Source organism: Photobacterium sp. 270122K (assembly GCF_059941365.1).
Genome location: NZ_JBPOEN010000007.1, coordinates 1 through 57,671 on the forward strand (window position 1 = coordinate 1; position 57,671 = coordinate 57,671).

Annotated in this window: 46 protein-coding genes (1 of these 46 running past the window's edge); 25 read left to right on the forward strand and 21 right to left on the reverse strand. The window is 51.0% G+C overall.

What is annotated here, in order from left to right; translation table 11 throughout:
* Nucleotides 1-678: 678 nt before the first annotated feature.
* The 3 genes from ACSF8W_RS13290 to ACSF8W_RS13300 all read left to right on the forward strand — a co-directional run bounded on the left by ACSF8W_RS13290 (nt 679) and on the right by ACSF8W_RS13300 (nt 2,672).
* The gene (locus ACSF8W_RS13290; protein ID WP_500847805.1) at nt 679-984 is read left to right on the forward strand and encodes a hypothetical protein; all 306 of its coding nucleotides are present in this window, start codon (nt 679-681) and stop codon (nt 982-984) included.
* Nucleotides 985-1,083: 99 nt separating this feature from the next.
* Nucleotides 1,084-2,283: a multidrug effflux MFS transporter gene (locus ACSF8W_RS13295; protein ID WP_500847806.1), complete on the forward strand. Its 1,200-nt coding sequence runs from the start codon at nt 1,084-1,086 to the stop codon at nt 2,281-2,283.
* Nucleotides 2,284-2,321: 38 nt separating this feature from the next.
* Entirely contained in the window at nt 2,322-2,672 is a 351-nt protein-coding gene (locus ACSF8W_RS13300; RefSeq protein WP_500847807.1) for a DUF2799 domain-containing protein, read from the forward strand.
* Between the two features lie 77 nt (nt 2,673-2,749).
* Here the strand turns inward: ACSF8W_RS13300 and dapD are convergent, their stop codons facing one another.
* Together dapD and ACSF8W_RS13310 are read right to left on the reverse strand one after the other, a co-directional pair.
* Nucleotides 2,750-3,781, reverse strand: coding sequence for a 2,3,4,5-tetrahydropyridine-2,6-dicarboxylate N-succinyltransferase (gene dapD / locus ACSF8W_RS13305; RefSeq protein ID WP_500847808.1), 1,032 nt, complete (start codon nt 3,779-3,781; stop codon nt 2,750-2,752).
* A 250-nt stretch (nt 3,782-4,031) separates the two neighbouring features.
* Nucleotides 4,032-4,343 carry a YebG family protein gene (locus ACSF8W_RS13310; protein WP_500847809.1) on the reverse strand — a complete coding sequence of 104 codons (312 nt, stop codon included), beginning with the start codon at nt 4,341-4,343 and terminating at the stop codon, nt 4,032-4,034.
* Nucleotides 4,344-4,425: 82 nt separating this feature from the next.
* Between ACSF8W_RS13310 and ACSF8W_RS13315 the strand changes: the two genes are divergently transcribed.
* The gene (locus ACSF8W_RS13315; RefSeq protein WP_500847810.1) at nt 4,426-5,112 is read left to right on the forward strand and encodes a DNA-3-methyladenine glycosylase I; all 687 of its coding nucleotides are present in this window, start codon (nt 4,426-4,428) and stop codon (nt 5,110-5,112) included.
* Between the two features lie 19 nt (nt 5,113-5,131).
* On the opposite strand, the gene ACSF8W_RS13320 is transcribed toward ACSF8W_RS13315, so the two are convergent.
* Nucleotides 5,132-6,019, reverse strand: coding sequence for a LysR substrate-binding domain-containing protein (locus tag ACSF8W_RS13320; RefSeq protein ID WP_500848015.1), 888 nt, complete (start codon nt 6,017-6,019; stop codon nt 5,132-5,134).
* 137 nt (nt 6,020-6,156) lie between these two features.
* On the opposite strand from ACSF8W_RS13320, the gene ACSF8W_RS13325 reads away from it, so the two are divergent.
* The 4 genes from ACSF8W_RS13325 (at nt 6,157) to recD (ending at nt 17,030) form a co-directional block, all read left to right on the forward strand.
* On the forward strand, nt 6,157-7,143 hold the full coding sequence (locus tag ACSF8W_RS13325) for a TDT family transporter (RefSeq protein WP_500847811.1): 987 nt from the start codon (nt 6,157-6,159) through the stop codon (nt 7,141-7,143).
* 272 nt (nt 7,144-7,415) lie between these two features.
* Nucleotides 7,416-10,892, forward strand: coding sequence for an exodeoxyribonuclease V subunit gamma (gene recC, locus ACSF8W_RS13330; RefSeq protein ID WP_500847812.1), 3,477 nt, complete (start codon nt 7,416-7,418; stop codon nt 10,890-10,892).
* Between the two features lie 383 nt (nt 10,893-11,275).
* Nucleotides 11,276-14,911 (forward strand): exodeoxyribonuclease V subunit beta, encoded by a 3,636-nt coding sequence (gene recB / locus ACSF8W_RS13335; RefSeq protein WP_500847813.1) that lies wholly within the window; start codon nt 11,276-11,278, stop codon nt 14,909-14,911.
* Nucleotides 14,904-17,030, forward strand: a complete 2,127-nt coding sequence (gene recD / locus ACSF8W_RS13340; RefSeq protein ID WP_500847814.1) for an exodeoxyribonuclease V subunit alpha — start codon at nt 14,904-14,906, stop codon at nt 17,028-17,030. Before recB ends, recD begins: the two co-directional genes overlap by 8 nt.
* Nucleotides 17,031-17,161: 131 nt before the next feature.
* Here the strand turns inward: recD and ACSF8W_RS13345 are convergent, their stop codons facing one another.
* The 3 genes from ACSF8W_RS13345 to argA form a co-directional block, all read right to left on the reverse strand.
* Nucleotides 17,162-17,704, reverse strand: coding sequence for a disulfide bond formation protein B (locus ACSF8W_RS13345; protein WP_500847815.1), 543 nt, complete (start codon nt 17,702-17,704; stop codon nt 17,162-17,164).
* A gap of 8 nt (nt 17,705-17,712) precedes the next feature.
* Nucleotides 17,713-17,868: a DUF5993 family protein gene (locus ACSF8W_RS13350; RefSeq protein ID WP_500847816.1), complete on the reverse strand. Its 156-nt coding sequence runs from the start codon at nt 17,866-17,868 to the stop codon at nt 17,713-17,715.
* Between the two features lie 82 nt (nt 17,869-17,950).
* Complete coding sequence (argA, locus tag ACSF8W_RS13355) at nt 17,951-19,276, reverse strand: amino-acid N-acetyltransferase (protein WP_500847817.1); 1,326 nt, start codon at nt 19,274-19,276, stop codon at nt 17,951-17,953.
* Between the two features lie 176 nt (nt 19,277-19,452).
* On the opposite strand from argA, the gene ACSF8W_RS13360 reads away from it, so the two are divergent.
* The gene (locus tag ACSF8W_RS13360; RefSeq protein ID WP_500847818.1) at nt 19,453-19,896 is read left to right on the forward strand and encodes a DUF2850 domain-containing protein; all 444 of its coding nucleotides are present in this window, start codon (nt 19,453-19,455) and stop codon (nt 19,894-19,896) included.
* A gap of 15 nt (nt 19,897-19,911) precedes the next feature.
* Here ACSF8W_RS13360 and ACSF8W_RS13365 read toward each other — a convergent pair whose 3' ends face one another.
* The gene (locus ACSF8W_RS13365; protein ID WP_500847819.1) at nt 19,912-20,130 is read right to left on the reverse strand and encodes a hypothetical protein; all 219 of its coding nucleotides are present in this window, start codon (nt 20,128-20,130) and stop codon (nt 19,912-19,914) included.
* A 250-nt stretch (nt 20,131-20,380) separates the two neighbouring features.
* Here ACSF8W_RS13365 and mltA point away from each other — a divergent pair, with 250 nt between their 5' ends.
* Nucleotides 20,381-21,463, forward strand: coding sequence for a murein transglycosylase A (mltA, locus tag ACSF8W_RS13370; RefSeq protein WP_500847820.1), 1,083 nt, complete (start codon nt 20,381-20,383; stop codon nt 21,461-21,463).
* Between the two features lie 115 nt (nt 21,464-21,578).
* The gene (gene tcdA, locus ACSF8W_RS13375; protein ID WP_428479517.1) at nt 21,579-22,391 is read left to right on the forward strand and encodes a tRNA cyclic N6-threonylcarbamoyladenosine(37) synthase TcdA; all 813 of its coding nucleotides are present in this window, start codon (nt 21,579-21,581) and stop codon (nt 22,389-22,391) included.
* 114 nt (nt 22,392-22,505) lie between these two features.
* Here the strand turns inward: tcdA and csdE are convergent, their stop codons facing one another.
* Both csdE and csdA read right to left on the reverse strand, forming a co-directional pair.
* Nucleotides 22,506-22,937, reverse strand: coding sequence for a cysteine desulfurase sulfur acceptor subunit CsdE (gene csdE / locus ACSF8W_RS13380; protein ID WP_500847821.1), 432 nt, complete (start codon nt 22,935-22,937; stop codon nt 22,506-22,508).
* Nucleotides 22,938-22,945: 8 nt separating this feature from the next.
* Nucleotides 22,946-24,166 carry a cysteine desulfurase CsdA gene (gene csdA / locus ACSF8W_RS13385; RefSeq protein WP_500847822.1) on the reverse strand — a complete coding sequence of 407 codons (1,221 nt, stop codon included), beginning with the start codon at nt 24,164-24,166 and terminating at the stop codon, nt 22,946-22,948.
* A gap of 443 nt (nt 24,167-24,609) precedes the next feature.
* On the opposite strand from csdA, the gene ACSF8W_RS13390 reads away from it, so the two are divergent.
* The 6 genes from ACSF8W_RS13390 (at nt 24,610) to ACSF8W_RS13415 (ending at nt 32,576) form a co-directional block, all read left to right on the forward strand.
* Entirely contained in the window at nt 24,610-25,584 is a 975-nt protein-coding gene (locus ACSF8W_RS13390; RefSeq protein WP_500847823.1) for a transcriptional regulator GcvA, read from the forward strand.
* 1 nt (nt 25,585) lies between these two features.
* Complete coding sequence (locus ACSF8W_RS13395) at nt 25,586-26,290, forward strand: alpha/beta family hydrolase (protein ID WP_500848016.1); 705 nt, start codon at nt 25,586-25,588, stop codon at nt 26,288-26,290.
* Nucleotides 26,283-26,678 (forward strand): DUF423 domain-containing protein, encoded by a 396-nt coding sequence (locus tag ACSF8W_RS13400; protein ID WP_500847824.1) that lies wholly within the window; start codon nt 26,283-26,285, stop codon nt 26,676-26,678. The genes ACSF8W_RS13395 and ACSF8W_RS13400 overlap by 8 nt, the downstream gene beginning before the upstream one ends.
* A gap of 9 nt (nt 26,679-26,687) precedes the next feature.
* Nucleotides 26,688-27,770 carry a 23S rRNA (cytidine(2498)-2'-O)-methyltransferase RlmM gene (gene rlmM, locus ACSF8W_RS13405; protein ID WP_500847825.1) on the forward strand — a complete coding sequence of 361 codons (1,083 nt, stop codon included), beginning with the start codon at nt 26,688-26,690 and terminating at the stop codon, nt 27,768-27,770.
* A 220-nt stretch (nt 27,771-27,990) separates the two neighbouring features.
* Nucleotides 27,991-30,279 (forward strand): hypothetical protein, encoded by a 2,289-nt coding sequence (locus tag ACSF8W_RS13410; RefSeq protein ID WP_500847826.1) that lies wholly within the window; start codon nt 27,991-27,993, stop codon nt 30,277-30,279.
* A gap of 170 nt (nt 30,280-30,449) precedes the next feature.
* The gene (locus tag ACSF8W_RS13415; RefSeq protein ID WP_500847827.1) at nt 30,450-32,576 is read left to right on the forward strand and encodes a hypothetical protein; all 2,127 of its coding nucleotides are present in this window, start codon (nt 30,450-30,452) and stop codon (nt 32,574-32,576) included.
* On the opposite strand, the gene ACSF8W_RS13420 is transcribed toward ACSF8W_RS13415, so the two are convergent.
* A complete protein-coding gene (locus ACSF8W_RS13420; RefSeq protein ID WP_500847828.1) occupies nt 32,573-32,875 on the reverse strand; it encodes a hypothetical protein in 303 nt (100 codons plus the stop codon). The two genes, ACSF8W_RS13415 and ACSF8W_RS13420, sit on opposite strands and share 4 nt — an antisense overlap.
* Before the next feature lie 323 nt (nt 32,876-33,198).
* Between ACSF8W_RS13420 and ACSF8W_RS13425 the strand changes: the two genes are divergently transcribed.
* A complete protein-coding gene (locus ACSF8W_RS13425) occupies nt 33,199-35,604 on the forward strand; it encodes a hypothetical protein (protein WP_500847829.1) in 2,406 nt (801 codons plus the stop codon).
* Between the two features lie 142 nt (nt 35,605-35,746).
* On the opposite strand, the gene xni is transcribed toward ACSF8W_RS13425, so the two are convergent.
* The 5 genes from xni to queF all read right to left on the reverse strand — a co-directional run bounded on the left by xni (nt 35,747) and on the right by queF (nt 43,183).
* Nucleotides 35,747-36,526 (reverse strand): flap endonuclease Xni, encoded by a 780-nt coding sequence (gene xni, locus ACSF8W_RS13430; RefSeq protein WP_500847830.1) that lies wholly within the window; start codon nt 36,524-36,526, stop codon nt 35,747-35,749.
* A gap of 108 nt (nt 36,527-36,634) precedes the next feature.
* On the reverse strand, nt 36,635-38,011 hold the full coding sequence (ppnN, locus tag ACSF8W_RS13435; protein ID WP_500847831.1) for a nucleotide 5'-monophosphate nucleosidase PpnN: 1,377 nt from the start codon (nt 38,009-38,011) through the stop codon (nt 36,635-36,637).
* 248 nt (nt 38,012-38,259) lie between these two features.
* A complete protein-coding gene (locus ACSF8W_RS13440; protein WP_500847832.1) occupies nt 38,260-39,819 on the reverse strand; it encodes a GGDEF domain-containing protein in 1,560 nt (519 codons plus the stop codon).
* Nucleotides 39,820-39,952: 133 nt separating this feature from the next.
* Entirely contained in the window at nt 39,953-42,232 is a 2,280-nt protein-coding gene (locus ACSF8W_RS13445) for a tetratricopeptide repeat-containing diguanylate cyclase (protein ID WP_500847833.1), read from the reverse strand.
* A 102-nt stretch (nt 42,233-42,334) separates the two neighbouring features.
* A complete protein-coding gene (gene queF / locus ACSF8W_RS13450; RefSeq protein ID WP_500847834.1) occupies nt 42,335-43,183 on the reverse strand; it encodes an NADPH-dependent 7-cyano-7-deazaguanine reductase QueF in 849 nt (282 codons plus the stop codon).
* A gap of 63 nt (nt 43,184-43,246) precedes the next feature.
* Between queF and syd the strand changes: the two genes are divergently transcribed.
* Both syd and ACSF8W_RS13460 read left to right on the forward strand, forming a co-directional pair.
* On the forward strand, nt 43,247-43,813 hold the full coding sequence (gene syd / locus ACSF8W_RS13455; RefSeq protein ID WP_500847835.1) for a SecY-interacting protein: 567 nt from the start codon (nt 43,247-43,249) through the stop codon (nt 43,811-43,813).
* Nucleotides 43,814-43,816: 3 nt separating this feature from the next.
* The gene (locus ACSF8W_RS13460) at nt 43,817-44,593 is read left to right on the forward strand and encodes a Zn-ribbon-containing protein (protein ID WP_500847836.1); all 777 of its coding nucleotides are present in this window, start codon (nt 43,817-43,819) and stop codon (nt 44,591-44,593) included.
* A gap of 110 nt (nt 44,594-44,703) precedes the next feature.
* Here the strand turns inward: ACSF8W_RS13460 and ACSF8W_RS13465 are convergent, their stop codons facing one another.
* The 4 genes from ACSF8W_RS13465 to ACSF8W_RS13480 all read right to left on the reverse strand — a co-directional run bounded on the left by ACSF8W_RS13465 (nt 44,704) and on the right by ACSF8W_RS13480 (nt 49,307).
* A complete protein-coding gene (locus tag ACSF8W_RS13465; protein WP_500847837.1) occupies nt 44,704-44,976 on the reverse strand; it encodes a hypothetical protein in 273 nt (90 codons plus the stop codon).
* Nucleotides 44,977-45,053: 77 nt separating this feature from the next.
* Nucleotides 45,054-45,284: a DUF2789 domain-containing protein gene (locus tag ACSF8W_RS13470; RefSeq protein WP_500847838.1), complete on the reverse strand. Its 231-nt coding sequence runs from the start codon at nt 45,282-45,284 to the stop codon at nt 45,054-45,056.
* 2,609 nt (nt 45,285-47,893) lie between these two features.
* Nucleotides 47,894-48,196 (reverse strand): DUF3301 domain-containing protein, encoded by a 303-nt coding sequence (locus tag ACSF8W_RS13475; protein ID WP_500847839.1) that lies wholly within the window; start codon nt 48,194-48,196, stop codon nt 47,894-47,896.
* A gap of 67 nt (nt 48,197-48,263) precedes the next feature.
* A complete protein-coding gene (locus ACSF8W_RS13480) occupies nt 48,264-49,307 on the reverse strand; it encodes a DUF3549 family protein (RefSeq protein WP_500847840.1) in 1,044 nt (347 codons plus the stop codon).
* Between the two features lie 162 nt (nt 49,308-49,469).
* On the opposite strand from ACSF8W_RS13480, the gene truC reads away from it, so the two are divergent.
* Both truC and ACSF8W_RS13490 read left to right on the forward strand, forming a co-directional pair.
* Nucleotides 49,470-50,540, forward strand: a complete 1,071-nt coding sequence (gene truC / locus ACSF8W_RS13485; protein ID WP_500847841.1) for a tRNA pseudouridine(65) synthase TruC — start codon at nt 49,470-49,472, stop codon at nt 50,538-50,540.
* Nucleotides 50,541-50,613: 73 nt separating this feature from the next.
* Nucleotides 50,614-51,075 carry a flavodoxin gene (locus ACSF8W_RS13490; RefSeq protein WP_500847842.1) on the forward strand — a complete coding sequence of 154 codons (462 nt, stop codon included), beginning with the start codon at nt 50,614-50,616 and terminating at the stop codon, nt 51,073-51,075.
* A gap of 88 nt (nt 51,076-51,163) precedes the next feature.
* Here the strand turns inward: ACSF8W_RS13490 and glnD are convergent, their stop codons facing one another.
* Nucleotides 51,164-53,782, reverse strand: coding sequence for a bifunctional uridylyltransferase/uridylyl-removing protein GlnD (gene glnD, locus ACSF8W_RS13495; RefSeq protein ID WP_500847843.1), 2,619 nt, complete (start codon nt 53,780-53,782; stop codon nt 51,164-51,166).
* A 210-nt stretch (nt 53,783-53,992) separates the two neighbouring features.
* On the opposite strand from glnD, the gene ACSF8W_RS13500 reads away from it, so the two are divergent.
* Nucleotides 53,993-55,315 (forward strand): IS4 family transposase, encoded by a 1,323-nt coding sequence (locus tag ACSF8W_RS13500; protein ID WP_500847844.1) that lies wholly within the window; start codon nt 53,993-53,995, stop codon nt 55,313-55,315.
* 82 nt (nt 55,316-55,397) lie between these two features.
* Here ACSF8W_RS13500 and map read toward each other — a convergent pair whose 3' ends face one another.
* Nucleotides 55,398-56,273: a type I methionyl aminopeptidase gene (gene map / locus ACSF8W_RS13505; protein WP_500847845.1), complete on the reverse strand. Its 876-nt coding sequence runs from the start codon at nt 56,271-56,273 to the stop codon at nt 55,398-55,400.
* Nucleotides 56,274-56,592: 319 nt separating this feature from the next.
* Between map and rpsB the strand changes: the two genes are divergently transcribed.
* Nucleotides 56,593-57,321 (forward strand): 30S ribosomal protein S2, encoded by a 729-nt coding sequence (gene rpsB / locus ACSF8W_RS13510; protein WP_500847846.1) that lies wholly within the window; start codon nt 56,593-56,595, stop codon nt 57,319-57,321.
* Nucleotides 57,322-57,434: 113 nt separating this feature from the next.
* Nucleotides 57,435-57,671, forward strand: partial view of a translation elongation factor Ts gene (gene tsf / locus ACSF8W_RS13515; protein WP_500847847.1) — the beginning only. 609 nt of this gene lie beyond the right edge of the window; the window shows 237 of its 846 coding nt (coding positions 1-237); it begins with the start codon at nt 57,435-57,437; the stop codon falls past the right edge of the window.

Sequence of the window (57,671 nt, forward strand, 5' to 3'; positions counted from 1 at the left end):
ATCTGCAGTTTGTTTGAATCCTGAGTAGAGTGGTAGTTCAGTTGGTTAGCTTCTTTACCTTGAGGGCCGCGGCCAGTCACGCCGGGGGACGCGTTGTTCTCAAGGTTGATAGAAAGTCCCGTCCGCTCCGCCACTTATACTAAGCCCAAGTCGAAAGACTTGGGCTTTTTTACGTCTATGGCTTGTCAAAAATGCCCACAGCTACGTCGGCTATTTTGAAATTAGCCCACTAGTCCCTGCAATAGCCGCCTTGCTATGCACATTTTTCCCTGCGCAATATCTTCAACACTATAGCTAGTTGAGTTGAGCGGCAGTTCAGTTGGTTAGCCTCTTTACCTTGACGGTAGCGGCCAGTCACGCCGGGGGACGCGCTGATGTTCGGTATGGCGAGTCCCAGCCGCTTCGCCACTTATATCAAGCCCCCTTTTTTATTTAAGGTAGAGTAGGAGAGACTTGGGCTTTTTTACGTCTATAGCTTGTCAAAAAATGCCCATCGCCACGTTGGCCATCTTGAAATTAGCCCACAAGTTCCTGCAATAGCCGCCTTGCTATGAACATATTTCCTTTCCTATCCCTCTGACATATCACATTACAATACGGGGATGAATTCTACCGTGCCGTACTTGTCACGCAGTCTGTGGTGTGAGAGGGTGAAGAAAATAAAAACGAGGATAACTCATGACATTTTTCTTTGAACGTACGGAAACCGCCCAAGACATTCGTATCGTCTTAAAGCCCCACTCGTTGTACATCATGCTAGGTATGATCGCCGTGTGGTTGTTGAATGATTTGGTGCTGCAATCAGCCCCTGTTTCACAACTGCTGATGCCGGTCTTTATTGTGTTTATGGTCGTGCGTTTCTTTGCGTTGGTAAAAGTGCAAAAAGAAGTCCTAGTAGCCATGAAAAAAGGGCAAGTCGCGACCTCGGGCAGTAAATTTTCCTTCACCAATCCCTTCACTTACACCCTGACCAAATCCATCTGATATTACGTCCTGCTGGGACGTAATATAGTGATACCGCGCTGCTAATTCTTGTTCCTAATAACATGCATAATATATACCCAAGCATAATAAGGATGAAGAATGGCGGCGTTTAACTGGAAACCCCTTTTATTAGCGTGTTTGATTGTCAGCATCGGGCAATTGAGTTTGGGGTTAGTGTTTCCCTCCCTGCCGTGGATCGCAGCCGATCTCCACCTCACCACAGAGCAAGTGCAACTGTTGGTTTCGGGCTATTTACTGGGTTTTGGTCCCTCACAACTGGTCTATGGCCCCCTCTCTGATGTTTTTGGTCGTCGTCCGGTATTGCTGGTCGGGTTGCTGATCGCCGCGGCGGGATTAGTCCTTGCCGTCACGAAGGCTGATACCTTTACCTGGTTATTGATCGGACGGGTTGTCCAAGGGATTGGCGCGGGCAGTGTGGCCGTGTTGGCTCGGGCATCGATCCGTGACAGTTACCAAAGCCATGATCTGGTGAAAGCGATGACGTGGGTGGCCATTGTGGCGGCCTTTACGCCGATTGTCGCTCCGGTAATCGGTGGCTTTGTTAATCACTACGCCGGTTGGTTAGCGGTCTTTATGCTGCTGCTGGGCTACATCGTCATGGTATGGTTGGTGTTGCTGCTGTTATTTAAAGAGACCTTATCTACCACGTCGCGCCCCCGCTCCGTGGGCCAGTTAATGAAAAGCTATATCACGCTGATGCAGGAAAGCCATTTCTTGTCGTTTGCCGGTATTGGTTGGATTAATTTCGCCTTGGTCGTGCTCTCCATTTCCTTGATGCCCTTCATCATGCAGGTGCAAATCGGTTTGTCTTCCGAGCAATACGCTTTGTGGGCCATGGTGCCAGCTTGTGGCTTGTTGTGTGGCGGCCTGATTTGTCAGCGGTTGCGTCCTCGGTTAGGTACGCAGCGCATGTTGATGTTGGCGCCATTGCTGCATTTTGTAGCGGGTGCTGTATTGATTGCCGCGCCGCTTGAGCCTATTTGGATGAGTAGCGGCCATTTTTTGTTAGCGATGGCGAACGGGATCGCGTTTCCGTGTGCGCAGTCGTTATTGCTGGTGCCATACAGTGACAAAGCTGGCACGGTGGCGGCATTGTCGGGGGCGTGTCAGATGGTATTTGCCTCTTTACTCAGTAACGTTTTGTTGAAGATGGGGATTAGCCAAGCTTGGCACTTAGGCGGAGTGATGGTATTAGGCGCAGGGATTGGCGTCTTATTGGCTTTCCTCGGCACACACAGTGAAAGTGGTCGACGTGCGGTGGCGACCTTGAACGGATAATCCCATACTTAAGCCATATCTTCTGTGGAGGAAACGCAATGGCTAAGTGGGTTAAGCAGGTGTTCATCGTCGGTATTATCATGGGATGGGTCGGTTTGCTTGCCGCTTGTGCCAGCCCCTACGAAACCCAATTAGCGAAAGAAAAAGCATGGGAAAAGCTAGGAAGCTACCATGGTGAACAAGGGTATCGAGAATTAAATCAAAAGGATCTGCTCAAGCAGGGGGCATGGGGCGACATTGATTATGAAGAGTACCGAGCGGGGTATTTGCAGGGGCGGTTTGAATACTGCAAAGGCAAACGTGATATCACGGTGCGGATCAATCCGGCGTATCCCGATGAGTGTGAGGATTCACCCTCCCAGTATGGATTAGTTGAACGCGGTTACTGATAGCGTAAAGAAAGAACAAAAGAAAAAGGCTGCCCAGTGAAGGCAGCCTTTTGCGTTAGGTTATTTGACGCGCAGTATTAGTTATTGCTGTGCAGTTCGCTGTTTAGCTCAACGGCCGCTTTGTTCGTCAGGCATTCAATCACGCCTGTCATTGAGTTGCGACGGAATAGCAGATCCGGCTTACCCGCCAAGTCACGTGCTTTTGCAAAGCCCGCTTCTTGACCGTTGTTATCCAGTAGACGCACTTTAGAACCCGCCGTCACATACAGGCCTGATTCAATCGTACAACGGTCACCCATTGGGAAGCCAAGGCCCGCATTCGCGCCTAGTAGGCTGTTTTCACCGATAGACACCACGACTTTACCGCCGCCAGACAGGGTACCCATGATAGAGGCACCGCCACCGATGTCAGAGCCATTACCCACAACCACACCCGCAGAAATACGGCCTTCAACCATGCTCACGCCAGTGGTACCCGCGTTGAAGTTGATGAAACCTTCGTGCATCACGGTGGTGCCTTCGCCCACGTGTGCGCCCAAACGTACACGCGAGGTATCCGCAATACGTACGCCGGTAGGGACAATGTAGTCCACCATTTTCGGGAACTTGTCGACACAATCGACGGTCAGTGTTTCACCGTTCAGGCGCGCTTCGATTTGACGATCTGCCAGCTCAGGCAGGTCGATAGCGCCTTGGTTAGTCCATGCAATGTTGTGCAGTAGACCGAAGATGCCATCCAGTACCACACCGTGTGGTTGAACAAGACGGTGCGAGATCAGTTGAAGCTTTAGGAAGCCTTCAGCGACAGATGCAGGTGCTTCGTCAGTTGCCAGAATTACCACCACCAATGGTTGTGCAGACTGTGCTGCTTTCTCTGCAAATTGTGCGCTTTTTTCTTCGTCTGCAGCACGGAAGGCGGCAGCCAAATCGGCACACTGTGCAGGTGTCACTTCCAGTGCTTGGTTACCTTCTTTGTAATCAACAACAGCAGCAATGGCGTTCACAAGCGCATCTGATGGATTCAGAATCGGTGTAGGGAAGAAAGCTTCGATGATTTTGTTGTCGCGGTTTTTGGTCGCGGTACCCAGGGCAAGTGAAAAGCTGGCCATTATTGATCGTTCTCCATAATTAAAATAAGTAAGCACTGTCCGGCCATTCCTGCCAGATCCTGATGCGGAGGGCTTACCTTTAGTCGATTGCTAGTAAACCATCATAATGACAGTTGGCGGGATATTGAAGGCTTTCACGAATGTTCCGTAAAAAATGACTCAATTCTTTCGCTATTAGGAGAGAGGCTGGACGACAGACACAAAAAAACCTCCCGTAGGAGGTTATTCTCACCGTGAAGCGATGGGCAGATTATGCCGCGTCATCTTCTTCATCTTCGATGTCGTCAGCATCCTCTGCGACAGCAGTCGGTTTCGTTACTTTTTTCTTTGGTGCTTTTTTCGCACCCAGTGCCACTAGCACTTCTTCACGATTTTGCGCAAGGAACATAGACAGTTCTTCACGCTTGGCTTCATCTTCGAACAGATCGCTCTCTTCCAGTAAAACGAACAGCTCGTCAGCCATATCCAGCATTTTGTCGTAGGCGTCGGCTTCGGACTTAGAGGTGAAAGTCATCTTTTCTTCTCCGTTGCGCTCAACCACATATTTGACGATAACAGCCATGGTCACCCTCTCCGAAATTGATTAACTGGCTGTTTATACAGTAGCATAACAGGCCATGTCCAGTGATAAGCGTGTTAATGTGATGGCAAGAGAAAGATTTGCACAAATTTATACCCGTGCCGCTGACCGTAAAGGGGGCGAAGCGGCGTTGGAAGCGATGCTGGTGTCACCGCTGTCGCGTGAAGAATTAGCGGCGATCGGCGATGACCGCTGGCTGGCGGCGTTCAGTCAGAAGGTGTTCCAGTCGGGGATCAGCTGGCAGGTGGTACGAAACAAGTGGCCGAACTTTGAACATGTCTTCTTTGGTTTTGATATCGAGAAGATGCTGTTGATCCCGGATGATATGTGGGAGCGCAAAGCCTCGGATCCGAGCATTATTCGCCATCTCGCCAAAGTGATGACCATTCCCGCTAACGCGCAGATGATCCACGATGCGGCGCGCCAGCACGGCAGTTTTGCCCAATGTGTCGCAGACTGGCCGTCGAACGACATTGTTGGATTGTGGCGCTATCTGAAAAAACGCGGTGCGCGCTTAGGCGGAAATACCGGCCCTTATACCTTGCGCGTGATGGGCAAAGACACCTTTATTTTGAGCCAAGACACCGAAAGCTATCTGCGCCAATGCGGGATCATCGATGGAGGGCGCGATACGCAAAAATCCCTCAAGGCGACGCAAGACGCGTTCAATGCGTGGCAGGAAGAATCTGGCCGTCCCTTGTGCCAGATCAGCCAGATCATCGCGTTCAGTTGTGGGGATAATCGTCTCTGATCTTCCAGCAATGGCCGGATCAGTGGTCCTGCCATTGTTGGCAAAAGGCGATAAACAGTTTCAGCAACGGGCTCTGGTACTTTTCTTTGTGGAACAGTAACCAATATTGACGGTGCATATCCAGCGGCGGCGCGAGGATCACCACGCGCTGATCTTTCACCGCATGTTCCACTGCTCGCCGCGACAGGCAGGTGATCCCTAGATTGGCCGCCGTACAGTTGATGATCGCTTCCGTGTTGTTCAGCTCAAACGCTTGCTGCCAATGTGCCAGCCTTGGTGCGAGTTTCTGCAAGAAAAACTCCCGCGTACCGGAACCCGGTTCGCGCAAGATCCACTGGCTGTTTTCTAAATCTTGTAAGCGTAAGTGGGGGAGCGTAGCCAGTGGGTGATCCGGATGGCATGCGATCACCATTTCATCGCTTAGCCATGGCTGTACCGCCAGATTCTCTTCCTGCACCTTGCCTTCGACTAACCCGATGTCCAATTCAAATTCCGCCAGCATATGGCAGATCTGTGCGGTATTGGCGATATACAGAGATTGATCGCGGTGGCCGGAGGATTCTCGAAAATCACGCAGCAGAAAAGGGGTGACTTGATTGCCGACCGTGTCACTGGATCCGATTTTTAATTTACCGGTGATAGGGCCTTCTTGGCTGAACAGTTGCTCGATGTCCTGACTGCGCGCCAGAAGCTCATCGGCCAGCGGCAATAAGCGCTTGCCTTGTTCATTGATGATCAGGCGATTGTTGTTGCGATCAAACAGTTTTTGGCCCAATTGTTTTTCCAGCTCAGACAGCGCCATGCTGACGGCGGGCTTGGACAGAAACAGCTTTTCGGCGGCAGCTGTGATCGTAAGCTCTTGAGCAACGGTGACAAACACATTGAGTTGGCGCAGTGCGATATTCATGAGGTGAACTTGTTCAGAAATACTTAACTTACCTTTCAATATATTCAATTATCCTAAAACCTGCAATGCAGGTAAACTTGCTCTATTGGTATTTAACAGCGACGGTATGCAAAGGCAGCCGGGGTTGGAGTCGTAATATGATCCGAGCAGCGAAGAACAAAGTATTGGGTGCCCCTACGCCAATGGCGGGGTTAGCACTGGGCATTGCCAGCCTAGGCTGGTGTTGGGAAAATGCCGCGGATCTGCACGGGATGGGGCAGTTAACCGGTGCGGTGATCGCCAGCGTTTTATTGATGGTGTTGTTGGTGAAGTTTCTTTGCCACCCGCAATCGTTGTGGAATGACTTAAGTCACCCTGTGGTTGGCAGTGTCGTCCCAACGTTTGCCATGGCGACCATGGTGGTATCAAAAGCACTTGGCCTTTACTTCCCTGTTGCGGGTCAAGCCCTATGGCTGTTTGCTGTGGCGTTGCACCTGATCTTTTTGGGGCTGTTTGCTTACCACCGTGCCCGTGATTTTGAATTGCACCATATGGTACCAAGCTGGTTTGTCCCACCGATTGGCATTATCGTGGCGGATGTGGCATTCCCGGGGGGCGCATTGCGTCCGTTAGCCGAAGCTCTACAACTGTTTGGTATGGGCATTTACGCGGTGATGTTGCCGGTGATGATTTACCGTTTGATTTTCAGCCATGAAATTCCTGATGCAGCCAAACCAACGATTGCGATCATGGCGGCGCCTGCCAGCTTGTCATTGGCCGGCTACCTCACTGTGACCACCACGCCGTCACCGGTTGTGATTGCACTGTTGGCGGGTATTGCGGTACTGATGACGTTCGTGATTTATGTGGCCTTCTTCCGCTTGCTTCGCTTGACCTTCAGTCCGGGTTACGCGGCTTTCACTTTCCCTATGGTGATCGGTGCCACGGCGTTGTTTAAAGTGGCAGCATGGATGGGTACGCAAGGTTATGCCGCCGAGTACATCCACCAAGTGTCTACACTGGCGCACCTTGAGTTGTATGTGGCGACAGCGGTGGTTGGGTATGTGGCACTCCGTTACTTGGCCTTTTACCGTCCTGTTTCGCGTGCGTGCCGTGCGGTGTTATCGCCTTCTGCACACGCATAAGTTTGATGCTAAGCATCGAATACCAGACTCCTTTTTGAACGGTTCCCAGATGGGGTTCCGGACGGGCTCTCTTAGAGAGCCCGTTTTTTTATCTGTTTTATTCGGCGCTTTTCATGGGCATTTTTCATGCGGTTTTTGTCTATGCTTTCTCCGTTTTACCCATGAAAACAGCGCAACCGCACAGGGGTAAATATGCGAGCGAGATTGCATTTGCAGGTGCACGGGAGATAGGCGAGAATCATAAGACTTTCCCCTGCTGCTGAGGCACTTGAGTGTTTACTGTTTATCATTCCAACCAACTGGATTTGTTAAAATCTCTCCTTGTGGAGCTGATCCGCCTTGAACCGTTAGCGAATCCTTTTGAGCACGAGCAGATCCTGGTACAGAGCCCCGGTATGTCCCAGTGGCTAAAAATGGAATTGGCGAAGTCGTTTGGCGTGGCCGCGAATCTCACCTTTCCCCTGCCAGCGACCTTTATCTGGACCATGTTTACCGACGTGCTCAGCGATGTGCCTGAGCGCAGTGCGTTTAACAAAGAATCCATGACATGGAAATTGATGCAGGTGCTGCCAACGCAGTTGGATCAAGACAGCTTTGAGCCGCTTAAGCGCTACCTTGACGATGACCGTGATGATCTCAAGCTGTATCAGCTCGCGGAAAAAATTGCCGATATCTTTGACCAATACTTGGTGTATCGCCCCGAGTGGATCCAGCAGTGGGAAGCCGGTGAAACGGTCGAAGAATTGGGTGATGAGCACCCGTGGCAGCCTGTGCTATGGCAAGCCTTGTACGATCACACGCTTGCATTAGGGCAATCGCCGTATCACCGTGCCAACCTGTACGAACATTTCATCGACACCCTCAATAACTACGCCGAAACCGGCACCTTGCCCGCCAACTTACCCAAGCGTTTGTTTGTGTTTGGCATCTCCTCGTTACCGCCCCGTTACTTAGATGCATTGGCCGCGATGGGCCAGCACATTGATGTCCATTTGATGTTCACCAACCCGTGCCGTTACTACTGGGGGGATATTCGCGACCGTAAACATTTGGCCCGTTTGGCGGCTAAGCAGCGGATCCGCCTGCGTACCTTGGAAAGCGGTACCTTGAACAGCGACACCTTGCTCGATGAAGCAAGTGGCGGGGACTATATCGGTCAGCTTAAATACATGGATGAAAGCCATTACGATGCCGACATGCATAATCAGGTGGTGGGGAACAGCCTGTTAGCCTCGATGGGCAAACTGGGGCGCGATAACCTGTATTTGCTGTCTGACATGCAGATCAATGAAGTGGACGCCGGTTTTGTCGATATCGAACCGGATTCTTTATTGCACGCGATTCAGGCCGATATTCTGAATTTGGCGGATCGCCAGAACGACGCGATCCTCGATAACAGCCAGCATAAATTCCCCATTGCTCATGATGACCGCTCGCTTTCCGTGCATGCCTGTCACAGCCCGATGCGTGAAGTGGAAGTGCTGCACGATAAGCTATTGGCGATGTTTGAAGCCGATGCCAGCCTGAAACCGCGCGATGTGATTGTGATGGTGGCGGACATTAATGCCTATAGTCCGGCGATTCAGGCCGTATTTGGTAATGCGCCGGGTCAACGTTATATCCCCTTCTCGATTTCTGACCGTACCGCCGAGCAAGAAAACCCGATCCTATTGGCGTTCTTGCGTCTGCTGGCGTTACCGGAAAGCCGCTGTCATGCCTCGGAATTACTGGAACTGCTCGAAGTGCCCGCCGTAATGCGCAAGTTTGGCTTTGACAGTGACAGCTTTGAAAAAATCAAACGTTGGATTGAAGACGCCGGTGTGCGTTGGGGGCTGGATGAACGCACGGCCAGCCAGTTTGATCTGCCCGAGCAGCAGCAGAATACTTGGCTGTTCGGTATTCAGCGCATGTTGCTGGGCTATGCTATGCCACACGATGCCGGTTTGTTTGAAGGCATCTCGTCTTACGATCAGGTTCAGGGGCTTGATGCCGAACTGGCCGGTCAGTTAGCCGGTTTCATTGATCGGCTGGTCGCATACCGTGAGGTGCTTGCCGAGCCGCACTCCGTTACCGAATGGACTGCGCAGTTGACGATGCTGTTGGATGATTTCTTACAGGTCGAGCTGGAAGGCGAGTTGGTGCTGAAATCGATCCGTGATTTGCTGCACCGCCTGCAAGAGCAACTGGCCGATGCCGGTTTTCATGCTGAGATCACGCCTGCTGTGATCAATCAGTATGTGAAAGATAAGCTCTCCGGCGAACGCGTCAGCCAGCGTTTTCTGGCCGGGCAGGTGAACTTCTGTACCTTGATGCCGATGCGTTCCATTCCGTTCCGCGTGGTGTGTTTGCTGGGGATGAATGACGGGGCTTACCCGCGTAATATTGCGCCGGAAGGGTTCGATTTAATGAACGGCCGCACCCGTGCCGGTGACCGTTCCCGTCGCGATGATGACCGCTATCTGTTCTTGGAAGCGATCCAATCGGCACAAGAAATTCTCTACATCAGCTTTGTGGGACGATCGATTCAGGATAACGCCGAGCGTGTGCCGTCGGTCTTGGTCAGCGAGCTGGTGGAATATTGCCAGCAGGGCTATTGCCGAGAGGGCGATGAAGCCTTGCCTGTCGATCAGTCAGGCGACAACCTGAAAACGCAGTTGATCCAGCATCATCCGTTAGTGCCGTTTAGCCCGAACGCATTCATGGGCGAAGAGGCCAGCTTTGCGGCTGAATGGCTACCCGCCGCCTGTCGTAGCGGCAACGCCAGCCAAGCGTTTCAAATCACAGCACTGCCTGCCGATACGCAAGATGACGGTCCGCAACGGGTGCTTGATCTGGCGGAATTGCAACGTTTCTGGCGTCTGCCTGTGCGCTACTTCTTCAACCGTCGCTTAAAAGTGTTCTTTGAACCGCCGCAAGGGGTGATGGAAGACGACGAGCCGTTCGTCTTAAATGGCTTAGAAAGCTACCAACTGCGCGACACGCTGCTGACGCTTCTGCTGGAAGCGCGTCGCACGCAAGCCGATGAAAATAAGGTTTATCAGGACTTTGCCAATGAGCAAAAAGCCGCGGGGCAGTTGCCGATTGCCGCGTTTGGTGAGCTGGACTTGGCGGTTACACGGGCGGAAGTGCTGACATTAGTGGATGCCATTACGCCGTATACTCAGCACCTACAGGACGATCACGAAGTGGATTTGACCTTCATCGTCGAGGGGCAAACCGTACAGTTACAAGGGTGGTTGAAGCAGCGTTATCAGGGCGGTTTAGTGCGCTATCGCAGCGGCAAAATTCGTCCGCAAGATCATCTGACCGCATGGTTGGATCACCTGTGCTTGGCGGCGGCGGGGAAAGGGCAAGAAACGCACCTGATTGGCACGGACACCCACCTTAAATTGGGGAACGTTGAAGCGGCGCAAGCCCGCGCGTATTTGCAAGAGGTGATTGAACTGTATGTTGACGGTCTGAACCAACCCTTAGCCTATTTCCCGAGAACGGCGAAAGCGGGCATCACGGCTTGTATTGGCCGAGATGGCAAGTGGAAAGATGACGAAGACACACGCGAGAAGGCGTTGGGGAAAATGGCGGACAGTTTTAACGACAGCTATTTGTTCCCCGGAGAAGGCAGCGATACCTACATTGCCCGCGTGTGGCCGCAGTGGAATGACGAACTGGCACAAGCGGCGTCGCAATTGGCCGGACGGGTATTGCAGGCTGCGATACTGGGTAGCGACGTTGTCGACGATGATGCGTAATGTCGATGCGTGAGGCGTTTGTCAGGGAGAGTGATAGCAAGGAGTAGCGTGGTCGTCAGCAAATCATTGTTAGTTGTAGGGTGTCTGCTGTACGACCACCGGTGCAGAGGTAGACCACGTTTCGTGCGGCGATACTAACCAATGCCATGGGGGTAAACCGTGAGAAAGTTCTCACTCTCGGCCCACTACGCCGTCCTTGCGGACGTTTAGAGTCAAACTAAGTGTTTGATCACACAGGTGCTGTGATCGCCATCACTGCCTCGAACTGCGATAAACGGCGTTATCCATTCAACGGGTAACGCCATATAAGAATACGATAGCGCTCCTGTGGCATGAACCGAGGAGACGCGTTTGAATACCATCATTCATTGGAAAGACACGCCATGGATAACGTGAACGTTGCCAACACATTACAACCGATGACCTTTCCGTTGCACGGGGCACGTTTGATTGAAGCCTCGGCCGGTACCGGTAAAACCTTTACCATCGCCAGCTTGTATTTACGCTTGCTGCTCGGCCATGGCAATGACGCCTCCCGGCACGCCCAAGAGCTGACGGTAGAGCAGATCTTGGTGGTGACCTTTACCGAGGCCGCCACGGCAGAATTGCGCGATCGTATTCGCGCGCGGATCCATGACGCTCGCTTGGCGTTCAGCCGTGGCGTGAGCCACGATCCGGTGATTGCGCCGTTGCTGGTGGAAATTTCCGACCATAAAGCGGCGGCAGCGATTTTGTTGAATGCCGAACGCCAGATGGATGAAGCGGCGATTTATACCATTCACGGTTTCTGTCAGCGGATGCTGACGCAAAATGCCTTTGAATCCGGCAGCCGTTTCAACAATGAATTCATTACCGATGAAGCCCCGCTCAAGCAGTTGGTGGTCGCGGACTATTGGCGTCGCAACTTTTATCACTTGCCGCACGCGCTGGCCAGTGAAGTGCGTCAAATCTGGGCCTCGCCCGCCGCGTTATTGAAAGACATCGGTAACAGCTTAACCGGTGCGCCCGTCACCTTGTCCGTGCAACCGTTGAGTGAGTCGTTGGAGCAGCTGCACACCAGCAACATGGCACGCATTGATGCCTTTAAAGCACTTTGGTGTGAACATGACGGGGATTTGGAAGCGCTGATCGCCAACTCAGGTGTCAATAAACGCAGCTACACCAAAAAGAGTTTACCGGCGTGGCTGGCCGAGGTCCGTCAATGGGCGGCGCAGCCGACCGTGGATTACGCTTTGCCGGATAAATTGGAGCGTTTCCATCAGCAGGTCTTGATTGAGAAAACCCCGAAAGGGGAGCCGCCAACACATGCGGTGTTTGAGGCGGTGGCTGATTTGCTGGATAACCCTGCGAACTTGCGTGATCCGCTGATCGCCCATGCGATTGAAGTGTGCCGTGCATTGCTGGTGGAGGCCAAAGCGCGTAAAGGCTGGCTCTCGTTTGATGATTTGCTGACCCAGTTGTCGGCCGCCATCGATAATGATCAGGATGGCCTGCTAACCAGTCGGATCCGCAGTCAGTATCCGGTCGCGATGATCGATGAGTTCCAGGATACCGATCCGCTGCAATACAGCATTTTCAGCCAGATTTACCATCAGCATCCCGAATGTGGTTTGTTCATGATCGGGGATCCCAAACAGGCGATTTACGCTTTCCGTGGCGCTGACATTTTTACTTATATTCAGGCGCGCCGTCAGGTGACGGATCATTACACGCTGGATACCAACTGGCGTTCAACGGCTGACATGGTCGCCTCGGTGAACACGATTTTTGCCGAGCCGGACAGCCCGTTTATTTACGATCAAGACATTACCTTTTTGTCGGTCAACCACAGCCCGAAAGCGGCGGATCGCCATTGGTTTCTTGACCAAGGACGTCAGCCTGCGTTGACGTTCTGGCTGCAAGAGGCCGAGCCGGGTAAGCCCGTGACCAAAGGCAGTTACCAAGATGCAATGGCTACCGCGACGGCGGCACAGATCCAGCATATCTTGACCTCGTCACAGCAAGGCGAGGCGTGCTTTGCCGATAACAATCAGCACCACGCCATTGAGGCGGGCAACATTGCCGTGTTGGTGCGGACCGGTAGCGAAGGCAAGCTGATCAAAAATGCACTGGCGGAGCAAGGCATTGCCAGCGTGTATCTGTCTAACCGTGACAGTGTGTTTTCCAGCGCGGAAGCGGCTGATGTGCAGCGTTTGTTGCAAGCGGTACTGACGCCGGAAGACGATCGTGCATTGCGCGCGGCACTGGCGTCCAGCCTGTTTGCGTTAACGGCGGTGGAGCTGGACTCGCTCAATAACAGCGAGTTGGAATGGGAAGCGGCCATCAACAGCTTTAAAGGATTCCGCAAGCAATGGCAGTCACGGGGCGTGATGCCGATGCTGCGCAGTGTGATGGCGCAACACCAAATTGCAGAGCGTTTGCTGGCGGATGACGGCGGCGAACGTCGCCTGACGGACTTGCTGCACATCGGTGAATTGCTGCAAGCCGCCAGTCAGACCCTCGACAGCGACTACGGGTTGTTGCGTTGGCTGGCAGAAAACATGGCCGAACCCAATGGCAATGCGGACGACCAAATAGTGCGTTTGGAATCAGAACGTAACTTGGTGCAAATCGTCACCATTCACAAGTCTAAGGGCTTGGAGTATGACGTGGTGTTTATGCCTTTTGTGTGTAGCTACCGTGAGGTCGACAGCAGAGGGGAAGTGAAGTATCACGATGACACCTCGCACAAAACAGTCTTGGATATCGCCAAACACAGTGACGCCATTGAAAAGGCCGACAAAGAGCGTTTGGCGGAAGATTTACGTTTGATCTATGTGGCCCTGACCCGTGCCGTTTACGGCTGTTACGTTGGCATGGCGCCGGTACGCAATGGCCGTAGCACTAAAGAGCCGACGGGTTTGCACCGCTCGGCGATGGGACACTTGGTCCAAAACGGTGAAGCGGTCGGTGTGGCGGGGTTAGAGCTGGCCTTGGCCAAATTGGCCGATGGCCCGGCCAGTATTGCCGTGGTCACGCCGCCAGAAAAACCGGCCTTGCCGTGGCAACCGATTGAAGAGGCGAGTGTCACCTTGTTGCCGCAGCCGTTTACCGCGTCATTAGAGCGTAACTGGTGGATGACCAGTTATTCGAGCTTGGTGAAACAGGGGCATCAAGCCCATCATGACAGCAGCTTGGATCTGCCGGGGTTTGATATTGATTCGGTGGCCGATGTGACGGTGAAAGCGGCGGAGGAAGCCGCGACGACCACCGGTGATGCGGCCGAAGAGCTGGACGATCTGACGCCTGCGCGTTCCATTTACACCTTCCCGCGCGGGGCAAGGCCGGGCACCTTCTTGCATACCGTATTTGAAGAGATTGAATTTACCGCGCCCGTCGACAGCCCGGAAACGGTCGCGACCCTGACTGGCCTGCTAGAGCGCGAGCAGTACGATCTGGAATGGCTGCCGGTCTTGCAGCAGTTGATCCATGATGTGTTGCAGTGCCCGTTGGACGGGGATGCGTTGCGCTTGGCCGAGAAAACGGCATCACAGCGGTTAACGGAAATGGAGTTTTTATTGCCGATTGAATTGTTGCAGTCAGCCATGCTCAACAAAGTGATCGCCAAACACGATGAGGTGTCGGCACGCGCGGGCGAGCTGGGCTTTGCTACTGTCAGCGGTATGCTAAAAGGCTTTATTGACTTGGTGTTTGAGCATCAAGGGAAATACTACGTACTGGATTGGAAATCCAACCATCTGGGGGATGATGCCAGTGCATACCACGGTGAGGCGTTGGTCGAGGCGATGCGCGATCACCGTTATGATTTGCAGTACCAGATCTATGCGTTGGCCTTGCAGCGATTCTTGCGCAGCCGGATCCCGGATTATGATTATGACCGTCATTTTGGTGGGGTGTATTACTTGTTTTTACGTGGCATCGAAGCGGGCCGTGACAGCGGTATTTTTGCCGCCCGTCCGAGTGCGGCACTGCTGGCCGATTTAGACCGTTTGATTGATGGAGAGCCGCTGGATGCTTAAGCGATTAGAAAGCCTGACCCAGCAAGGGATACTGCGCCAGCTGGATTACCAGTTTGCCAAATTTATCGCTCTGCATAGCCCTGAAGCCGCGCCATTGGCGGGATTCATGGCGGCATTGCTCAGCCATGAACTGGGGAAAGGCCACGTTTGTCTGCCGCTAGAGCGTCTGACTGCGCCTTCTTCGTCTGGTCCGTTATCGTTGTTCGGGCTCTCGTCTTCCGCATCGCTGACCTTGCTGGCTGAACTGCCTGCCCCTGAAACGTGGGGGCGTGAGCTGGCCACTTTGCCCGTGGTGACAGACATGACGGGTAAAGGCGTGCAGGATAAACCGGCTGCCACCCCGTTGGTGCTGCAAGATGGGCGTTTGTATCTGCACCGGTACTGGGCCTTTGAGCAGTTAATCGCGAACAAATTGAAAGCCGCGGCGCAGCCGACGCAGGCTGAATTTGGCAAAATGTCTGTGATGCTGGATACCTTATTCCCACGCACTTACACCTACCTGATGCAATCGCTCATGCAGCTGCGTCAGGCCGATGTGAACGACGGACAAGCGATTGATACCCCTGCGCGTCGTCAGCAAGAAGTGTGTGATAAGTTGGATGTGGCGCATCCGGAACAACTGGATTGGTCTGCGATTGATGCGGTATTGACGGCGGCTGATCGGGTCGATGGCCTGAACGCATTGGATACCTTGGTACCGATGGCGGCTTGTTTAAACTGGCAGAAAGTGGCTGCGGCCGTGGCGATCACCCGTCAGTTTGCGGTGATCTCTGGCGGGCCGGGTACCGGTAAAACCACCACGGTGGCCAAGCTGTTGGCGGCATTGGTGATGCAAGCCGATGACCGCGAACCCACTGGCGATGATGTTGCTACACCGACCATCAAGCTGGTGGCGCCGACCGGTAAAGCGGCTGCACGATTGACTGAATCCATCGGCTCCGCGATTCAATCGTTGCCAGTGTCGCCGTCCGTGCGTGAGCGGATCCCGACCCAATCCAGTACCTTGCACCGCTTATTGGGCTCGGTGCCGAATCAGGTGGGGTTCCGTCATCACAAAGATAACCCGCTGCACTTGGATGTTTTGGTGATCGATGAAGCCTCGATGGTGGATTTGCCCATGATGGCCCGTGTATTGGACGCCTTACCGCCGCACGCTAAATTGATTTTATTGGGTGACCGTGATCAGTTGGCGTCGGTAGAAGCCGGTGCGGTGTTGGGGGACATCTGTGCGTTTTCCCATCAGGGGTACAGTGTGGTGCAGGCGCAGCAATTGAGCCAGTTAACCGGTTATCAATTGCAGGCGCAAACCGTGTCAGATGTGCCATTAAGCCCGATTGCCGACAGTTTGTGTATGCTGCAAAAAAGCTACCGTTTCCATGCGCAATCGGGGATTGGTCAGCTGGCGAAAGCCATCAATGCCGGTCGCCCGTCGCAGGTGGAAGCGGTATGTCAGCATGGCTATAAAGACATTCAGCATTACCCGCTCAGTGCCGACAGTTATCAGCGCATGATCAGCATGACGGTGATGTTCTACCGCCACTACTTGGATTTGATTGAGCAGCAGGCTGAACCGAAAGCGGTGCTGGATGCTTTTGCGTCTGTGCGTTTGTTGTGTGCGTTGCGCGAAGGGGATTTCGGCGTGACGGGCTTGAACCAACGTATCGAAAGAGAGTTAGTGCGTGCCGGTAAGATCAGCCAAACCGATGATACCTGGTATGTGGGGCGACCGGTCATGATCACCCGAAACGATCACGGCTTAGGGCTGTATAACGGGGACATTGGTATTGCGATGATGGATGCCACCACGCCGGACACGCCGACGTTGCGGGTGTATTTTGATATGCCTGATGGCACCATTCGTAGCGTGCTGCCGAGCCGTTTACCGGAGCATGACACCGTGTATGCGATGACGATCCACAAATCACAGGGATCGGAATTCAGTGACACGCTCATGGTGTTGCCAGCCGATTTTAATCCGATCCTGACCCGAGAGTTGGTGTATACCGGCGTGACCCGTGCCAAAGCCCGCCTGTATCTGTTTGCGCAGCCAGAGGTGAATCAGCGTGCGGTGCGGTTACGCACGGAACGCGCCAGTGGGCTGGCGGCGCTGTTGTGCTAACGGCTAACGCGTGCGAACGGGTCGCGCCGACCGCTCGGTGATAAAAATACGGTGATAAAAAGACATGTAATGAAAAAAACACCCGCTTTGTGCGGGTGTTTTCGTTATTTGTCCCTTTGTTTTTCCATTTGTCAGCGAGTAAACAACCAATAACTGACCGGATTATCTGGGCATTGATAAGGGCCGCATTCCACAAAGGTGATGATCACATTGAGCAAGACGGTGATCAGAGCAAACAGGCAGGCAGCACGACCCAGCCTGCTGAGGGTATGCTGCTTGTCATGCCATGCGGTATTCCACAGCACCAATAAGACTGCGACCCCAAAAATGGTGGCACCAAACAACACAAACGCCCACGTGTAATAATGCATGCCTAAAATAGGGCTGCCATAGCCTGGTGTACCGGGGATCACATGCAGCGATACTTGACGCAGTGAGGTGATAGCGCCGAATAATGCCCCCATGAGTATCACGCCATAATGCCGTTGTTGCGGACCGTGCAGCACATTCAGCATAAAGCCAAACATGACCATACCAAAGCCGATACGTTGCAATAAGCAGAGGGGGCAGGGAAGTTCGTCCCAAGCAAATTGTAAGATGAAGCCGATGAATAAGACGGCGGTGATCCCGAGCAGACCCAGAATGTTGAGTAAGGTGATTTGTTGGCTATTCATGCGCCCCCCTACAACAAGATCGACAAGGTGTCGGTGGCATGATGGCGAAACCAGTACAGCCCCAACACCATGGTCACGGCAAACACCGCATAGCTGGTGCGGGTATGGTGAAGGTAGACGCATAACATGGCAATAAACAGTAGGCAGAAGATCAGACTCATCATCGGTGGTTCACCCTCTATCATTCAATGCGAAGCATAACGTATTGAGTGTAGAGGGCGGGGCACCAACTGAGTGTATCAATGCTTAGAGTGTGGTAATTAAAATTTTTGAGCAACGTTGGAAGTTATACAGGGCTTTTTTCGTGACCGGCAGTTGTTCCACACTGCACTCGACAAAGCCTTGCTCACGGAACCAATGCAGGCTACGGGTGGTTAATACAAACAAGGATTTAAGACTTTTATCTTTGGCTTGCTGACGTAAATGGACCAACAATGCCGCCCCGCGATCGGAGTCTCGAAAATCGGGATGGACTGCGACACAGGCCATTTCGGCCATGCCTTCCTCCGGGAAGGGGTATAACGCCGCACAGCCAATGATCAGGCCGTCACGATCCACCACCGTGAATTGTTCGATTTCCTGTTCCAGTTGTTCGCGTGAACGACGGACCAAAATGCCTTCTTGTTCCAGTGGGCGGATCAGATCCAAAATCCCGCCGATATCGTTAATCGCGGCCTGACGGATCTGCTCGGCACTTTCCATCACCACCTGGGTACCGATACCGTCAAACGAGAACAACTCTTGGATCAACGCCCCGTCTTCTTTGTAGCTGATCAAATGGCTACGGGGCACGCCTGCGCGACAAGCGGTGATGGCCCCGCGCAGGAAGCGCCCGGTGCCACTGTCATCGGCTCGTTGGGCCACGAGATGTTCCAGTTCGCGTTCGGCTTCCCGTGGCAGCATTTCGGTGAAGACGTTGCCATCTTCGCTAAGCACCCCTTGCTCAGAACAAAAGCCAATGAGTTTATCGGCTTTGAGTTTGATCGCCAGTTGCGTCGCGATCTCTTCCGACGTCAGGTTAAAACATTCACCGGTAACGGAACTGGCTATCGGCCCGAGTAATACCACCGATTGTTGATCGAGTTGGCGATGGATCCCTTCGATATTGATCCGGCGGATTTTACCACTGTGGGCGTAATCGACGCCTTCGTCGACCCCAAGCGGTTGAGCAATGATAAAGTTGCCGCTGACCACATTCACTTGTGCGCCCGCCATCGGGGTGTTGTTCAGCCCCATTGAAAAACGGGCGGTGATGTCGAGTTGCACTTGACCCGCTGCTTGTTTGGCGAGCTCTAACGCGCGAGCATCCGTAACACGCACCCCTTTATGGTACGGCGTGGGGTAGCCAACTTGCTCGGTCAGCATCGAGATTTGCGGCCGCGCGCCGTAGACTAGCACAATGCGTAAGCCAAGGCTGTTGAGCAGGGCGATATCGTTCACGATATGCGGAAAATTATTGTGGGCAATGGCTTCGCCACCGAGCATGATCACAATGGTTTTACCAATGTGGGCATTTAAGTAGGGGGCGGATTGACGAAATCCTTTAACCAGAGCGGTACTTCTCAATTTCACCGTAGACTTCCTTGTAACTGTACGCGGTTGACAAAATAAGCAGAAAAAATCCATTTGCTCATTTATTTATCAATTATTATGCACTTTAAGTCAATAAAAATTCTATTTTCATTGGTGGTAATGGTGCGGTATTTTTGGACTGAAGATCGCGTTATGGCGCATCTGGGATGCATGTTGTGCGTGAAGGGCTTACCCTAGAGCTCTACATCGTTATGGGGTATGCCCCGACTATTGATGGCGACGTGATGACGAAGCAAAAAAGACGCACTAAAACACAGAGAACAGCCAGCTTACACCAAGTGCTGGGGTTGATCATACTGGCGGGTGGCATGGGACTGGCGGGGATGATGCAGCTCATGGAACGCTGGCAGCCTACGCCGCTGCCGATGTTATATGGTACGTGGGTCGAGCAAGACGTTGCGCCGTATCTGGCGGATCAGTTTGAATTACGCCCTGCCGGTGTGTTTGTGGGGGGGCGGCAAATCAATACCCAATATGTGTGGGATGGTAGTAAGCTGGAATACCGTTTGGGGGATGAACTCTATTCCTACCTTTTCTTATCCGGCCAATTGGTCCGTCAGCAACCTGCCCATTACACCTCTGCGTTTTCCCGTTTGTGAGTCACCTCGCGTGGCCTAGTTCAGGCTGCGCAGCAGTTGATTCACCGAGGCTTGGCGCAGTGCCACCTGACGCATCATATCTGCCGTATTGGCATTGCCCCCTAAACACCGCTGGATCACCGTATTGATCTGATGAGGGGAATTTCCCTCACTCGCTAAGCTGCGGATCCATTGGTATTCCAGTGAATTGATATTGAGTAAAGTATCTTTTCCGATTTTTAGTGGCTGATGCATGGGGCTTTCCTTTCGATAACGCAAAGTGACATTCCTGTTACGCTTTTATTAAATCGAATGTATGTGACATAAATATGACACACTGAGCATATTGTTGTCGCAGCATACGACAATCCCCACCTGACGCTGACATCACACGGTACTCAATCGCGGACAATCGAGCGGCACCAATTGTTATTAGGCTTCCTTCTGGGAGTTGGTTACACTGGTGCATATACCGTGTTTTTTCACTTACATACATAGGTTTCTTGTGTTTCGCAAAGCAACGATAGTTTTCTTTATTTTGGGGTTAGCCGGTTGTGCTAAACCGACCGATCGCGGTCAGCAATACCTGGATGGTCAGTTTGAACAGGTGCTCAATCCTGTGTCAGCGGTTCAGTCCGACGCGCCGCGTGATTTCAGTCAATTCAATGGTCAAATGGCGAAAGTGATTGAGCGTTCACCCTCGATGACCGCGAAATACCAAGCTTTATATCATCAGGTGGCGGATTGGGCTGCACACAGTGGCGATCCGAGTATGCTGGCCAATTACGGCATTGATGTGGCGCAAATGGGCGGCGGTGACGGCTACGGAAACGTTATGTTCACGGGCTACTTCTCGCCTGTGATTGAGTTGCGTCATGAGCCCGATGCCACGTATCGTTACCCGGTGTACGGCATGCCAACGTGTGACGGACAGTGCCCAAGCCGTGCCGAGATTTACGCCGGTGCCCTCAATGGGAAAGGGCTGGAATTAGGCTACAGTGCGTCCATGCTGGATGTGTTCATGATGGAAGTGCAGGGCAGCGGCTTTGTGCATTATGAAGACAACAATGAGCTGGAGTATTTTGCCTACAACGGTAAGAACGGCCACCGTTATGTCAGCATTGGCAAGGTGTTGATTGAGCGTGGTGAAGTGCCGCGTGAGAAAATGTCACTGCAAGCGATTGATGAGTGGGTGAGCCAGCAAGACGAAGCAACGGTGCGTGAACTGCTGGAGCAAAATCCCTCTTTTGTCTTCTTCAAGCCACAAGACAATTTGGATGTGATGGGGACCGCAGGGATCCCGTTACAGGCTTTCGCGTCTGTCGCGGCAGATCGTAAATACTTACCAATGGGTAGCGTGTTATTGGCGGAAGTGCCGCAGTTGGATGAGCAAGGCAAATGGAACGGTAAACATGTGCTGACCTTGTTGATGGCGCTGGATACTGGCGGTGCGGTGAAGAAAAACCACCTCGATTTGTACCACGGTATGGGCGCACAAGCCGGTATTGATGCGGGTCACTATAAGCACTTTGGCCGAGTCTGGAAATTGGATCTGGACGGGGTGAAAGCGGTGTCGCTAGCTAACTAATGTTAGCAGCCCCTTCGGGCGGTAGGGCCGCCGCCATCACTGGACAATCTTTAAAAGAGTGCGTATAAAACGCACTCTTTCTTTATGAATGTGTGAAATACAGCGCGGACGAACCATGCGAGAATTAGATACCCCAGCCTCAGACAGTTATAACCAGCGTTTTGGTGGCACCCGCCGCTTATACGGTAACAGTGAAGTCGACATCTACCGTGCCGCGCACGTGTGTGTGATTGGCATTGGTGGGGTCGGCTCGTGGGCCGCAGAAGCACTGGCCCGCTCTGGGATCGGTGAGCTGACGTTGATTGATATGGATGACGTGTGCGTCACCAATATTAACCGCCAAATCCACGCGATGACCGGCACGGTCGGCCAGAGCAAGATTGAAGTGATGGCTGAGCGCATCAAGCTGATCAACCCTGAGTGTCAGGTGAACTTGATTGATGATTTCATCACACCAGACAATATCCCGGGCTACATTGATCGCCGTTACGACTATATTCTGGATGCGATTGACAGCATGAAGCCGAAAGCGGCTCTGCTGGCGTATTGTAAGAGTAATAAGCTGAAAGTGATCACCACCGGTGGCGCGGGCGGTCAGACGGATCCTACCCAAATTCAGATCACTGATTTGACCAAAACGATTCAAGATCCGTTGGCGAAAAAACTGCGTGATACTTTGCGTCGTCACCATAATTTCCCGAAGAATCCGAAGCGTAAATTCGGCATCGATTGTGTGTTCTCAACGGAGCAGTTGAAGTACCCGCAGGCGGATGGATCGGTGTGTAACATGAAGGCGTCTGCGGAAGGGCCAAAGCGCATGGACTGTGCCAGTGGTTTCGGTGCGGCGACCATGGTGACAGCAACGTTTGGTTTTGTGGCGGTGTCCCGTATTTTGCAAAAGCTGATTGAAAAGCATTTACCGAAGTAATACGTGGCGATAACAGCCGGTCATAGCGAAAAGAAACAATAAAAAAGCGAACGCCTCGGCGTTCGCTTTTTTTATGGCTGTGCTTGGCCTTGTTGCTTGGCCTTGGGGAGCTCGCTACTCGGCGTCAGCCAGTGCTTTGATTTGCTCGACAATGGCTTTCAGGCCGTTGCCGCGTGACGGGCTCAGGTGCGCCATCAGGCCGAGGCTGTCAAAGTAGCCGTCAATATCAAAGGCGCGAATTTGCGCAGCGGTTTTACCGTCATAAGCGGCGAGCACCAAGGTGATCAGTCCACGGACAATACGGGCATCGGAATCGGCCGCGAAATGGAACACACCGTTGTCTTGCTGGTGGGCAAGCCATACCTGACTTTCACAACCGCTGACTTTCAGTGTGTCGAGTTTCAGGTCATCAGGCAGCGCAGGCAGTTGTTTACCTAGCTGGATCACGGTGCGATAGCGATCTTCCCAGCCATTGGCAGCGGCCATCTGGGCCACGATCATGTCGCAGGTCATGTCGCGACCAAAAGGGTGTGAGGGAAAGCTCATGGGATCTCCTAAAGCAGGCTACAGGCTTTTTGCAGGGCAGCAATAAAGCGTTCAACATCGTGTTCAGTATTGTACAGCGCCAGCGAGACACGCAGGGTACCGCTGACCGCCAGTGCATCCATCATCGGGTGTGCACAATGGTGGCCAGCACGTAGGGCGATCCCTTGCTGATCGAGCAGGGTCGCAATGTCTTGATGGTGAACCCCGTCCACCACAAACGAAAACAGGCTGGCGTGTGGTTGCAGGCCGATAATGCGCAGATCGTCGATATCTTGTATGCCCGCTAAGGCTTTATCGCGTAAACGCTGAATATGGCTTTCGGCACCCGCACGATCGAGCGATTGTAACCAGTCAATAGCGGCGGCTAACGCCAAACTGCCCGCCACATTGGGGGTGCCGGCTTCAAATTTGCCCGGCAGCGCGGCATACGTGGTGCCGTCAAAGCTGACTTTTTCCACCATCTTGCCACCACCGTGCCACGGGGGCATGGCGTCCAGTAGGGCTTGTTTGCCATACAGCACACCAATGCCGGCGGGCGCATAGATCTTATGGCCCGAGAACACATAGAAATCCGCATCCAAGGCTTGCACGTCGACCGACTCATGCGCCACCGCTTGGGCGCCATCAATCACGGTAATGGCACCGACATCGTGGGCGGCGTGGATCATCGCCTCAATCGGGTGGCGGGTGCCCGTGACGTTACTGGTGTGGGCCACTGCAACGATTTTTGTCTTTGGGCCGAGTAATTGGTAATACGCCTCGATATCCAAGGTGCAGTCGGCCAGCATCGGAATTTTTACCACGCGCGCACCGGTTTGCTCGGCGATCATCTGCCAAGGCACGATGTTGGCATGGTGTTCCATTTCACTCACCAAGATCTCATCGCCCGCTTGCAACGTATGGCGGGCGTAAGTGTTGGCGACAAGGTTCAAGGCTTCCGTCGCCCCGCGCGTCCAGATGATTTCTTTACTCGATGCAGCGTGCAAAAAATGCTGCACGGTCTCGCGTGCGCGCTCAAATTGGGCGGTTGCGGTTGCGGTGAGAGTATGACTGCCTCGATGGACATTGGCATTCTGCCCGCGGTAATACTGCGCGAGCGTGTCGATCACCACCGTGGGTTTCTGGGTGGTCGCCGCACTGTCGAGGTAGACCAGTGGCTGACCGTTACAGTCTTGTGCCAAGGCGGGAAATTGCTGGCGAATGCGGTTGATATCAAATAGGGCTGTCATGGTGAATCACGTTGCAAATAGACAAGGGGGGAGATCATGCGATTAAATCAGATTAAGGGCAAGTATTTCTCCGTCTTGCTATCATTTTATACCCTAGTGACGATAAGAGGCAGAATGGCGATGTTGCGCGTGACAAGGCGATCGTGACAGGGAAGGGTAAAAAAGGATAAAAAAAAAGCACTGCGTTGGGGCGCAGTGCTAAGAATAAATTTTGACAGACAGGTCAAAAATACAGGAAGTAAAAGTGGTAGATTGACTACCTATCCGGCACAACCCGGATAATATGCAAACACAACATCGCAACAATGTGTTAGACCAAAATGCCAGAGGGCTAAAAACTTGGCCTCCCTCACCGTTGCGAGGCAAATCATAGGGTTTATATGGCACTTGAACAATGGACAATTTATAATGTTTACCATAAAAAAAACTAATGCAGGATAGCCATGTCTAGACGTCTTCCACCACTCAACTCGCTAAAAGTGTTTGAGGCCGCAGCGCGCCACCTGAGTTTTACCCGCGCTGCGGAAGAATTATTTGTCACACAAGCGGCAGTCAGTCATCAAATTAAGGCGTTAGAAGAATTTTTAGGGCTGAAACTGTTTCGTCGTCGTAACCGTTCGTTGCTACTGACTGAAGAGGGACAAAGCTACTTCCTTGACATTAAAGACATCTTTTCGGCGATTGCGGAGGCCACTGACAGGGTCTTGGAGCGCGGGTCGAAAGGGGCATTAACCATTAGTTTACCTCCTAGTTTTGCCATTCAATGGTTAGTCCCGCGTTTGGCCGATTTCAATGAGCAACATCCGGATGTTGACGTGCGGATCAAAGCCGTGGATCTCGACGAAGGCTCCTTGACCGAAGACGTGGATGTGGCGATTTATTACGGCCGAGGTAACTGGCCAGGGTTACGTGCCGATAAACTGTACCAAGAATTTTTACTGCCAGTGTGTTCGCCAATGCTCTTGGCGGGGACGAAGCCGCTGAAAACCTTAGAGGATTTAAAGCTGCATACGTTGTTGCACGATACGTCCCGTAAAGAGTGGAAGAATTACATGCGCCAGCATGGTATTGAAGGCATGAATGTGAATCAGGGCCCGATTTTCAGTCACTCAACCATGGTGCTACAAGCAGCGGCGCACGGGCAAGGTATCGCCTTGGGTAACAATGTGCTGGCTCAGCCGGAACTGGACGCTGGCCGTTTGGTGTGTCCGTTTGATGAAGTGTTGATGAGCAAAAATGCTTTCTATGTGGTGTGTCAGGAGCGACAGGCGGAAACCGGCCGTATTCAAATCTTCCGTGATTGGGTGTTAGCCAAGGCGGCGCGTGAACAAGAAGATTTGCCGGATCTGGAAACCGGCGAAGGCAGCGATATCGGCATGGAGCCGATCGCAATAGACGGAAAGGGATCCCATGAGTGAGATGACAGAGTATGTGATTGATACGCCCGCCGAGGGTGAAGCGATCGCCACGTTTTTATTTGCCCATGGCGCAGGGGCGGGTAAAGATCACCCGTTCATGTGTGCGGTGGCCAGTGGGTTGGCGGCACGCGGTATTCGTGTGGTGCGCTTTGATTTTCCGTACATGGTGAAGCGACAGGAAGACGGCAAGAAGCGCCCGCCTGACCGACAACCTAAATTGTTATTGGATTTTCAACGCCACATTCACGCGATCACGCAACACAATGCGTGGACGCCGGTGCCGCTGTTTATTGGCGGCAAATCGATGGGGGGGCGAATGGCCAGTTTGATGGTCACCCCGGAAGCCGATGCCGCGCCAGAGGTGACAAATTGTCAGGCGCTGGTGGCCGGTGTGGCCTGTTTGGGTTTTCCGTTTCATCCGCCGGGTAAGCCCGAGAATTTTCGCGGTGACCACCTCAAAGCCATGACCGTGCCGACCTTGATTGTGCAAGGCGAGCGCGACACCTTTGGCACCCGTGAGGAAATGGCGGGTTGGCCAATGGCTGAGACGGTCACTACCGCCTTTTTACCCGATGGTGATCATAGCTTTAAGCCGCGTAAAGCCTCAGGTCATACCGAGGCGGGTAACATTGCGTTGGCGGTGGACACCTTGGCACACTTTATCTTACAGCATGCCACAATAGGCAAGGAGCGAGCCGATGGATAGTCAGCCACAGTCATTATTCGGCCGTTATTTGCTGGTGTTTGCCGCGTTCAGCGGGGCGATCACCGTGTCATTGGGGGCGTTTGCCGCGCACGGTTTGAAGGCGCAATTATCGCCGTATTTACTGGGTGTGTTTGAGACGGGTGTGCAGTATCAGGCATGGCACAGTTTGGCGATGATCGGATGCGTAATATTGGCACGCATTCTTGGATCAAAACAGGTATTATACGCAGCCCTGTTTTTTGCAGTGGGTATTGTCCTCTTCAGTGGCAGCCTTTACGCGTTAGCATTAACGGGTATTAAGTGGTTTGGCCCCATCACTCCGATGGGAGGCGTCTGTTTTATTATTGGCTGGGTAGTGCTTGCAGTGTCTGCCTGGCGATCAACTTGAGGGTTGAAAGTGAATCAAGTTCTGTTGTACTGCCGTCCCGGTTTCGAGAAAGAATGTGCCGGTGAAGTTCAAGATAAAGCAAATACAATGGAGTTGTATGGCTTTCCTCGGGTCAAAAATAATGCCGGTTATGTGATCTTTGAGTTTTACACACCGGGCGATGCGGATACGTTTATCCAGAAGCAGTCGTTTTCCGAGCTGATTTTTGCCCGTCAGATGCTGGCAGTGAGCCCGTTACTGACGGATTTGCCTTCTGAGGATCGTATTTCTCCGATTTTGGAAGCAGTAGAAGGTTTTCCTCGCTGTGGTGATTTGCGTGTCGAAACGCCTGATACCAATGAAGCAAAAGAGCTGTTGAAGTTCTGCCGTAAGTTTACCGTGCCACTGCGTCAGGCGATGCGTGGTAAAGGGGTGTTGTATAACAAAGACAACCCGAAAAAACCGGTATTACACTTGTGCTTTATCGCACCGGGTTGTTGTTATGTGGGCTACTCTTACAGCCACAATAACTCTGACTTCTTCATGGGTATTCCACGTTTGAAATTCCCATCGGATGCACCAAGCCGTTCAACGTTGAAGCTAGAAGAAGCCTTCCATGTGTTTATTCCTCGCGAAGAGTGGGATGAGCGTTTGGCATCGGGCATGTGGGGCGTGGACTTGGGCGCATGCCCAGGCGGTTGGACGTACCAGTTAGTGAAGCGTTCAATGTTCGTACACGCGGTTGATAACGGCCAGATGGCACAAAGCTTGATGGATACCGGTCAGGTAAAATATCACGCAGTGGATGGCTTTAAATTTGAGCCACCACGTAAGAACGTCACATGGATTGTGTGTGACATGATTGAAAAACCGGCCCGTGTGGCGCACCTAATGGGTGATTGGTTGATCAAAGCATGGGCAAAAGAAGCGATCTTCAACCTGAAGCTGCCAATGAAAGGCCGCTACGATGAGGTACTGCAGGATATTGAAAACCTGAAAGTGTACCTGATCCAAAATGGGGTGAAGTTTAAGCTGCAAGCGAAGCACTTGTACCATGACCGTGAAGAAATCACGGTACACATCCAGCGTTTGGATACCCGCTCCGCGTACTAAGCGTGACAGTTTGTTTGATGAAAAGGCCGCGAATGCGGCCTTTTTTTATGGTAATGATTCCGTTTAACTGATTGATAAACCGGTTTTTATCATTCATGTCTCTTATGGTTTTCTGTGATGTATCGCAAAACCATAAGGAAGTGATTTGTCATTCAAAAGAGTGTGAGAATATCACGCCGTCATTAGCAGGGTGAAGATAGCACCAAGTCATGAGGGCGAGATGGAATCATTCATTATCTTTTTAAGTGTTATATCAATTATTGGCACTTTCTTCCGGATTAGGGTTCAAAAAAAAGCGCGCAAAGAGCATGAAAGGAAACTGGCATCTTTTACCAGCACGAGACGCGCTTATGACCTTTCTGATGACGAATATCATGGTGTGCGCGAGATATTAAAAACGTCTCCTCGATCTCACATTGTGTATGCCGTTGCTGGGTCATTCTCTTGGGGGATCCGAAGCAGTGAGGTTGAAGTGGCTGAAATGCGACTCTTAAATGGTATACCGGTCCTGATTCCTGAGGAAGCGAAGCGTTATCTCTTAAGTTATAACAACGTTGAAGTTACCGAAGTCGTTTCAGGTTACGCCGTGATTGCGTTGAATGACTACCGCATTGCCGGCGAAGTCGATGGTTCACTCGTGATACAAGGTCAACCCTGTGCTGATTTTGTATCGGATCCTCTTGCCGTAAAAAAAGCACGCTCGTCCATGGGGCAAGACTTGTCTTACATACACGATGTCTCATCGTCTTCCATACAGCCAGATACTCCACCCAAAATACAGCCAGAAACACCATCGCGCGCGCTGGAGTCAGAGAAAACGCAGGCGGATAAGCCCGTGTCGTCAACCACACCTGCTGCGTATGCTTCTACTGATAATGATGAAAAAAAGACTGAAAAGTCTGAGCACGTGACGGATGAGCCACTCTATACAGAGCGTGTTGCGACAGACCTCGAAGCGCGTTATGTGCAGCCTAAGTTCCATTACCGGTTAGTACTGAGTCTCTGTGTACTTTTTGCTATGGTCTTTCCATGGGCTTTCTCTGTACGTTTTGTCTTTGAGTCAATGTGGGCTTTGCCAAGTATTGTGGGGGGATTTTGTGTGCTGATAGTACTGTTGTTAATGCGGCGTGCCCCTACATCCGCACCATCAACGCTACAAATCATGCAGCTTCAAGGGCAACTTTTTGAGGGGAAAAAGAAAAGAGGCGATCATTTTGTGGGCTATCTGAATTCCTCTAACCCGACGATGCCGTCAATGCAATACCTGAGATATCCCGCCCGTTGGACAGGCCAATTTCCTCTGAATGTTGATGTGATATTTGAAGTTGATGTGGCCCGCACGGCGTTGGTGAGTGTGGGGGCGTTACAGATCACAACCGAAGATACCTATTCCAGGCAGCCAAAGTTTACGTTGGCCGGACTGAGTTTATTGGTGGTGACCATTGCCATCAGCTTACAAATTGAGTGGAAGACCTATGATGCCATCTTTGCCATTGCCGACAATACGGCCTCCTCTCATGCAATCCACAGTGAGAAGGATTGGTCGATTCGAGACTCGTTGGCGCCGGGAGATGTGCTGACGATCAGTCAGCCGCGTTTTTGTTTAGAGGCGAGCACGAGGTTATCGGATAGGAAGCATTATTGTGACCAATTCCGGTACCCGTTAAACGAAACGCAAATGCCTGATTACAGCATGCCAGTACAAGCGAAGTCATACTACGGTTTTATGGATAAGGCGCCCGTGTATCAGCCGGTGATACCTGAAGATATGTACCGTTTGATGGCTGAAAAATTTCGTCTCCAACAGCTTTATACGGGGCGGCATTATTCCAAGCGTATCCGCAAACGCGATGAGATGCTGTGGTACTCCGCGGCCGATATTGTTGCCATCGCTCAGCATCTGCAGCCTTATTGTGAACAAGTCGGCGATACCTGCGACGATGTAAAGGAAGACCTTTCTAGCCTGTGGCAAGAAGGGACGGATAAGCCTTGCAAAGATGCCTGTTGGAACGCCATATTGACCGCCAGCGACGATGTTGATTTTCACATTCTTAGTAATGTGTCGGAGGTCAATTCGCTAAATTATATCGAACGGCAGATGCGAAATGCGTTATGGGATGAAATGGAAAACTATATTCCGACACCAGAGCTTCGTGGTGCGTATATTCACATCAATTGGCGCGGTGCGCCAAGTGCAGAAGCTGAACGTATTGATCATCTCTTAGTGAAGAGAGGTAACGATACTGCGGTGAAGGTCGACATGCTTGAAGAGCGTTTGTCACTGCAAGACTACCTTGCCACTCAAACGCTTACCGCTGTGGTGTTAGGGGTTAATGAAGTGGATAACTCTGGTTCATTAGAAAATGATGCGTTGGGATTATCAGTACCGATAACACGTGTGAAAGCGCAAGAAACCGTTACCTATATCCGTATGGTTTGGGCGCTTTGTGCATTGTCACTGTTGCTGATATTGATGGGGCAGATCCGTTTTCGTTCTCGCGCAACGTAGAGGAATAAAAGATGATGTCATTAGATTTTGGTCGTCATATGGCCACTTGTGTTGTGCCTCTGGCTCGGTTTTCAGCTTATCAGTGATAGGAATGGGTACTGATGAGGTGCGTGTTTTATTCAGGGTTGAGCTCTGAAGGTTGTTATTTTCCTCGCAAAGGAGTGCGTATTATGTATGTGTCAATGGCGATCCCCTCCATTATTACCGTCGCTTTAGTGGTGCTCTATTTTTTCTTGTTATCAAAACAAGGGCATGAATACGCCAAACAAGCTCAACCTCATCCATATAAAAAGCCGAAGCCAATACGACGGCTAGAAAAGTTGACCGCACAAGAGAAAAAAGCGGTGGAGATGTTCACTGGCATGGTGCCCATCGATGATACCGTTACCCGTGTATTTGGTGTGATTAACGTCAAAACCTATCCGGCAGATAGTGGGGCGGTGACAAGTCGTGTCATTATCAAATTGCAGGGGCAACCGGTTTATATGTCGCAAACGGCCTTACTCTTTGTGCAAGGGGTGAGTAATGAGGTTGACGTGGTCACCTTGGGTAACACGGTTGTGGTGTTGTCGGTGAATAATCGGTATTCATTGGTGGATGAACTGTTAGGCAGTGAACATGATGATTTTCAACGTCGAGTCAAAAAGCAAAAAGAGAAGATAGCGAATGTGGAAAACATCGCGTCAGATGCCGCTGTTTTTGAGCAAGTAAAGCGAGAGAATACTCCCACAATACACGAAGAAGAGCGCCGCGAAGCCGCAGGTAAAGAGGTTTTGTTTCTAAAATGGCTCAGCGTTGGCGGTTTCGCGATCACGGTGACCACGATTAGCGTGTGGCTTATTTGTGTATCGAGACTCGCCTTTCCTTCGCCTTGGTTACCGATTGCCGCGATTGCCATGCTGGTGGTCAGTGTGCATGGGATGGTCGTATCGCATAACTATGGTAAAACAAAATCCATGGTCATTCGTTATCGAGGAAAAATCCATGCCATGGAATCGGTAGAAGGGAATACAAGTGTGACGGTGACCGAGGCCATCCCTCGGTGGAAGCGCTTTAATGTCCTGTTGTCAGGCAATGCGCCGCAAGATCTACAGCGTAGAAAAGAGGTGACGTTTGAAATACGCAAAGACAATAAACAGATAATATCGATCAATGGTCGAAGCCTATTGCCTTCGCCTCGACCTTATCAGTTCAAAAAGCCACGACATTTAGTCGTGAGCGTGTGTGCGTTGATCTTACTTCCTTTTTTGGTGATTAATGTGCCAGCTTATCATTATCAAACGCAATGGCGTGTCTTGGTTAACGCCCTCTTACCTAGTCAGGATGAGGCACCACAAGACATTATATCAACGGCTGATTGGCAAGACAGTGAGAGACTAGTGGGTCGCGTGTTAAATATCTCCCAGCCACGTTACTGTCAGGAAGATGATGAGCAAGGATTTGGTGATGCGTATGATGCGAACTACTATTGCCGTGAGTTTAGGTTACCGAAGAATACGGCGACGCCGAACTTAACGCTTACCACACACGAGCAGCAATTTATGGATTATCTCCCCACCAGTTATGTCTCGACATCGGAGACTTCTCGGTATCTTCTGCCTTCTCGTAGGGGCGGTTTAGAAGTACGAAACCGTATGGCTTATATGAAAGCGAAACAGATAGGGCCGCATATGCTAGCACAAGCAGCACGTGTTATAGCCCCTTTCTGCGCGGAGGGCACGGTAAACTGTGAGCCTTTTATGCGGGAGTTTGCGATGGCATGGCGTGACATTACCACCACCGAGTGTGATGTACAGGCATGCTGGGAAGCGGCGCAAGAGGTCACTGATAGTCGCTTGTATACTGTTAACTATCCAAGGTTCGAGCATTACAACAGACTATTGCGAGGGACGGAAAATGCGATTTGGAAAGCCAGTAATGCGAAACGGCTTGGCCCTCAACCTGTTAGGGAATACGTTATAGTACGCTTGATCGGTGATAAGCCAAAGCTTGTTCAGCGTTATGAGCAAATACGTCTTTCGGGCAGGGATTTGGATGATAAAGATGACGATCGCGTTGAAGCTATCGCGCAATTCAATACAGCACTAGCGATTAATAAGTCGTTATCATTTGACCCTATCAGTATTCGTGTATTAGGTGAACGAGAAGAGACTGGCGTTAAGGTGATAGAGGCGCGTTTAACGAATCAAGAGACGTTTCATCTGTTAGGGGCGATGTATATCGGCGCGATAGCCTTGTTGCTGTTGATAGCGATAGTGCACCTATTGTTATTTGTCTTCTCTAATCGTCGTATTTAATCGCCAAGTAATGTGCAGGTGATCTGCCTTACAACCAGTAGGTGCACCATAAAACAACAGAATACAGCATAGAGAGTTGTTCCCGTATAAAAAAGGCCGCCAATGCGACCTTTTTTTATGTCTGATTTTTGATGTTTTCCTGTCAAATAAATGACTGTTACGCCAATAAAATGTTCATGTTTCATTAACGAGACAATGGCGGGTAAATAAAACAAATGATGCAATGCTTTCTTATGAATTAAGATCACAGAATGATATTTAATGGCATGGCAGCCTTTCTTCCCTGCACTATTATACATCCATTGATTAATACCAGCGTGTCACGTTGATGGCGTTATTGTCAGAATATTCTGACAAGCTCAGAGAATGTTACGATGCATTTCCATATATATCTATGAGTGGTTCCATGTGTCTATGCCTTTCTGAATGTATAAATTTATACATGCTATAACGATACGTTAGTTTAGCATTTTATATTTCATTGATTATTTTATGTCATTTATTTGGCAGGATGGTCTTCACGTTGATATTCATCATTTATCACCCCTTTACATAGGGTAAGTCTGAAATATAAAGAACACATTTACTATTATTATTTCTGGTCAAAAGGAAGAGTACAACAATGCACAAGACAGGTATAAAGTTTTCATTGTTAGCCATGTCAATCATGGCATCAGGCATGGCAAACGCGAATCAGAGCCAGCCTGAATACATTGAAATGATGAACGAAACGGCACGTAAGATTGAAGCACGCCTTGCGGAACTGAATCAGTTCGCGGTGTCGAAAGATCACTTATACACCATTGACCAAGTGGATTTCGATCCATCTCGCGTACCGGCGTTTAGTAATGGTAAATACCTGTCTATTAACGGTATTGTTTACCCAGTAACAACGGACAATACCGTATCAGTTCCGATGCGCCATTGGTCTGATGAAAGTGCGATGCGTAATCTGTTCAGTTTCTTGGGCGAAGAGTGGGAATTGTCTTGGTACCAGGGCGGCATGACATTCGTTAACAAGAAATTTGGTAATTATGATTATGGCAATGGTTGCTTGTTAGAATATTATCCGATGGCGGATCGTATCCCGGGTGACTACATCAACAAAGACTATGGCTTGGTGCGTGAATTAGAAACCTGTTTTGATAATTCAATGGGTGAGCGACCGGAATATGAAGCCGATCGTGTTAATCCTCATCACTTTGCGGTGCATGCCCAATACGCGAACTTTGTTTCATTGGAAGAATATAATAACCAGTTAATTGCGGCGCACTCACCGCGTTCAGAATACGGTGAAATCGCAAATCCAGTGATTGGTTTCTACGATCAGAAAACCGGTCAAACAGATAAAATTACTGCGATCAGCAAAGGTCGTCCGTACACGACAATTAATGATATTCGTCGTCACGGTGAACAATTATATGTATCGGCAGTAACAGCACACAACCGTGTTGATATTTTCGATATTGAAACAAAAGAATACCAATATTCTCTGGGTATCAACCTCGATGGTGTGGCGAAAATTGCCGTCTCCGATCAATACGTCTTTGTGAGTAGTAAGAACGGCATTGCGGTTTACCACAATGTGGCAGCAGAAAAACACGAAATTAAAGAGGTGAAGCCGTTTGCTTATCTGAGCAATAACGGCGCACACAGCCTAGAGTTACTGGGCAATAAGCTATTGGCAGCCTCAAGCACGGGTTATGCTGTGTACGATTTGGCTTCCCTGTCTGAAGGCCAAACACAAAAAGCCATGGTGGAAGCACCAGTAGGCTTTGCCACGATTGATGTGAAAGGCAACCAACTGATCGCAAAACAAAGCCAGCGTGTGGCGATGTATGACGTCGAAAAATTCATCGCTGACGGTTACCAGTTCAAAGAAGCGTCACAAGCGGTATACCAAGTGGATGATCAGCACCTAAGCGCAAAAGATTTGCTGCTGACGGACCACGGTTTCGTGACCCTGACTGATTCAGTGACTACCCATGTACACACGATCAATGCCGTGACGTTCACGCCAAACGTGTCAGTACCTGAAACGGCGCTAAGCTTCTCGGCACTGCCAGCAGAAGCCACCGTGACATCGGTACTGAAAGACGCAGAAGGTGCAAGCGTATTGTCACTGGTTGCGAATACCCGTTCTATGTTGAACGTCCGTTTGTTGGACCGTGATACGGTTGAAATCACCAACTTCACCGAAGTGGACATGGCCAACGTTGAGCTAGATATCACGGCACAAAACCAGTACAACTGGGCACGTCTTGGCCAGATTGACCGTCTGCCTGCACATACCCGCATTGTACTGCCAATCACCGCACTGAATGCAGACAAGCGTTTCAATACGGTTGATGGTAGCGGCGTATACGACTACAGCGACATGCTGGAGACCATGAAGGGCGTAAGCGGTGCATACGGCCACGAAGGGACACAAAATGTCTTCATGTCTCGCTTTAGTACCACGACAGATCATCCGCTGCTGAAGAAGTTGGAAGCCATCACGGCGAACTGGGATATCGAGTTCACTGACCGCACGATCTTCGATACGCAAGAAGTGGTATGGACGGCAGACAGTGCGAAGCGCCACATGGAACTGCTGACGAACATGGCTTACATCATGTCGAGTGATGCGTTCAAGCAAAAGCTGATGAACTACAAAGCGACCTACGGCCACGATATGCAGATCGGTCCAAACGTGTTGAATACAGAAAGTGAGTACGCCAACTTCCTGAATATCACGTTGGGTGAGAATGGCTTTACCAACTTCCGTAAAGCAGAAGACTTCCAGAACCCGTACGGTATTGTGGGTCGTCGTGGCACCATGTTTGGTCTGTCGGATGAAGAACTCGATCGTATCGAGCGTGGTGATCTGAACCGTTTTGCTCACTACATGGCTGAGCAAATCTCTCGCAACTATTACATGGATTGCACCCCAACGCCATGTACGTGGAAAGAGCAGCACCTAGCGAAGCTGATCCAAGATGTCATGACAGAACTGGCGGATGCAGGTGATTTGCCTTACAACCAGTAAGCGCACCATAACACCACAGAATAAAGCATAGCGAGTTGTTCCCTCGCACACAAAGCCACTCTTCGGAGTGGCTTTTTTCGTTGGAGGCTCTACGTATCGAAAACAGCGTGTCCGCGTACGTCTTTGAGTGCGGATGTGAAGATTAGGATTCTGTTGGCTGGTAGCGAATATCTTGCAAGTTAAACCCTAACGTCAGATCGGTTTTCAGGCTGGCCACTTGTTTACAGGCGATCGCACTGTCGCGATGGGCATCGATTTTCTTCTGCCATTTTGGCGGGAGATCGTCGGCGGCCAGAATGGCTTCCAAAGAAGGATAAAGGCTCAGCAGTTCGGTGGCGGCTTTCGGGCCAATGCCCGGAATACCCGGAATTTTGCTCGAACTGATCCCTGCCAATCCCCAAAAGTCCGTCAGTTGTTCCGGTTTCACGCCAAACTCTTTTTCAATGAAGGGGCTATCGAGCCAGCGTTCCTGAAAGTAATCGCGAATACGCAGGGTTGGCTGCAGTAACTGACAATAGCCTTTGTCGGTGGAGATAATCGTGACCTGCTCACCGCGTGAGGCGACTTTGAGTGCCAAGGTTGCTACTAAATCATCCGCTTCATCGCCGTCAGACAGTAGCGAGTCAATGCCTATCTCCATGAAGGCATCCTGAATGATTTCCATCCCTGCGTGCAGGGCGTCCGGCATCGGTTTGCGGCCTTCTTTGTAATGCGGCAACAACTCGGCGCGCCAACCACGATCATCACCGTGGTGATCGAACACGGCCACGATATGGGTAGGTTGACTGAGGTTGATGATTTTATGCAGGGCCTGGCAGCAGACTTTGGCGGTATTGGCGATGTCCGTTTCATTGTGCTGCGCTGCGTGGACCCGGCGGATCAGATTGAGGGCATCAATAATGACAAGATGGATAGAGGACATAGCATTAACCGTCATAGATAAAAGGGGTAAAAAGAAAGGGCCTGTTAAGGCCCTTATTGTACGCATAGTTAGCCGGAAGTCACACCGCCTGTATCGGATGGGCGGGCATTACTTTCCGTTAGACGGGGTGGTGGTGATGATTTCGTAGCACGGTTCATATTGGGTACCGGGCAATTTCATCCGTTGTTGTTCAACAAACTGTTTCAGCAGTTTATCCATGCGTTTCATTAGCGCGGGGTCGCCGTTGATTTTAAATCGGCCTTTTCGTTCGATTTCACGGATCCCTTCTTCTTTCACGTTACCGGCGACAATGCCTGAGAATGCCCGGCGCAAATTAGCCGCCAGATGTTCCGGTCGCTGGTTCATGTGCAAATCCAAACTGGCCATGGCTTCATGGGTCGGTTCAAACGGCAATTGGAATTCCGGTGGAATAGTGAGTGACCAGTTGTAGCTGTAGGCATCCCCTTTTGATTGACGGTGCGCTTTGATCGCCGGCATGGCCGCTTTCATGACACGGGCCACCTCCGCCGGATCATCTATGATGATTTGATAATAGCGGGTAGCGGCTTCCCCAAGGGTGTCATGGATGAAGCTGTCGAGCACGCGGAAGTAGGCTTCGCTTTCTTTCGGGCCGGTCAGCACCAAAGGCAAAGGTTGGTCGGCGTTTTCCGGTTCCATTAAGATCCCGAGAATGTACAGCAACTCTTCGGCGGTCCCGGCGCCCCCAGGGAAAATCACGATACCGTGGCCAAGGCGGACAAAGGCCTCCAGACGCTTTTCGATGTCGGGCATGATCACCAGTTCATTGACGATCGGGTTCGGTGGCTCGGCCGCAATGATGGACGGCTCTGTCAGGCCGATAAAGCGGCTCTGGCTATAACGCTGTTTGGCATGGCCGATGGCCGCCCCTTTCATTGGACCTTCCATCGCGCCCGGCCCACACCCGGTACAGATGTTCAGTTCACGCAAGCCCAGTTCATTGCCAACTTCGCGGGTGTACTGGTATTCAATCGGGTTGATGGAGTGACCGCCCCAACACACCACGATGTTCGGATCTTCGCCGGAGCGCACGGTTTTGGCGTTACGCAGCACGCTGAACACGAAGTTGGTAATGTGAGGCGAGCTGGTCAGGTTGATGTCGCGGCGTTGCTGGACGTGCATGTTCACGTACACAATGTCACGCAGCACCGAAAACATGTGCTCTTGGATCCCTCTAATAATGCGGCCATCCACAAAGGCGTGATCAGGCGGGTTCATCAGTTCGAGTTTGATCCCGCGTTCACGGCGCATCACGTTAACATCAAAGCTTTTGTTCTTTTCCAGCAACTCTTTGGAACTGTCGGTATGGCTGCCGGAATTGAGCACGGCCAGCGAGCAGTTACGGTAGAGGCGATAGATATCACTCGAGGCGGTGGCTTTGAGCAATTCAACCTCATGCTGAGACAGCAGATCCATTGCCCCTACTGGGCTGATATGTGTGATCATGGTTACCTCCCTGGTCATGGTAGACGGTGGTACTCACGGGTGTATTCAGTGTAGAAGAAAGGGTGAGCCCGACCGCGAAGAAAGCAGAAGGTAGGCCGTCAGGAAGTACGTTCTGTTTTCTGAAGATCAGTCAGTCTGGTGATGGGGGTGAAAGCTTGGTTTAAGTGACTGATATATCTACAACCATACACAGGGTGATGGGAGATTGCCAGAAATTGATAGGAGGAAAGAGGCAGAGCGTGATGTGGTTACGAGATCCATAACAAGCGGTTGTTGCCGGTGCTGCGTGCACTGAATAAGGCTTTTTCCGTGCGTTCTAACACGGTGGTGGGGGTGTCGTTGCCATCAAACAAGGTGGCGCCGATGGAGACACTGATGGTGACGTTACGATCGCGGAAACGGAACGGCAACTGGGCAATGGCTTGGCGTAATTTACTCAGCCGTTGGTGGCGTTCATCTTCGCCTTGTTCGGCGAGAATGACCATGAAAGCATCGTCACTGAAACGGGCAATGAAGTCCGTGTCTTCCACGGATTGGTGCAGGGTACGGGCAATAATTTTTAGCACTTTATCTCCGGCAAAATGGCCGAAGTTTTCATTGATAGCCTTGAAATTATCAATATCAATCAAGGCAACACACAGCGGGTGTTGGTAACGTAGCCAGCGGCGGTATTCATGCTCTAGGCGATCGTTGAGTGCCGCACGGTTATACACCTTGGTTAGGTTATCCAAGAAAATGCGTTTTTCCTGATCGTCCAGACGTTGGCGGTAACCCTGTGTTTGCTCATACAGTTGGGCAATTTTGGCTTCGTTGTAATGGAGTTGCTCGAACAGGGCTTGTTCGCGTTTCTCTAACGCTTTGTTGCGTTCCGCCAGAATCTGTAATTCGTGGGTCAAATCCGTCAAGGTCGGTCGCCACGTGTTGAGGTTGGTATTGTCGCTCAAGCCCGCTTTCAGGGTGTGCGTCAGCCCTGCAAGTTCATGGGTCATCGACGCGCGATGCTCAAAAATAACCTGACTTTGGTCGGCGCTTTGGTGGGTGGTCTTTTGCAGGGTTGCCAATTCCCCATGGATGTTGCTGAGAAAGCGCTGTGAGCTACGGCGTTCCTGATGTGTTCCATCGAGCACCAAACGCAGGATCTCTAACGACAGTTCCAGCAACATGGCGGGTGGTACGCCATTGAGGAGTTGATTGCGGATTGTGAGCAGTTTATCCCCGGCATCACCCTCAAAATCCAATTCTGAGATCAACTGTTGCAGTTCACTGGTAAGTTTGAGCTGTAAATCATGGTTCACACTGACAGTGGTGTGGGTATCGCTATGGGCACACGCCACCACTTTCAACGCACGTTCATACAGCGCCATTAAGCGAATGGCTTGCTGGTGGGTATGAGCGAGGGATTGATCTTGTTGGCTTAGGAGGTTGCGTAGATCGCGTTTCAGCTGGGCAGGCAGGCCGTGGAAGCGGCGTAGCACCTCACTGCTGTGATGGATCTGTGCATGTAAGGCGTGATTTTCTTTGTCGGCAAAATCGGCAAGGCGGATCACAAGGCGCTCAATGACCGCCAGACGCGGGATCATTTTGCCAATGTCTTTATTTTGTTCGAGGTCGTGACGAAGCAACATGAGCTTCTCATCCAGCTCATGGTCTAATCCTCGGCAGGCCACAGACAGACGACCGATCAATCGCTTTAAAATAGCGATTTCTCGGCGCGATTTCAGTGAGGCATCCCGATAAGAAAGTTGAGTTTGGTCTAAACGTAGCTTTAGCTTACTCATTTCTGTCGCTACGGCAGTTATATCAGTCACGTTGGGGCAATATTGTCCTAGATACTAAACTCGTTTCTTATCAGTGGGTTACTTGTCGCATAATGAAAACATGCTAGCAAAAAATGCTATACAATTCACTGATATCGGCGGTCGAGCGAACAATATTAGACCATTAAATGGCATTTTTATCAGAAACGTGATCGTTGTGCCAACTGAATGCAAAGGCACTCGAACTTTGGACTTTTATTAACCCATTATCAATGCCTTGGCTGCATGCGCGGCGAATATTATCGCAGGCGAAACTGGCAGCTGGCGCGGCATCAATGGCACTGAGATGGACCCATTGGCTGCCTGCATCATGTTTGCTGGCTTCGCGGGCGGCATTGGTGGCCATCAACAAAATATCTAACAATTCTTGATCATTTATCGCGGTGTAAGCCCTTGGCAGGAATGGATATTCCGCCATGCCAATGCGAATTCGGTTATCCAGTTGGCGGTTTTCGACAAAGCGGTCAAGCAGTAGCTGCAACGAGTGGGCGAGTTGCTCGGGCGCGGAATCTAGACGCGAATTGGGCTCGATGTACAAGAACATCGCATCAGAGAAATGATACACACGGGCCGGTTCGCAGATTTGTTGGTTGAGGTACTCCCCAAACTGACGCTCCATGTCTAGCCCCTGTTGGTAGCCATGTTGGAGATAGATATGCTTGAGGAACGGCACTTCAAATAATGCGAAGCGCAGGCGATCACTCAATGGCTCGTTAATGATTTCACCTAAGTGCCATTGTTCAAAGTTGGCACTGCTTTGCTGCAGAGAATTCGGCAGTTTGGCGGTGAGCATACGCAAGTTGCGCAGGCCACTGCGTGGGTGGGTGTAGAAGTCGGTACGCAGGCGCGTTAAGCGGGTCTGTAATTGTTTGAACGTGCGGTTGCGACGCCACAATAACAGCCCAACGGCGGTGAGCACGCTGAACAGGAAAATCGTGATGTTTTTCTGTTTATACAGGGCTTTTTCGCTATCAAATTGCTGGCGTTCAAGCTCTTCCAAATGCAGTGAACGTTCCAGCATACGCTGTTGTTGCTTGAACACTTCGACATTACTTTTTACCTGTGCTTGCTGCTTGGTACTGAACAGTTGTTCGTAACGGCGCTGGCTGAGCAGGGCATTGTAGTAATCTTTTTGTTGTTCAAATGCGCGCGAGAGCTGAAGTTCAGACTCCAGTTGTAAATCATGGTTGTTAATGCGTGTGGCGGCAATCAATCCGGCTTGCAGCACCGTGATGGCCTCATCGGTTTTGCCTTCCGCTAACGCTAACGTGCCTTGCAGAATTTGTGTTTCTGCGAGCGTGGTTTCATCGTTGCTTTGGGTGGCCAGCAGGCGAGCATGGTGCAGGTACTGTTCCGATTTCGGGTAGTTGTACAGCAACAGATACACGCGGGCGATATTCAGGCGCAACTTGGCGGAACGGCTATCGTGTTTGAGCTGGTTTTCTTGATCCAAGGCGTTGAAGTAATGCACCAACGCCAAGTTGTAGCGGCCTTGTTGTTCATAGATGGACGCGATCAGATTCAGGGTGGTCGCCAGCGGCAATGTTTGTTGGTAATGGGCAAAGAATTCACCGGCTTGTGTCGCGTGTTCTAAGGCTTTGTCATAGACTTTGCGTTGTGCAAACAGGGACGCGAGCTCAAAGTTGGCCATGGCGGTTTGGGCTTTGTCATCAATCTCAACGGCCAGCCAGTAACCACTGAGCAGGCGATCCAAGGCCAAATCGAAATGGCCACTGGTCATGTAATGGTTACCCAGTACCAGCAGATAATGGATTTTCTCTTGTGGATCATTGAGGTTGATCAGAAAGCGTTTGGCGCGAATAAACCGTTTTTCGGCCAGCACGGTGTTACCGGTTTGGGATTCAATGATCGCGCGTTGCATGAGGGATTGGTATTGCAAGCGTTGAACTTGCGATTCCATCATGTGTTGGGATTTGGTTTTGATGGCCGTATCGATCTGTTCGAGCATGCTCAAGGCCAGCGTGCTGTTCTTGAGGTTCGTCCAGTAGATGTCCGCATGGATCAATTGGCTTTCAATGCCACTGAACGTCAGCGTTTCAGTACTGGCTAGCGTTTCTGCCATTTTAATGGTGTTAATCGCCAGTTCGGCTTGATTGAGCAGCAGGTAAGCACGCGCTTTGATTTGCAGGGCGTTGATGGTGCTCAGTGGCGTGCGTACGGTGTGATCCGTTTCGTCATTAATGTGCACGCGTGACGCTTCTTTGGGTGCGCTCAGGCGACGCTTATCCAAATAGCGAGAGGTGATCGATAGCGACTGCTCGGGGTTGGTGTGCAGGAGATCGTTGGCTTCGGCAAGAATTGGCGTTGTGTAGATTTTTGCTTGTGCGCCAAACGAGGTCACAGAGAAGATCATTAAGCTGATCAGCCAGCGGCAAGGAGACATACTTTCAATAACCCATCAGAACAGTACTGCCAATATTAATGGGTTGGGCAATCAAGTCCAGCAAAGTCTGCACATTTGCTGGACTTATCATCATCTTGACACTTATTGACGGGCCAAGCGGAAGTTATTACTTGGGGTTTTCCCCATGTTGGTGCGGTATGGGTTGATATCCAGCCCTCCGCGACGGGTGTAGCGCGCGTACACGGTCAGCAGCTCAGGCTGACAGTATTTCATGATGTCGGTAAAAATACGCTCAACACACTGCTCGTGGAACTCATTGTGGTTACGGAACGACACAATGTAACGCAACAGCTTTTCGCGATCGATTTGCTTACCGGTGTAAGAAATACGCACGCTGCCCCAGTCTGGCTGGCTGGTGATTAAACAGTTGGATTTCAGCAAGTGGCTGTTCAACTCTTCTGTCACGATATCGCCGTTGTCGGCTGCGCCTTCCAGGTAGTCTGGGTTGAACGCGTAATCGGTGATGCTGATGTCTTGATCATCAATGCACTCGCCGCTGAACGTCACGATTTCTTCGTTGGTGAAATCACCCAGCGGTTGAATGGTGACGTCGACATCGGCACCGGCACACTGGCTCAGGTCGTGTTGCAGACGGTCAGCCACATCCTGCCAGCCTTCAAACGCCGTTTGGTTGAAGCTGTTAAGGTAAAGCTTGAAGGATTTCGATTCGATCAAGTTCGGGCTGCTGGCGGGTAAGCGCACTTCGCCGATTGCCACCTGCGGTAAGCCTTTGCTGTTGAGCCATGACAACTCATAGAGTGTCCAGATGTCATACCCGGTAAAGGGCAGGGTTTCACCCAGCGCCAAGTCATCTCGGTTCAGGCTGCGAGGAACAGGCTGAAGCAAAGAGGGATCGTACTGATCCTTATATTCGGTATTTTTACCGAGGGTTAAACCGGCTAATTCTTTCGCGTCTTGATATTTGCTCATACTGTCCTGGACACACTTCGATTAGAATGGGCAAAGTTTACTTAATCTTTTGTGAGGTTGCGAATGAATCATCCCGTCGCGATAGCGTTATCTGCATTTTCTGCCCGCTTCTTGCAAGCGTGGTGTGATGCAGGTCAAGGTTTTCCACGCAGTGACGATCTGGTGGGGCTGCCTTCTGACTGCGTGTGCAGTGATGATGGCTATGAAGTGAGTTGGAAACCGGTGGCACGCCAGCCCGTGGGTGACTTGGAGGGCGTCGAAAAAGGGATTGAATTGCGTTTGCATGAAGACATCACGGCGTTTTATGGCAGCCAATTCAGTGGTGATATGTCGGCCCGTTTTCAAACGGTGACTGGGGAGATTGATTTTGATCTTCTGCAGGCCTTCAACCATGCTGATGTGCAGCGTTTGCAAGAAAATATTTTGGGCCATTTGGTGACCCAGCGTCGTTTGAAATTAAAGCCAACCGTGTTTATTGGGGCCATGGCGTCTGAAAATCAGGTGATTGCGGTGTGTAACTTGACTGGCCAAGTGGTGCTGGAAACGTTGGGCAAAGCAGACCGTGAGGTATTAGCGGCAGATTTGGAAACCTTCCTGAATGCCTTATCCCCCGTGGTCAAGGTAGATTGAGTCATGTACGTAATTGAATTGCAGTTTGAGTGTTTTGATAACACCACTATCGCGGCGGTCGATACCGCGATCAATGGCTTAATGGATGCGTTGCGCTATAACGGCCAAGTGCTGGGGCGTGAGTTTCCGATTGTGATGGATGACGGCGTGTTTAAAGTGCGCGCAGTGTGTCCGGAGCAACAAAGTTTGCACCCGAGTTTCCACAGTGTGCAGGTGAAAGCCTGTATTGAACGTTTGAGCCACGCCAAGCTGTTAAGCCCGAAAACCAAGTTATTGGGACGTGATTTAAACTCGGAAGCGGCCGCAGAGGATTTCTCACCCTCGTGGCAAGTGATCTACACCACCTATGTGCACACCTGTTCGCCGCTGCGTTGTGGCGATACCTTGATGCCTATCCCGCTCTATCGATTGGACGAGCCGACATCAAACGGTGATCACAAAGCGATCGTGAAATGGCAAACAGAATGGCAAGCCTGTGATGAGATCCAAATGGCGGGCGCGTGCCAAGCCGAACATGCCGCGTTGCACGAAATTCGCGATGTCGACAGTGACATGTTCCGTCGTGGTTGGGATTTGCGTGGGCGAATTGAATTTATCACTAAGATCCCGACGTATTACTACCAATATCAAGTGGGGGGCGTCAGTGCCGATGAGCAGTTGAACCGCCCTTGCCCGAAATGTGGCGGAGACTGGTGCTTAGACGAGCCGTTGCACGGTATCTTCCATTTCCGCTGCGAACCGTGTCGTTTGGTGGCTAACCTGTCGTGGGATTTTCAATAATCGCCTTCAGAGGTTGACGCAGAATCACACCCGCAATAAAAACAGGCACCTTGTGTGCCTGTTTTTGTTTCTGTTATGCCGCAGTGTCAGTGACGTTGGTTATCGGCGGTTTATCGCGCCTCTAACGCCGCGAGTCGTGCCGTGAGGTCGGCGACCTGTTGTTCCAACGCCGTGATCCGTGCCTCTGGGGTAACGGGCGTTTCGGTGCGTTCTATCTTGGGGACGCGGGCACTGCTTTTCCAGCTTTGTAAGGCTTTGATGATCACCGGCATCGGTAATGGCTCATGGATGCGGGCTTTGATCAGAGCCACGGAGGGTTCCTTGCCTTCTGCGACCAAGCTTTCGATGGCTTGGGTCAGGGCTTGGGTGATCGCTGATGACATTCCTTTTCCTTTTTCACTCAGACAGTCTTTGCTTATTGTCGCTGATTACGCCGCGACTGCCCAGTCTCCCAGTGCGGTCATTTGCGTAGCAGGACATCCAGCTGGTCAATCACTTCACACCAATCGGCATCTTGTTCTTGGGCTTCTTGGAGAAACCGTTTCTGCGCGGGACGCCAAAAGGGGGCATCGGCTAAACGTTCGTGCTGGGCAAGATGGTGTTCCGCGACAAAGCGCTCGATAAAGGCATGGGAGTCATTAAGGCCGAGTTGGCTGAATAAGGCACTGAGGTTGTGATTGAACGTTTCCATTATGCGCTCCATTAAACAAGGGTAGGGCTGGCTCAGGGTGGTCAAATTCAGGGGGTGTTTTGGCTTAATTATAGCGGTGCCTGAGAGAGCGGTTGGCATCGATCTGCCAAATTGCCCGTCCGTTTGTGCGAGATCGCTTACACGCGTGTGGGAAATTGATGTCTTTATCATGAGAAAATCAGAGTATCATGTATTTAAGTGATTGTTTTTAAGTGATATCTCTCGTGTGGTTGTGTGTTTTTTTGTTGAGAGCCAATAAATATCGCTTACTGATAGGCTGCATTTTTTATTGATAAGCGTAATCTTAATGGTGTCGGAAGGAACTGACGGAACGGAACAGGAAAACCCCAAGGATGCGGGGGTCTCAGGATGAGACCGGTGTACTAGGATGGTATATCGAACATGGACTGTGAAGGGATAGCCGAGGAACGGCACAACAGTAAACAGGATGTTTGCTAGTCAGGATGACAAAGGACCACTTCAGGATTGAAGTCAGGGACACCGCCAGGATGGACGATGAGAGTCAGGACAGGAAGGACTGACGGGTCAGGACGGCCAAAGGAACACTTCAGGACGAAGTAAAAAAGGACAATGCTGACGGATACAGCAGTCAACGGAATGATGCAGGGAGCACCATAGTAGCGGGATTGCTGCATGTAAGACCTAAGGGCGCAACGCAAGTTGCGCCCGTTCTTTTATCTGCCATCTGTGCGTTATTGTTGTCATCTTTCTGCTTCTGCTTCTGCTTCTGCTTCTGCTTCTGCTTCTGCTTCTGCTTTGTCTCTATCTATGCCTTTTTTTCTGTGCATGCTCCGTGTGATTTAGCGCTAGTCTATTAGTCGTTTTCTGATCTTATCGATAACTTGTGTTACCCACCTATATCGCCGTTTTCTGTTGATATTATTATGTTTATTCTTCAAATGCAGTGAATGTCTCTGCACCTGCTGACTCTCAGCGTAATATTCGTCTATGAAATGTATTGCTGATATTCCCCCGTTATTTTGTAAGAGATCGCCTACAGTGCTGTAAGCTATTTTGCTTTTCGATGAGGGGTATTGGCTGATGAGTGAATTATTTATCTTTTTTAACAGGGAGTTACGTTTTTATGCTTTCTGTGAATGTCACATCTTGTGATAAGTGCCTTCTGCACTGGCTTGTTCCTGCCGTGGATCCGCGTAATATCAACCCTGTCGCAAGGAGAGGCGGCAAGGAACAGGATACACAGCAGGATGCTGTTGCCTCAGGATGAGGACGAGCCGACAGGGTGTGGGCTCACAAGGATGAAAAGGATATTGGCGGGATGCCAGCGGTGATCAGGATGATGACCGGTCAGGATGACAAGGATCACTTCGGGAAGAAGTCAGGACGCCTTAAGGATAAGGTAAAGGGATCGCCACTAGGATGGGGCAGGACCACTTAAGGATGAGTGTTAGGGACACCTTCAGGATGAAGGCCAGGACACCGCCAGGATGGATGAGAGAGTCGGTTCAGGATGAAACGACGGGTCAAGGAATACCGAAGGACAACCCGAGGATGGGGTTTAGGGATTACCGTAAAGGACATTGATGTACGCAGGGATGTCGGCAGGGAGCAACACCGTAGCGGGATAGCTGCATGTAAGACCTATGGGCGCAACGTAAGTTGCGCCCGTTCTTATTTGGGGGTATTTTTCTCGCATCTCGCATCTCGCATCTCGCATCTCGCATCTCGCATCTCGCATCTCGCATCTCACATTTTTCTACACCCTTTCAGCGCCCATTTTTACCGGTCGATATCGCTCTATTGTGTGCCTTTTAACCTTTATTGTTACGCCCCTTTATTGGGGTCTGTTGACGTGGTTTCCCTTTTGTCTCGGGTCCGTGTGCGAGATCGCTTACAAGATTGTGGGACATAATGGAAATGTGCGAGTAGATGGCTCGAACTGTTTTCTTTAAGTTTTTGTTTTAATTGCTATTTAGTGTTTGTTGCGGTTGGCGGCTTATCCCGTAGCTAAAAATGTTTATTTTTGCTGTCTTTTTTCTTCAAGGGAAAAGCGTAGTCTTATTGGTGTCGGAAGGAACTGACGGAACGGAACAGGAAAACCCCAAGGATGCGGGGGTCTCAGGATGAGACCGGTGTACTAGGATGGTATATCGAACATGGACTGTGAAGGGATAGCCGAGGAGCGGCACAACAGTAAACAGGATGTTTGCTAGTCAGGATGACAAAGGACCACTTCAGGATTGAAGTCAGGGACACCGCCAGGATGGACGATGAGAGTCAGGACAGGAAGGACTGACGGGTCAGGACGGCCAAAGGAACACTTCAGGACGAAGTAAAAAAGGACAATGCTGACGGATACAGCAGTCAACGGAATGATGCAGGGAGCACCATAGTAGCGGGATTGCTGCATGTAAGACCTAAGGGCGCAACGAAAGTTGCGCCCGCTCTTTATATGGGCGCAATAGTATTTATGGACGCAATCGTATTTATGGATGCAATAGTATTTCTCGCCACTTAGCCTGATCACGGCCTATCTCGACGCCCACCCGCTGTGTAACGCTTTTCTTCCGCATCGATTTCAATGCTTCTTTCTCACATCCTTAACGTTTCACGCAACGTATACGGGGCTAGTCCGGCATGCGGTGGGGCGGAATATGCCAACTCGCCGGTCTGAATCCGCGCATGATCACATGGCCTTGATAGGCATCGACGCCATCGGCCGAAAATTCAAACCAATATAACGTATGCCAATACCAGCGGCCTTGTGGGTCACGCCACTGATGGGCGCCACGTGCGGTATTGAGCAACTGTAAGCCCAACTGTTCGCAGCGCTGGTGGATAAAGGCTTGTGCCAGCTCCGTTTGTCGGCGCTGTTGCCAGAAAAGGTAGCCGATAATGGCCAAGAGCAAAATGCCAAACAGGTTTTCCATTGGTGCGATGTCTTCCTTGTTCGTGAGCGTGCCAAGGGATGGTTGGCACGCAGGATCATAAGGGGGATTAATGGGTCTTGTGCGCGTGTTGCTGTAAGCGCTCAATTGCCGCCACTAGCTCTGGGCTGGCTTGGCCGTGTAGCACTTGCAGCATCAGTCCGCGTAACGCCGGTAGCATCACAAGATCGGCAAACAATTGATTAAACAATGTTTGATCTTGTGTTTGTGCCAAGCGCAATAAAAATTGGCGGGCCATGTCTGTGTCGGCCAGTCCATTCCAGCAACGTCCAGCCACGGCAACCAGCACCTCTGGGTGACACAGTGTCGGCTCGGCCAAAATGTGCGTCAGTGCGTCACGCAAAATCAGCGGTTCAGCCCCAGATAACGCGCGTAGCAAGGCGGAAAGCAAAAACAAGTCTGGCGTTTCGACTTGGCGTTCATCGTTCAGACGTTCCACCAAGCGCTGAGTTAAGGTGTCAGGCAACGTGCAGTGCTCAAGGCAACCTAACAGGGCGTACAGTGGCGTCAGGGGGAGGTTATTGAGCGCTTTACGCACCAAGGTGGTGTTATTGCCCTGCTTTAAGCGGGCACACACATCAGCCAGTCCCTGCAGACCAATGCCTTGCCATTGTTCCCAGCCAAGATCCCCACTCAGGTAGTGCTGTGCATGCTCATAGTAATGGCTGGCTGGCAGGTTCAATTGATGGCGCAATTGGGCGTGAAACATCGCCATTTTGTCGTCATTAGGCTTGAACGTGAACGGGTTCTTGGCCAGTTTTTCCTGTTCTTCTTCCGTCGGCGTTCGGTTCAGGGTCGCACCCATCGCTTCGATCACGTATTGAATGAAGCCCCCGACTGCGGCGTGTTTCAGTAAGCCACGTTCATCCAACGGTAAACGCAGGAACCAGATCCACGGCGGCTGATCCGCTTGCCAAAACGCAATCGACAAGTGGGCATGTTGCTGTAGCGGCCATGGATACGGCTGACGGTTATCTTCCACCGCTTTGAATTGGTCGATATCGATCGCGTTCACACGGCGACCCAGATCGTAAATGTGATAGTGGCAACCCGCGTTGTCTAGCAACTGGGTTAGCGTATGAAAGTTCTCCATGGGCAGTCTCTATGCTCCTTGTTAAGAACCTCAGTATATAACGATCCTCCCACGTGAAGCCATGCCTGCGCATCAGCCTTGCTTGGGGGATAGCGAGCAAGGTGGTATGCTCCGTCGCCATTATCCAGTTGATCGATTACTGCCTAGAACAAGGGAAGCCGAGTGAACAAAAACCGTCATTGCCAGCAATTGTTGGTGCAACTTGAAGCCGTAATGCAAGCGCATGATTTATGGGAAACAACCGCCCCAGACAGTGCGGCATTGCAGAGTGTCGAACCGTTTGCTATCGACACCTTAACGTGTACGCAGTGGCTACAGTGGGTGTTTATTCCGAAATTGGGGCAATTGCTGCACGCCCAATTACCGTTGCCTGAGGCATTGGAAATTTCCCCTTATGTTGAAGAGGCAATGAAAGGTCTGGCGAGCGGCCAGCCGTTGGTGCTGGTGACGCGAGAGATTGATCAACTATTCAGCCACAAGCCGATTGAGCTGGAAATCATCTACCGTGATGAATATTTAGTGGCGGTGAACAAACCGGCGGGCATGTTAGTGCACCGTTCGTGGTTGGATAGCCATGAAACCGTGTTTGTGATGCAAACACTGCGCGATCAAATCGGTCAGCATGTGTTCCCGCTGCATCGCCTTGACCGTCCGACATCCGGCGTGTTGCTGTTTGGTTTATCCAAAGAGATCGCCGCGCTGATGATGCCAAAATTTGCCGGACGAGATATCAAGAAAACCTACCATGCGGTGGTACGTGGTTGGGTGAAAGAAGCGGCCGTTCTCGATTATCCGTTGAAGCAAGAGCTGGATAAAATTGCCGATAAGCACGCTGATCAAGAGAAAGAAGCGCAACCCGCGGTGACGGCGTACGCCCCGATTGCAAAAGTCGAGATGAACATTCCGGTCGGCCGCTATGCGACCAGTCGTTACACCTTGGTAGAAATGCAGCCGGAAACCGGGCGTAAGCACCAGTTACGTCGCCATATGCACCATTTGAGTCATCACATCATCGGTGATGTGAACCACGGTGATGGCCGTCATAACCGTATGTTCCGCGAGAACTTTGCGTGCCACCGTTTGATGTTGCATGCCTCTCGCTTGCAGTTGGCACACCCGATCACCGACGAAGCCTTGGACATTCGCGCTGCGGTGGATGACACCTGGCAGCATGTGATGACGGCGTTTGAATGGGATGCCGCATTACTGACGCCTTCAGAGGCAGAAAGCTGAGTTGACGCTTGCTGTCGGGCGCGTTGATCGTCTACTGTAGATCGTAGGTAACTGTCATCAAGAGGGAATTGAAATGGCAAAAATCGGGATTTTTGTAGGTTCGGTTTACGGCGGTGCAGAAGACGTGGCACATGCCGTTGCGACGTACCTTAACGGCGAAGGCTATGATGCACACGTGTTTGATATTCCTACGTCTGAGGAGTTCTTGTCTTATCAAGACGAGACGGTGTTAGTGATCACCTCGACCACGGGGCAAGGGGAGATCCCTGACAATGCCTTGCCGATGTACCTCGCCTTGGAAGACACGCTGCCACAGGTACCCACATTACGGTTTGGTGTGGTGGCAATGGGGGATTCCAGTTACGGGGAAGAGCGCTATTGCGGTGCTGGCCGGCAATTTGAAAGCTTGCTGTTGCAATTGCAAGCACAGCCAGTGGCCTCTCGGCTCGATGTGGATGCCTGCGTCAATTTTGATGCCCTTGATGTCGTTATTCCGTGGGTACAAACATGGGCGGTGAATAACACCGCACACTGACGTTGACTGTTTCTATGAAAAAGGCGAGCCGTGTAAACGGCTCGCCTTTTTATTTGTCTTGTGAAACGGGGATCCCTTTATTGACCGGTTATTTTTTCTCTAACCGGCTGATGAGTGCATCACGCAACTGGGTTTGCTGCTCATCATTGAGTTGCTCACCGTCTTGGTTTGTCACAATGAAAAAGTCTTCTGCGCGTTCGCCGATGGTGGTAATTTTGGCGGCTTGCAAGCTGATTTTCTGTCGTGCAAATACGGATCCGACCCGTGCCAGCAGGCCGGGCATGTCGAGCGCGACCAGTTCAATCATGGTTTTTTTACCTGATTTTGTCGGTAAGAAATCCACCCGTGTTTTGACATTAAAGTGCTGCAACTTGTGTGGGGGGCGTTTCTTTTTCCGGTCTGATTTCATGTGGGTCAGGGCATTCACCAGTGCGCGGCGTACCGTATTATGGCGGCTTTCACTCAAGGCGTTGCCCGTCGGGTCGAGCACCATAAAGGTATCTAACGCGTAACCGTCTTTGCTAGTCATAACTTGTGCGTCATGCACGCTGAGGTTTTTCTTATCCAACTCTGAGACCACGATGGCAAACAGCTTGGCTTTGTCTTTGCAATAGACGAAGACTTCGGTGCCGCCGCGGGTGGCTTTCTTGCTGAGTAAGATCAGCGGCTTGTCGTGATCGTCGTGGTTGAGGATCGCTTCGGCATGCCACGCAATTTGTTTGTGGGTATGGCGCAGGAAGTAATCGGCTTTAAATCGCTGCCAGAGCACTTCGATATCCCGCGGGGCGAAGCCCTCACTGCGCAGCAAAGCAGAGGCCATTTGCTGATTGTGACGGATCCGTTCGCGCATATCTGGCGGGTTTTCCAGTCCGCGGCGCAAGGCTTTTTGGGTGGAGTAGTACAGCTCAGCCAGCAAGGTGCGTTTCCAGCTGTTCCACAGATCTTGGTTGGTGGCGCAAATGTCGGCCACCGTCAGGCAGATCAGGTGATCCAGACGTTCTTCATCGCGGACTTCTTTGGCAAACGCGGTGATCACTTCCGGATCATAAATATCACGGCGTTGCGCCGTCACCGACATGAGCAGGTGTTGATTGACCAGCCATTTGACCAAGTTGGCTTCCGGCTTGGATAGACCATGCAGTAAACAGAAATCATAGGCATCCACGCCGCCGAGTTCAGAGTGATCCCCGCCACGGCCTTTGGCGATATCATGGAAGATAGCCGCCAGTAACAAGATCTCTTTCTTGATCACGCGCGGATAGACTTCACAGCAAATCGGGTGGCGATCGCGATTGTTGGGGTCAGCAAACTTATTAAGGTTTTTGATGAGTCGTACCGTGTGTTCATCCACGGTATAGACATGGAACAAGTCAAACTGCATCTGGCCGACAATTTGGCTCCATTGCGGCAGGTAGGTCGACAGCACGCCGTGGCGGTGCATGAGTCGGAACGCCCGCTGTAAGCAGTTCGGCTGGCGAACCAGTTGCATGAATTTTTCGCGTGCTTCGGGAATATCCACCAAAAAGCGATTCAAGCGACGGCGCGCGGTGCGCAGTTGGCGCAAGGTTGGTGCGGCGATGCCTTCAATGTCTGAATTGCGGGCAATATGCAGGAACATATCGAGGATGGTTTCCGGTCGCGCCTGAAACAGTGCAGGTTTGGTGGCCTCGATTAAGGTGCCACGCAGTTGGAAGTCGCCATCCAGTTCAATGGGATCAGGCGCGGCGCCTTTGTTGAGAATGGCCTGATCAAACAATTGCAGCAGCATTTTGTTGAGTTCGGCGACGCGGCGCAGGGTGCGGTAGAAATCTTTCATCATCATTTCTACCGGTCGGTTACCTTCGCCCTGATACCCGAGCAATTCTGCGACCGAGGCTTGATGGCCGAAGGTTAAGCGGTTGTCGTAGCGGCGCAGTTCGCTGTGCAGGGCAAAGCGGATCCGCCACAGGGAGTCCTGACATTCCACCAATTCACGGTATTCAGCATCGGTCAAAAAGCCAAAGCGGCTCATTTCCAGTAAGCTGGTGGCGCCGAAATGACGGCGGGCGATCCAGCTGAGGGTATGGATATCCCGTAAGCCACCCGGGCTGGATTTGATGTCTGGCTCGAGGTTATAGGTGGTGTCGTGGTAGCGCGCATGGCGGGTTTTCTGTTCATCCATCTTGGCCTGGAAAAACACTTCGCTCGGCCAGAAGCTGCCATCGTTCAGGCGTTCTTCCAGTTGCAAAAAGGTGTCGTGCTGACCGCATAGCCAGCGCGCTTCTTGCAAGTTGGTGGCCACGGTCAAATCTTTGGTGCCGATTTCAACGCATTGTTCAAGGGTACGGACGCTGTGCCCGACATCCAGCTTGAGATCCCACAGCAGGGTCAGGAAGGTACTGATCTGTGTGCCTGTGGCTTCATCGACCGGCTCGACACTGAGTACCAGAATATCCACGTCAGACAGGGGGTGTAACTCCCCCCGGCCATAGCCCCCGACCGCGACCAACGCCAGTGTCGGGTGCTGGTCTAACTTGAAATGTCGCCATAGCTGTTCCAGCAAGTTGTCCATGTAGTGCGAACGCGCCTCCACCAATTGGGTGATCGGTTCGTGCGCCAAAAAGAGGGCTTTTTGTTGTTGGGTAAAACGGGCTAACGCCTCACGCAGTTGCTCAGGGGCAAACGGATCGGAGAGGGCGGTGGTGGCGAGTGGGGTTGGTGTACTCATAGCTGTCCGTGCAGAATCAAAAATGCATGCTATAACCCTAACACGGTTCGGCGTAAGTCGCCTATTTAAGGCAAAAAATTCAAGGTAAAAACGAGCAAAAAAAAGCCGGCACAGAGGCCTAATGCTGATCAGTTAACGAAAAAATGATCAGTTGAACGATCCTTACAGCATGTCAAAATCCGAGTGTATTCACTGCACTCGGATTTTTTTATGTTCCTCAGACAAGCACTTCATGAAGTCCACTCATTTTCAGCAACAGAACTATCAGGGTTATCAGATCTCCTGTCTCCAGACATCATTGAACAGTGCTTAAACGATACCGGCGTTGCCACAATTCGAAAACGACGCCTACCAATGGAGCTAATGGTGTGGAGTGTCGTTGGGATGTCGTTGTATCGGCATCTTTCTATGGAAAAAGTTGTTTCTCAACTCGATATTCTCTTGCCGGGTAAGAAGCCATTTGTCGCACCGAGTGCTGTCATTCAAGCTCGAAAACGGCTGGGTCATGAACCGGTTGAAGCCGTATTTAACAAGACACAACAACTTTGGCATGAGAAAACACCGCATCCAGACTGGCACGGCTTAACATTACATGCTGTAGATGGCGTAGTGTGGCGAACACCGGACACGGCTGGTAATGACGCGCATTTTGGTCGAACAGGTAACAAGACGACCATTTCGGATTACCCCCAAGTTCGTATGGTTTGCCATATGGAACTCACGAGTCACCTTCTCAATAGTGCTGCTTTTGACTCCGTATCAGTGAGTGAAGTTGACCTGACTGCTCAACTTGTTGACCAATCTCCATCCCACAGCCTTACCGTATTTGACCGAGGTTTTTATGCATTAGGATTACTTCACCGTTGGCAAAGTAGTGGTGAAGAAAAGCATTGGTTAATCCCGTTACGCAAAGGTGCACAATACACAACGATAGGCAAGCTAGGTAAAGGCCAGGAACTTGTGGAGTTGAGACTTTCCCCTCAAGCGAGAAAGAAATGGGCGGATGCACCTGAGACACTGCAAGCTCGTTTAATAACAAAAACAATTAAAGGAAAAGAGGTAAAACTGTTGACCTCAATGACTGATCCGATGCGGTATCCGGGGGCTGATATCGCTGAGCTATACAGTCACCGTTGGGAAATAGAGTTGGGTTATCGGGAAATGAAGCAATATATGCTGCAAAACAACCTAACACTGAGAAGCAAGACTCCAGAGTTAGTGACCCAAGAGCTATGGGGAATGTTATTAGCTTACAACCTATTACGGTTCATGATGTGCCAAATGGCCTACTCACTGAAATCAGTAATGCCGTACCAAATAGGTTTTAAACAAGCATCAATCTTCTTACTCAGCCAACTTCAACTCCTGCCCGCAGTAGCACCGGGTCGTATACCAGAAGTGATGAATTACATACTGGATATGGCGGAAAGCTTTGTTTTGCCCGATAGAAAAGAGCGGAGTTATCCGAGAGCAGTAAAGAAAAGGCCGAGTCGCTATGCGACTCGGCCTCTGAAGAAACGTAAGTTATCTTAACTTACATGCATTAGGCACAGAGGCCGGCTTCGTGATGCGTTTGACGACGTGCAATCATGCCCGTGCAGTCAGCATGCTGTCATTAGTTATTCATGATGCGTGGAATGGTGTCATCACTGCGCAGTGTTAGCACTTCACAACCGGTTTCGGTTACAACAAGTGTGTGCTCGTACTGGGCTGATTTTTTGCCATCTGCGGTGTATACCGTCCAGTCATCCGCCATGTCGACAGTACAACCGAAACGGCCCGCATTGATCATCGGTTCAATCGTGAAACACATACCGGCTTTTAGCTTGGTACGATCGCTGTTGCGGTAGTGCACCACTTGTGGCTCTTCGTGGAATTCAAAGCCAATACCGTGACCGCAGAAGTCTTTTACGATGGAGTATTTCTGCAGTGGGTTTTTCTTGTTGTTGGCTTTGATGAATTTTTCAATCGCGGTACCGATATCGCCCACGGTCGCGCCTGGCTTCACCTGACGCATGCCTTCATACAGCGCATCCTGTGTCACGCGGCACAGACGTTTGTCTGCTGGCGACACGTCGCCGATGAAGAACATTTTAGAGGTATCGCCGTGGTAGCCTTCAGGACGTACGCTGAGATCTGCATTCGGATCGTTTGGAATGATCACGGTAATGTCGACATTCAGGATGTCGCCATCTTTAAGCACGGCTGGCTTCATCAGGCCATTGCTGCCCATTTCGTCCGCCTGAGCGGGAATACCGTGACAAACGATGTGGTTGATTGAGGTACAGATCGATTTCGGGAAGCCGTGATAATCAAGCGGTGCCGAGTATGCGCCTTTTTCTAGGGCATAATCATGACAGATTTGGTTTAGCTCATCCGTCGTCACACCCACTTGGATGTGCGGTTCAATCATTTCCAGCACTTCGGCTGCTAAACGACCCGCGGCGCGCATTTTTTCAATTTCTTCAGCCGTTTTGATCTTGATGCTCATTCAATCTTCTCTGCATTGACGGTTTTATCTTCCTTATATGGTAACAGTGAGGACGAAGGATGGAAACCGAGATTGATCGTCATATAAAGATTTTGACTGGATTTTAACTCAGAAAATATGGTATAAAGCGCGCCGTAATTGGGTAATTGGATTTCGATTCAGTTATTCATATTACAACTAAACTTTTATTTATTACTCACACATATCGGCACATCTTCCGGGGTGCTCGGCAATCTTTCGCGAGATTGTAACGCGTTAGCGTTTTTCGGGTCGGTTAAGATGGGATATGTGGACGCCTAACCCCATAGAGGATTATTCAATGGCAACTGTATCAATGCGCGACATGCTTCAGGCTGGTGTACACTTCGGTCACCAAACTCGTTACTGGAACCCAAAGATGAAGCCATTCATCTTCGGTGCTCGTAACCGTGTTCACATCATCAACCTTGAGCAAACTGTACCAATGTTCAACGAAGCGCTAGCTGAAATCAACAAGATTGCAGCTCGCAAAGGTAAAGTACTTTTCGTTGGTACTAAGCGTGCAGCCAGCGAATCTATCAAAGAAGCTGCAGTAAACTGTGACCAGTACTACGTAAACAACCGTTGGTTGGGTGGTATGCTGACTAACTGGAAAACTGTTCGCCAGTCAATCAAGCGTCTAAAAGATCTTGAAGTTCAGTCTACTGACGGTACTTTCGACAAGCTAACCAAGAAAGAAGCGCTAATGCGTACTCGTGAAATGGAAAAGCTTGAGAAGTCACTTGGCGGTATCAAGAACATGGCTGGTCTTCCAGACGCAATGTTCGTAATCGATGCTGATCACGAGCACATTGCAATTAAAGAAGCTAACAACCTGGGTATCCCAGTATTTGCAGTAGTAGATACTAACTCTAACCCAGACGGCGTTGACTTCGTTATCCCTGGTAACGATGATGCAATCCGTGCAATCAAGCTTTACACTGGTGCTGTAGCTCAGACTGTAACTGAAGCTCGTAACCAAGACATCGTTGCTCAAGCTGAGCAAGACGGTTTCGTAGAAGCTGAATAATAACCAGCTCCTTTGAGCTTCTTAAGTTACCTTGTGTAAACTAAGAATGGTTACCAGGGGCCGATCATGGCCCCTGATTTTTATACAAAGTATTCAAAACTGAGGATATAACAATGGCAACAGTTACAGCTGCCCTAGTTAAAGAACTGCGCGATCGTACTGGCGCAGGCATGATGGATTGTAAGAAAGCATTGGTTGAAGCGAACGCTGACATCGAGCTAGCAATCGAAAACATGCGTAAGAGCGGTGCTGCTAAGGCTGCTAAAAAAGCAGGTAACGTAGCAGCTGAAGGTACTATCATCATCAAGAACACTGACAATAAAGCAGCTCTTGTTGAAGTAAACTGCCAG

Bases quoted from the DNA above. Each gene is read 5' to 3' on its own strand.
- ACSF8W_RS13290 (WP_500847805.1), top strand. From the start codon at position 679: ATGACATTTTTCTTTGAACGTACGGAAACCGCCCAAGACATTCGTATC.
- ACSF8W_RS13295 (WP_500847806.1), top strand. From the start codon at position 1,084: ATGGCGGCGTTTAACTGGAAACCCCTTTTATTAGCGTGTTTGATTGTC.
- ACSF8W_RS13300 (WP_500847807.1), top strand. From the start codon at position 2,322: ATGGCTAAGTGGGTTAAGCAGGTGTTCATCGTCGGTATTATCATGGGA.
- dapD (WP_500847808.1), bottom strand. From the start codon at position 3,781: ATGGCCAGCTTTTCACTTGCCCTGGGTACCGCGACCAAAAACCGCGAC.
- ACSF8W_RS13310 (WP_500847809.1), bottom strand. From the start codon at position 4,343: ATGGCTGTTATCGTCAAATATGTGGTTGAGCGCAACGGAGAAGAAAAG.
- ACSF8W_RS13315 (WP_500847810.1), top strand. From the start codon at position 4,426: ATGGCAAGAGAAAGATTTGCACAAATTTATACCCGTGCCGCTGACCGT.
- ACSF8W_RS13320 (WP_500848015.1), bottom strand. From the start codon at position 6,019: ATGAATATCGCACTGCGCCAACTCAATGTGTTTGTCACCGTTGCTCAA.
- ACSF8W_RS13325 (WP_500847811.1), top strand. From the start codon at position 6,157: ATGATCCGAGCAGCGAAGAACAAAGTATTGGGTGCCCCTACGCCAATG.
- recB (WP_500847813.1), top strand. From the start codon at position 11,276: ATGGATAACGTGAACGTTGCCAACACATTACAACCGATGACCTTTCCG.
- recD (WP_500847814.1), top strand. From the start codon at position 14,904: ATGCTTAAGCGATTAGAAAGCCTGACCCAGCAAGGGATACTGCGCCAG.
- ACSF8W_RS13345 (WP_500847815.1), bottom strand. From the start codon at position 17,704: ATGAATAGCCAACAAATCACCTTACTCAACATTCTGGGTCTGCTCGGG.
- ACSF8W_RS13350 (WP_500847816.1), bottom strand. From the start codon at position 17,868: ATGATGAGTCTGATCTTCTGCCTACTGTTTATTGCCATGTTATGCGTC.
- ACSF8W_RS13365 (WP_500847819.1), bottom strand. From the start codon at position 20,130: ATGCATCAGCCACTAAAAATCGGAAAAGATACTTTACTCAATATCAAT.
- tcdA (WP_428479517.1), top strand. From the start codon at position 21,579: ATGCGAGAATTAGATACCCCAGCCTCAGACAGTTATAACCAGCGTTTT.
- csdE (WP_500847821.1), bottom strand. From the start codon at position 22,937: ATGAGCTTTCCCTCACACCCTTTTGGTCGCGACATGACCTGCGACATG.
- csdA (WP_500847822.1), bottom strand. From the start codon at position 24,166: ATGACAGCCCTATTTGATATCAACCGCATTCGCCAGCAATTTCCCGCC.
- ACSF8W_RS13390 (WP_500847823.1), top strand. From the start codon at position 24,610: ATGTCTAGACGTCTTCCACCACTCAACTCGCTAAAAGTGTTTGAGGCC.
- ACSF8W_RS13395 (WP_500848016.1), top strand. From the start codon at position 25,586: ATGACAGAGTATGTGATTGATACGCCCGCCGAGGGTGAAGCGATCGCC.
- ACSF8W_RS13400 (WP_500847824.1), top strand. From the start codon at position 26,283: ATGGATAGTCAGCCACAGTCATTATTCGGCCGTTATTTGCTGGTGTTT.
- ACSF8W_RS13410 (WP_500847826.1), top strand. From the start codon at position 27,991: ATGGAATCATTCATTATCTTTTTAAGTGTTATATCAATTATTGGCACT.
- ACSF8W_RS13415 (WP_500847827.1), top strand. From the start codon at position 30,450: ATGTATGTGTCAATGGCGATCCCCTCCATTATTACCGTCGCTTTAGTG.
- ACSF8W_RS13420 (WP_500847828.1), bottom strand. From the start codon at position 32,875: ATGTATAATAGTGCAGGGAAGAAAGGCTGCCATGCCATTAAATATCAT.
- ACSF8W_RS13425 (WP_500847829.1), top strand. From the start codon at position 33,199: ATGCACAAGACAGGTATAAAGTTTTCATTGTTAGCCATGTCAATCATG.
- xni (WP_500847830.1), bottom strand. From the start codon at position 36,526: ATGTCCTCTATCCATCTTGTCATTATTGATGCCCTCAATCTGATCCGC.
- ppnN (WP_500847831.1), bottom strand. From the start codon at position 38,011: ATGATCACACATATCAGCCCAGTAGGGGCAATGGATCTGCTGTCTCAG.
- ACSF8W_RS13445 (WP_500847833.1), bottom strand. From the start codon at position 42,232: ATGTCTCCTTGCCGCTGGCTGATCAGCTTAATGATCTTCTCTGTGACC.
- queF (WP_500847834.1), bottom strand. From the start codon at position 43,183: ATGAGCAAATATCAAGACGCGAAAGAATTAGCCGGTTTAACCCTCGGT.
- syd (WP_500847835.1), top strand. From the start codon at position 43,247: ATGAATCATCCCGTCGCGATAGCGTTATCTGCATTTTCTGCCCGCTTC.
- ACSF8W_RS13460 (WP_500847836.1), top strand. From the start codon at position 43,817: ATGTACGTAATTGAATTGCAGTTTGAGTGTTTTGATAACACCACTATC.
- ACSF8W_RS13465 (WP_500847837.1), bottom strand. From the start codon at position 44,976: ATGTCATCAGCGATCACCCAAGCCCTGACCCAAGCCATCGAAAGCTTG.
- ACSF8W_RS13470 (WP_500847838.1), bottom strand. From the start codon at position 45,284: ATGGAAACGTTCAATCACAACCTCAGTGCCTTATTCAGCCAACTCGGC.
- ACSF8W_RS13475 (WP_500847839.1), bottom strand. From the start codon at position 48,196: ATGGAAAACCTGTTTGGCATTTTGCTCTTGGCCATTATCGGCTACCTT.
- ACSF8W_RS13480 (WP_500847840.1), bottom strand. From the start codon at position 49,307: ATGGAGAACTTTCATACGCTAACCCAGTTGCTAGACAACGCGGGTTGC.
- ACSF8W_RS13490 (WP_500847842.1), top strand. From the start codon at position 50,614: ATGGCAAAAATCGGGATTTTTGTAGGTTCGGTTTACGGCGGTGCAGAA.
- glnD (WP_500847843.1), bottom strand. From the start codon at position 53,782: ATGAGTACACCAACCCCACTCGCCACCACCGCCCTCTCCGATCCGTTT.
- ACSF8W_RS13500 (WP_500847844.1), top strand. From the start codon at position 53,993: ATGTTCCTCAGACAAGCACTTCATGAAGTCCACTCATTTTCAGCAACA.
- map (WP_500847845.1), bottom strand. From the start codon at position 56,273: ATGAGCATCAAGATCAAAACGGCTGAAGAAATTGAAAAAATGCGCGCC.
- rpsB (WP_500847846.1), top strand. From the start codon at position 56,593: ATGGCAACTGTATCAATGCGCGACATGCTTCAGGCTGGTGTACACTTC.